The sequence below is a fragment of the Enterobacter cloacae complex sp. XAL002 genome (assembly GCF_049236805.1).
Classification (GTDB): Bacteria; Pseudomonadota; Gammaproteobacteria; order Enterobacterales; family Enterobacteriaceae; genus Enterobacter; species Enterobacter intestinihominis.
This window is the reverse complement of record NZ_JBMKJN010000035.1, coordinates 1-44,208: the sequence shown is the minus strand read 5'-3', so window position 1 is coordinate 44,208 and position 44,208 is coordinate 1. Positions and strand designations below refer to the sequence as shown.

Annotated in this window: 37 protein-coding genes and 1 pseudogene; 26 read left to right on the top strand and 12 right to left on the bottom strand. The window is 56.6% G+C overall.

Annotated elements, in window-relative coordinates; translation table 11 throughout:
• Positions 1-83 precede the first annotated feature (83 nt).
• Entirely contained in the window at positions 84-2,228 is a 2,145-nt protein-coding gene (locus tag ACOT0L_RS22395) for a TonB-dependent siderophore receptor (RefSeq protein ID WP_045621297.1), read from the bottom strand.
• 123 nt (positions 2,229-2,351) lie between these two features.
• On the opposite strand from ACOT0L_RS22395, the gene ACOT0L_RS22390 reads away from it, so the two are divergent.
• A complete protein-coding gene (locus tag ACOT0L_RS22390) occupies positions 2,352-3,920 on the top strand; it encodes an alpha/beta hydrolase-fold protein (protein WP_023299511.1) in 1,569 nt (522 codons plus the stop codon).
• Here ACOT0L_RS22390 and ACOT0L_RS22385 read toward each other — a convergent pair.
• The gene (locus ACOT0L_RS22385; RefSeq protein ID WP_003858875.1) at positions 3,906-4,154 is read right to left on the bottom strand and encodes a DUF1158 domain-containing protein; all 249 of its coding nucleotides are present in this window, start codon (positions 4,152-4,154) and stop codon (positions 3,906-3,908) included. The two genes, ACOT0L_RS22390 and ACOT0L_RS22385, sit on opposite strands and share 15 nt — an antisense overlap.
• Positions 4,155-4,642: 488 nt before the next feature.
• Here ACOT0L_RS22385 and ACOT0L_RS22380 point away from each other — a divergent pair, with 488 nt between their 5' ends.
• The 3 genes from ACOT0L_RS22380 (at position 4,643) to ACOT0L_RS22370 (ending at position 11,692) form a co-directional block, all read left to right on the top strand.
• The gene (locus tag ACOT0L_RS22380; RefSeq protein WP_023299512.1) at positions 4,643-7,351 is read left to right on the top strand and encodes a cation-transporting P-type ATPase; all 2,709 of its coding nucleotides are present in this window, start codon (positions 4,643-4,645) and stop codon (positions 7,349-7,351) included.
• Between the two features lie 111 nt (positions 7,352-7,462).
• On the top strand, positions 7,463-8,527 hold the full coding sequence (locus ACOT0L_RS22375; protein ID WP_126504300.1) for an efflux RND transporter periplasmic adaptor subunit: 1,065 nt from the start codon (positions 7,463-7,465) through the stop codon (positions 8,525-8,527).
• A gap of 9 nt (positions 8,528-8,536) precedes the next feature.
• Complete coding sequence (locus ACOT0L_RS22370; protein ID WP_023305632.1) at positions 8,537-11,692, top strand: efflux RND transporter permease subunit; 3,156 nt, start codon at positions 8,537-8,539, stop codon at positions 11,690-11,692.
• Here the strand turns inward: ACOT0L_RS22370 and ACOT0L_RS22365 are convergent.
• Positions 11,622-12,743 (bottom strand): YbdK family carboxylate-amine ligase, encoded by a 1,122-nt coding sequence (locus ACOT0L_RS22365; RefSeq protein ID WP_022647338.1) that lies wholly within the window; start codon positions 12,741-12,743, stop codon positions 11,622-11,624. The genes ACOT0L_RS22370 and ACOT0L_RS22365 overlap by 71 nt on opposite strands.
• A 105-nt stretch (positions 12,744-12,848) precedes the next feature.
• Here ACOT0L_RS22365 and ACOT0L_RS22360 point away from each other — a divergent pair, with 105 nt between their 5' ends.
• From ACOT0L_RS22360 to ACOT0L_RS22320, 9 genes and pseudogenes are all read left to right on the top strand, one after another.
• Entirely contained in the window at positions 12,849-13,739 is an 891-nt protein-coding gene (locus ACOT0L_RS22360) for an oxidoreductase (RefSeq protein ID WP_368995178.1), read from the top strand.
• 117 nt (positions 13,740-13,856) lie between these two features.
• Positions 13,857-14,294, top strand: coding sequence for a DcrB-related protein (locus tag ACOT0L_RS22355; RefSeq protein ID WP_048965638.1), 438 nt, complete (start codon positions 13,857-13,859; stop codon positions 14,292-14,294).
• A gap of 17 nt (positions 14,295-14,311) precedes the next feature.
• Complete coding sequence (locus ACOT0L_RS22350) at positions 14,312-18,550, top strand: RHS repeat-associated core domain-containing protein (RefSeq protein ID WP_260473330.1); 4,239 nt, start codon at positions 14,312-14,314, stop codon at positions 18,548-18,550.
• Positions 18,544-19,110: a hypothetical protein gene (locus ACOT0L_RS22345; protein WP_126504304.1), complete on the top strand. Its 567-nt coding sequence runs from the start codon at positions 18,544-18,546 to the stop codon at positions 19,108-19,110. Before ACOT0L_RS22350 ends, ACOT0L_RS22345 begins: the two co-directional genes overlap by 7 nt.
• A 567-nt stretch (positions 19,111-19,677) precedes the next feature.
• The gene (locus ACOT0L_RS22340) at positions 19,678-20,292 is read left to right on the top strand and encodes a hypothetical protein (RefSeq protein ID WP_126504311.1); all 615 of its coding nucleotides are present in this window, start codon (positions 19,678-19,680) and stop codon (positions 20,290-20,292) included.
• Positions 20,293-20,848: 556 nt separating this feature from the next.
• Positions 20,849-22,056, top strand: a pseudogene (locus ACOT0L_RS22335) (RHS repeat-associated core domain-containing protein); the annotation flags it as partial.
• Positions 22,053-22,535 (top strand): immunity 26/phosphotriesterase HocA family protein, encoded by a 483-nt coding sequence (locus tag ACOT0L_RS22330; RefSeq protein ID WP_063139119.1) that lies wholly within the window; start codon positions 22,053-22,055, stop codon positions 22,533-22,535. The pseudogene ACOT0L_RS22335 and the gene ACOT0L_RS22330, both read left to right, overlap by 4 nt.
• Positions 22,536-22,748: 213 nt before the next feature.
• Positions 22,749-23,126: a hypothetical protein gene (locus tag ACOT0L_RS22325; protein WP_108367280.1), complete on the top strand. Its 378-nt coding sequence runs from the start codon at positions 22,749-22,751 to the stop codon at positions 23,124-23,126.
• Between the two features lie 425 nt (positions 23,127-23,551).
• A complete protein-coding gene (locus ACOT0L_RS22320; RefSeq protein ID WP_260473331.1) occupies positions 23,552-24,031 on the top strand; it encodes a type IV secretion protein Rhs in 480 nt (159 codons plus the stop codon).
• A gap of 339 nt (positions 24,032-24,370) precedes the next feature.
• Here ACOT0L_RS22320 and ACOT0L_RS22315 read toward each other — a convergent pair whose 3' ends face one another.
• The 4 genes from ACOT0L_RS22315 to ACOT0L_RS22300 form a co-directional block, all read right to left on the bottom strand.
• Positions 24,371-24,790 carry a helix-turn-helix domain-containing protein gene (locus ACOT0L_RS22315; protein WP_045623284.1) on the bottom strand — a complete coding sequence of 140 codons (420 nt, stop codon included), beginning with the start codon at positions 24,788-24,790 and terminating at the stop codon, positions 24,371-24,373.
• Positions 24,787-25,098 (bottom strand): type II toxin-antitoxin system HigB family toxin, encoded by a 312-nt coding sequence (locus ACOT0L_RS22310; RefSeq protein WP_045623285.1) that lies wholly within the window; start codon positions 25,096-25,098, stop codon positions 24,787-24,789. Before ACOT0L_RS22310 ends, ACOT0L_RS22315 begins: the two co-directional genes overlap by 4 nt.
• Before the next feature lie 220 nt (positions 25,099-25,318).
• Positions 25,319-25,729 carry an ASCH domain-containing protein gene (locus tag ACOT0L_RS22305; RefSeq protein ID WP_023299534.1) on the bottom strand — a complete coding sequence of 137 codons (411 nt, stop codon included), beginning with the start codon at positions 25,727-25,729 and terminating at the stop codon, positions 25,319-25,321.
• A 200-nt stretch (positions 25,730-25,929) separates the two neighbouring features.
• Entirely contained in the window at positions 25,930-26,385 is a 456-nt protein-coding gene (locus ACOT0L_RS22300) for a hypothetical protein (RefSeq protein ID WP_126504315.1), read from the bottom strand.
• A gap of 703 nt (positions 26,386-27,088) precedes the next feature.
• Between ACOT0L_RS22300 and cspE the strand changes: the two genes are divergently transcribed.
• A complete protein-coding gene (gene cspE / locus ACOT0L_RS22295) occupies positions 27,089-27,301 on the top strand; it encodes a transcription antiterminator/RNA stability regulator CspE (protein WP_022647355.1) in 213 nt (70 codons plus the stop codon).
• 226 nt (positions 27,302-27,527) lie between these two features.
• On the opposite strand, the gene ACOT0L_RS22290 is transcribed toward cspE, so the two are convergent.
• Complete coding sequence (locus tag ACOT0L_RS22290; RefSeq protein WP_023305644.1) at positions 27,528-28,424, bottom strand: LysR family transcriptional regulator; 897 nt, start codon at positions 28,422-28,424, stop codon at positions 27,528-27,530.
• A gap of 105 nt (positions 28,425-28,529) precedes the next feature.
• Between ACOT0L_RS22290 and budA the strand changes: the two genes are divergently transcribed.
• The 5 genes from budA to ACOT0L_RS22265 all read left to right on the top strand — a co-directional run bounded on the left by budA (position 28,530) and on the right by ACOT0L_RS22265 (position 33,204).
• Positions 28,530-29,309, top strand: a complete 780-nt coding sequence (budA, locus tag ACOT0L_RS22285) for an acetolactate decarboxylase (RefSeq protein WP_088581799.1) — start codon at positions 28,530-28,532, stop codon at positions 29,307-29,309.
• A 13-nt stretch (positions 29,310-29,322) separates the two neighbouring features.
• Complete coding sequence (gene alsS / locus ACOT0L_RS22280) at positions 29,323-31,002, top strand: acetolactate synthase AlsS (protein WP_126504317.1); 1,680 nt, start codon at positions 29,323-29,325, stop codon at positions 31,000-31,002.
• Positions 31,003-31,022: 20 nt separating this feature from the next.
• The gene (locus ACOT0L_RS22275; RefSeq protein WP_023299538.1) at positions 31,023-31,793 is read left to right on the top strand and encodes a (S)-acetoin forming diacetyl reductase; all 771 of its coding nucleotides are present in this window, start codon (positions 31,023-31,025) and stop codon (positions 31,791-31,793) included.
• A gap of 131 nt (positions 31,794-31,924) precedes the next feature.
• Complete coding sequence (locus tag ACOT0L_RS22270) at positions 31,925-32,398, top strand: cold-shock protein (RefSeq protein WP_022647360.1); 474 nt, start codon at positions 31,925-31,927, stop codon at positions 32,396-32,398.
• A gap of 107 nt (positions 32,399-32,505) precedes the next feature.
• Complete coding sequence (locus ACOT0L_RS22265) at positions 32,506-33,204, top strand: GNAT family N-acetyltransferase (protein WP_126504319.1); 699 nt, start codon at positions 32,506-32,508, stop codon at positions 33,202-33,204.
• Between the two features lie 119 nt (positions 33,205-33,323).
• Here ACOT0L_RS22265 and betA read toward each other — a convergent pair whose 3' ends face one another.
• From betA to betI, 3 genes are read right to left on the bottom strand one after another with little or no spacing between them, the layout of a single operon-like run.
• Positions 33,324-34,988, bottom strand: coding sequence for a choline dehydrogenase (gene betA, locus ACOT0L_RS22260; RefSeq protein WP_126504321.1), 1,665 nt, complete (start codon positions 34,986-34,988; stop codon positions 33,324-33,326).
• A 13-nt stretch (positions 34,989-35,001) separates the two neighbouring features.
• On the bottom strand, positions 35,002-36,474 hold the full coding sequence (gene betB / locus ACOT0L_RS22255; RefSeq protein WP_058677247.1) for a betaine-aldehyde dehydrogenase: 1,473 nt from the start codon (positions 36,472-36,474) through the stop codon (positions 35,002-35,004).
• A 13-nt stretch (positions 36,475-36,487) separates the two neighbouring features.
• On the bottom strand, positions 36,488-37,075 hold the full coding sequence (betI, locus tag ACOT0L_RS22250) for a transcriptional regulator BetI (RefSeq protein WP_023299544.1): 588 nt from the start codon (positions 37,073-37,075) through the stop codon (positions 36,488-36,490).
• A gap of 128 nt (positions 37,076-37,203) precedes the next feature.
• Here betI and betT point away from each other — a divergent pair, with 128 nt between their 5' ends.
• The 7 genes from betT (at position 37,204) to ACOT0L_RS22215 (ending at position 43,530) form a co-directional block, all read left to right on the top strand.
• Positions 37,204-39,237, top strand: coding sequence for a choline BCCT transporter BetT (betT, locus tag ACOT0L_RS22245; protein ID WP_023305649.1), 2,034 nt, complete (start codon positions 37,204-37,206; stop codon positions 39,235-39,237).
• Between the two features lie 138 nt (positions 39,238-39,375).
• On the top strand, positions 39,376-39,630 hold the full coding sequence (locus tag ACOT0L_RS22240) for a hypothetical protein (RefSeq protein WP_032621825.1): 255 nt from the start codon (positions 39,376-39,378) through the stop codon (positions 39,628-39,630).
• 2 nt (positions 39,631-39,632) lie between these two features.
• Positions 39,633-39,917: a NadS family protein gene (gene nadS, locus ACOT0L_RS22235; protein ID WP_003858821.1), complete on the top strand. Its 285-nt coding sequence runs from the start codon at positions 39,633-39,635 to the stop codon at positions 39,915-39,917.
• A 211-nt stretch (positions 39,918-40,128) separates the two neighbouring features.
• Complete coding sequence (locus tag ACOT0L_RS22230) at positions 40,129-41,040, top strand: metal ABC transporter substrate-binding protein (RefSeq protein ID WP_022647367.1); 912 nt, start codon at positions 40,129-40,131, stop codon at positions 41,038-41,040.
• A 2-nt stretch (positions 41,041-41,042) separates the two neighbouring features.
• Entirely contained in the window at positions 41,043-41,849 is an 807-nt protein-coding gene (gene sitB, locus ACOT0L_RS22225) for an iron/manganese ABC transporter ATP-binding protein SitB (RefSeq protein ID WP_023299548.1), read from the top strand.
• A complete protein-coding gene (sitC, locus tag ACOT0L_RS22220) occupies positions 41,846-42,694 on the top strand; it encodes an iron/manganese ABC transporter permease subunit SitC (protein ID WP_022647369.1) in 849 nt (282 codons plus the stop codon). Before sitB ends, sitC begins: the two co-directional genes overlap by 4 nt.
• Positions 42,691-43,530, top strand: a complete 840-nt coding sequence (locus ACOT0L_RS22215) for a metal ABC transporter permease (RefSeq protein WP_058646737.1) — start codon at positions 42,691-42,693, stop codon at positions 43,528-43,530. The genes sitC and ACOT0L_RS22215 overlap by 4 nt, the downstream gene beginning before the upstream one ends.
• Here ACOT0L_RS22215 and entD read toward each other — a convergent pair.
• Positions 43,466-44,155: an enterobactin synthase subunit EntD gene (gene entD / locus ACOT0L_RS22210; RefSeq protein ID WP_032624702.1), complete on the bottom strand. Its 690-nt coding sequence runs from the start codon at positions 44,153-44,155 to the stop codon at positions 43,466-43,468. The two genes, ACOT0L_RS22215 and entD, sit on opposite strands and share 65 nt — an antisense overlap.
• Positions 44,156-44,208: the final 53 nt, after the last annotated feature.

Below are 44,208 nucleotides of genomic sequence, written 5' to 3'. Positions count from 1 at the left end.
TGAAAAGTGTTACCTATGTTCCCGGTCTGATCTGTTACCTATGTATCCGGTCATACACTGCGCTTACCGGGCCTACAAATCCCTTACCACCGATAATTCACCGTCGCCGTCACCGTCCGCCCAATCCCGTAGAAGCACGCCGTATCGCTTGCGCATGACGCCACATACTTCGTGTCCGCCACGTTATTGACGTTGAACTGCACGCTTGCCCCTTTCAGGCTGCGGTTCATCTCGCCCAGATCGTAGCGCAGCATCGCGTCATACAGATCCACCGATGGCACCTTAAAGGTGTTCTTCGCATCGCCGTAGCTGGTGCCGATGTAGCGCATCCCCACGCCAGCGGTCAGGCTCTTGAGCGCCCCGCCCGGAACGGTATAGCTGGCAAACGCAGACGCCATATGCGTCGGGATACGCGCCGGGGTCTTGCCCTCGGTGCCCGCCACCGTGGTGCTTTCGGTTTTTGCATCGGTGTAAGTGTAGGAGCCAATCAGGTTGATGTTATCCATCAGCGTGGCGTGGATTTCCGCTTCAGCGCCTTTCGAACGCACCTTGCCCGCATTTTCGAACCAGCCTTCAGCGCTGTTATAGGTCGCTACGTTGTCCTGAGTTAAATCGTACAGCGCGAGAGTCATCAGCGTGGTGTCGACCGGCTGATATTTCAGGCCAATCTCGGTCTGCTCCCCGGTAGTTGGCCTGAATGGCGCGACGCCCGGCGCACGGTTGGTTTGCAGGTTCGGCTCAAACGACGTGCTGTAGCTGATGTACGGCGAGAGACCAAAATCGAACGCGTACAGCAGGCCAGTGCGCCAGGTAAATTTGCTGTCGTTCTGCTGCGTAAAGCTATTATCGGTGAAGTCGTTGGTACGCACTTCGCTCCAGTCGTAGCGCCCGGAAACCAGCCACTCCCAGTTGTTCCAGCTCATCTGATCCTGAAGATACAGCCCCATCTGGTCGAGATTTTGCTGCTCGTCGGAGGCCGTTTTGAAGGTGCTTTCATCCACGTTCACGCCGTAAACCGGGGTTGTCCAGTCGAGGTCATACTGTGAGCCGCTCCCGCGCGCCAGCAGCTGTTTATCCTTGCTTGTCTTGTAATCAAACCCGCCGAGCAGGGTATGGCTGACGCTCCCGGTCTCCAGCAGATATTCCAGCTGGTTATCGAGGCCAAATTCATTGGTCGTGCGCTCTTCACGCTGGGCGCGACGGGTCAACACCGTGCTGTTGGCCGCGCTGTTGGCGTAAACCAGATAACGGTATTTCTGCTTGATGGTGGCGTAACGGGCGTTCTGGCGGAAGGTGAGGTTGTCGGCGAATTGGTGTTCCAGCTCGTAGCCAATCATCGTCTGCTCGCGCCAGGACTGATTGTAATTCGGATCGCTGACGTTAAAGTCGCGTGGGATGTACTTCCCGTCGACGCTTTTCACCGTGCCATACGCGGGCAGGAAGTTGCGGTATCCGGCATCGGGATCTTTCTGGTAGCTGGTCAGCAGCGTAAAGCGGGTCTGATCGTTCGGATACCAGGTGATCGCCGGGGCGATCGCCATCCGCGTCTCTTTATAATCGTCCACCTGATTATGCTGCGTACGGGCGATACCGTTCACGCGATACAGTACGCGGCCGTCGTCGCTCAGCCTGCCGCCGAAATCAAACGCACCTTCGGCGAGATCGTTATTGCCGGTGCGGAACTGCACGTTGTGAATGGCCTCCGCCGTCGGGCGCTTGCTGGTCATGCTGATTAACCCGCCAGGATTCACCTGACCAAACAGGACCGACGCCGGGCCGCGCACCAGCTCCACGCGCTCCAGCAGCCACGGGTCAACTGTGCCCGTCTGTGATGAGGCCGTTGCGCCAAAGCTTAAGCCGTCGAGGAATTTTGGCACGTAGCTAAAGCCGCGCACAAACACCTCGTCGTTACGGTTAGACGAGCCCCGGTATTCGGTAAACACGCCCGCCGAGTAGCGCAGCGCCTGCGAAACGGATGTGACGTCCTGCATGTTCATTTGATCGCGGGTGATCACCGATACCGACTGCGGCGTCTTCACAATCTCCGCGCTGGTCTTGGTGGCGGAGAGCGTTTTCGTCGCCACAATGCCTTTTACGGGCGCAGTGGGCTCTTCACTCACGCCCTGCGTCACCGTAATCGTTTCTTCTTTCGTTTCTGCCTGAGCCGCGACGCTGGTCGTCGCCAGACTCAGCAGCCAGAGCTGCATTATCTTATTATTTTTAAACATTTTTATTGAACGTCCTTGGTTGCTATCGCCATAAAAACACCGGTAAATCGCCGTTGATGATATTGCAAATTATTACCATTTGCATTAGCGTTGTTAACAAATTTCGTTGGGGAACAAGCGGTAATGAAGAGGGTATGGAGTGGGTTGCTGTTGGGGATCGGCGCGCTGCCCGCCGTGGCGGCAACGTGCGAGCAGTCGTCCCGGCAGGGCGATGTTCAGGGAAAGTTTGATGCCAGCGGCGAAGTCTGCTTCTCCCTGCCTGAACTGGGTGAAAATTACGTTTCCGCCACGCTGAATGGCGTGACGGATGCGCGCCTGCTGGATGGGCAAAACCGCCGCATCCGCACGCTGATCGAAAATGGTCCTGCGGACGGGGAACACACGCTGCTGTTTGCCCTGCCGGTGAAACAGAACACCTCGCTGGTGCTACACGGCGAAGCCGGTAAGCCGTGGCGTTTTCAGTGGCGCATGAAAGAGACCTCTCCATTACCACGCGTGCAGATGCTGGCGCCAGTAAGCCCGACGCTAAAGGCGCTGGCAAACGTCATTTCTGCCGGTGGAAGTACCGAGGCGTTCTGGCAGGCGCAGCGTCGACAGGGAACGCCAATGGTGGAACCAGTAGATGCGAGCCATAAGCGCGTGACCTTTCTGTGGCGCGGCGCGCGGGATAACGTCTTCATTCTCGGCTCTCCGGCGGGGGATCACGATCCGCTGTTCCGCCTGGGCAACAGCGACGTCTGGTTCCGCAGCTACGTGGTCCCCGCTGATACGGTGATGCAATATAAGCTCGCCCCCGATGTGCCGATCGTTGAAGGCTCTGCCCGCGATCAACGCCGTGCCATCCTGGTGAGCGCACAGGCCGATCCGCTTAACCCGAACACCTTTGGGGAGCAGAAGGCGGATCGATGGAACCGTTACTCGCTGCTCGATCTCAGCCCGGCGCGCTACTGCTCCGTTCAGGCCACGGCAAAGCCGCTGGTGCACGGGACGTTGAGCCGTCAGAGTTTTTCCAGCCACATCCTCGGCAACGCCCGCGACGTGATGATCTACAAACCGCGCGGCGCACAGCCCGCACGCTGGACGTTAATTCTGTTTGACGGGCAGATTTATCAGGACGAATACCATTTTGCCAACGTGCTGGACGGTCTGATTGCCCGGCATCACCTGCCACCGATTAACGTGGTGTTTATCGACAGCCTCGATCACGCCCGTCGCGGCAACGAGCTGCCGCCGAACCCGGAATTTGCTGACTTTATGGCGCACGAGCTGCTGCCGTGGCTGCGCGGGCAGGGCATCGGCATGCAGCGGCAGAAAACGGTGCTGGCGGGGTCGAGCTACGGGGGAATTGCCTCTTCATGGGTAGCGCTGCGCTATCCGCGCCTGTTTGGCAACGTGCTGAGCCTTTCAGGCTCCTACTGGTGGGCGCCGAAAGGTGACGCCCCCGGCTGGCTGACGCGTCAGTACCAGCAGTCGCCGCCGTATCCGGTGCGCTTCTGGTTACAGGCCGGAAAGTTTGAAACCACGGGGCCGGGCGGCGGCATTTATCGCACCACGCAGGATTTTGAACAGGTGCTGAAGGAAAAAGGCTATCGCGTCAGCTTCCACCCCTCATCCAGCGGCCACGACTACGCGGCCTGGTGTGAAGCGCTGATCCACGGGATGCGCGATCTTACTGGCTTACGACGCCAGTGAAAACCAGCGGCGCCAGATGAAACGCAGGATAAAGAATTCGATGGCGCCGAGCACCAAAAACCACAGACAGAACAGAATGGTGTACAGCTGATTCAGATCGACCATATGAAAGGTCTGAACCAGTTTCTGCGCCAGCACCAGACCCAGCGACGGCGCAGGTAACAGCAGACAGGAGAGCAGGGCCATCAGCAAAATGCCCCCTGCGGTGAGCAGCGATTCTAACGGGTGTTTCATCGTAATGTTAATCGTGAGTTAAAAATGTCATTGTCCGGCATCCTGAAACGTAAAGCAATATCATCCCCACTGGCAAAATTGAGTGAAAGGCCACCGTTATTCTGCGAGTTAATAACGGAAAATAGATAATATTTCCGGGGCGATTAAATTAATATCGCGTAATGTAAATAAACGTCTTTTTCACGAAAATAATTTTACAAAGCTATAGGTGCTATATCCAATTAACGTCGCAATAACAATGGCTGCGACAATGTATAACGCCAGGCGCCGCCCGCGATAAATACCAAACATGCTTCCTCCTCGTTTAGTGTTGGTTTAGAAATATTTTGTAAAAATCAACGCGTCGAAATAATTTTAATCAGTTTTGAATAACCGGATAGTCAATATATTGCGGTAGATCAATTTAACCCGCAAGACTTAAAAATGAATTATTTAAAGCCAGAAAGGAATTCCGGCTTCCGTCCACCGGATATTGAAGGAAAAATACCATGACCAAAAAAAATTTCTCGCAGAATATGCCACCCGCAGGCGGGCAGGCGTACCAGCAGACCGTAGAGCAGGTGCTTGCTCAGGCACAGAGCCAGGCGAATGGCCTGGACCGCACCGAGGCGCAGGCACGTTTGCAGAAGCATGGCCCGAACGCGCTGCCGGAGAAAAAAGGCAAGCCGGGCTGGCTGCGTTTTCTCGCGCATTTTAACGATGTCCTGATTTACGTCCTGCTGGCGGCCGCCGTATTAACGGCTGTAATGGGACACTGGGTTGATACGCTGGTTATCCTGGGTGTGGCGGTAATCAATGCCTTAATTGGCCACATTCAGGAAAGTAATGCAGAAAAATCCCTGAAGAGTATTCGCAATATGCTCTCCAGCGAGGCGCGCGTAATTCGTAATGGTAACCATGAAACCATCCCGACGACGGAAATCGTCCCGGGCGATATTATTGTGTTGCGCGCAGGAGATCGTATTCCGGCGGATATGCGCTTAATTGAAGCGCATAATTTACGCGTGGAAGAGGCAATTCTGACCGGCGAATCCACCGTGGTGGATAAACACATTAATCCGCTGAGCGGTGAACTGCCGCTGGGCGACCGCACCAATATGGTCTTCTCCGGGACGACCGTAAGCGCGGGCGGTGGCGTTGGCCTGGTCACCGCGACCGGTAAGGATACGGAGCTCGGCCACATCAACCAGATGATGGCGGGCATTGAAAAGCACCGCACCCCGCTGCTGGTGCAGATGGACAAGCTGGGCAAAGCGATTTTCGCCATCATTCTGGCGATGATGGCCGCGCTGTTTGTCTTCAGCCTGGTGTTCCGCGAGATCCCGATGGGCGAGCTGCTGCTCTCCCTGATTAGCCTGGCGGTAGCCTCCGTACCGGAAGGTCTGCCGGCGATTATCTCCATCATCCTCTCTCTGGGCGTACAGGCGATGGCGCGTAAGCGGGCGATTATCCGCAAGCTGCCGACGGTTGAAACCCTGGGCGCGATGACCGTGGTCTGCTCGGATAAAACCGGCACCCTGACCATGAACGAGATGACGGTGAAAGCCATCATTACCGCCGATGCGTGCTATCGCGTGGACGGCAACAGCTACGAGCCGGTGGGCAACCTCTACCTCGAAGGCAGCGACGAGCCGGTGCAGATCCAGCCGGGCACCGTGCTGGAGCAGTACCTGCGCACCATCGACCTGTGTAACGACAGCCAGCTGATTCAGGACGAGCGCGGCCTGTGGGGCATCACCGGCGGCCCGACCGAGGGCGCGCTGAAGGTGCTGGCGGCAAAAGCCCACCTCGCACCGGTCGAGACCACCCTGGTCAACAAGATCCCGTTCGACTCGCAGTACAAGTACATGAGCACCCACTACCAGATTGGCGGTGAGGAGCAGATTTTGATCACCGGCGCGCCGGACGTGATTTTCGCCCTGTGTGAGCAGCAGCAGACCCGCAACGGTGCGCAAGCCTTTGACCGCGCGTACTGGGAAACGGAGATGGAGCGCTATGCGCGTCAGGGGCTGCGCATGGTCGCCGCGGCGTTCAGGCCAGCGAACGGTGAGCAGGCATTGACTCACGACGACCTGAGCCACGGCCTGATCTTCCTCGGCATTGCCGGGATGATGGATCCGCCGCGTCCGGAAGCGATTGAGGCGATTAACGCCTGTCAGCAGGCGGGGATCCGCGTGAAGATGATCACCGGGGATCACCCGCAGACGGCGATGAGCATAGGCCAGATGCTGGGGATAACCAACAGCGAGCAGGCGGTCACCGGCTATGAGCTGGAGAAGATGGACGACGCCGAGCTGGCCGAAGCGGCGGTGAAGTATGACATCTTCGCCCGTACCAGCCCGGAGCATAAGCTGCGCCTGGTGAAAGCGTTACAGGACAAAGGCGAAATCGTCGGCATGACCGGTGACGGCGTGAACGATGCGCCAGCGCTGCGTCAGGCGGATGTGGGTATTGCGATGGGCATCAAAGGCACGGAAGTCACCAAAGAGGCGGCGGACATGGTCCTGACGGACGATAACTTCGCCACCATCGCCAGCGCGGTGAAAGAGGGGCGTCGCGTTTACGACAACCTGAAGAAGACCATTCTGTTCATCATGCCGACCAACCTGGCGCAGGGGCTACTGATTGTGATTGCGTTGCTGGCGGGGAACATCATTCCGCTGACGCCGGTGCTGATTCTGTGGATGAACATGGCGACCTCCGCCACGCTCTCCTTCGGCCTGGCCTTCGAGGCCGCCGAGCGCAACATAATGCGCCGCCCGCCGCGCCAGACCGGGCAGCACGTAATGGACGCCTACGCCGTATGGCGCGTGGCCTTCGTCGGCACCATGATTGCCATCGCCGCCTTTGCGCTGGAAGCCTGGCTGGCCCCGCGCGGGCACAGCGCGGAGTTCATCCGCACCGTGCTGCTCCAGATGCTGGTCTGCGCCCAGTGGGTGTACATGATTAACTGCCGCAACACCGAAGGGTTCTCCCTGAACCGCGGCCTGCTGGCGAACAAAGGGATCTGGCTGGTAACGGGCGTACTGTTCCTGCTCCAGGCGGCGATCATCTACCTGCCGTTTATGCAGATGCTGTTCGGCACCGAAGCGCTGCCGCTGCGCTACTGGTTCGTGACGCTGGCGGTGGCGGGCGTGATGTTCTTCGTCGTCGAAATCGAGAAGCGACTGACCCGCAGGTTCCGTAAGGCTGCATAACTAAAACCTTACCCCTCACCCTGCCCTCTCCCCAAAGGGGAGAGGGTGTTCAAGTTCCCTCTCCCCTTTGGGGAGAGGGTTAGGGTGAGGGGTAAATACTGAGGTATTCCCATGAAATTCCCACTTCTGTTCGCGCTCCTCGCCGCTACCCTGCCGCCCGCATTCGCCGCAGTCATTCCCGTGCGTGTCGCCACCGTGGAGCAGACCGCCCACGCCGCCGAACGTCAGATCCCGGGTCGCATCGAAGCGATTCACACCGTTGAACTGCGCGCGCGTACGGAAGGCGTCATCACCAGAATCCACTTTCGAGACGGCCAGTACGTGAAAAAAGGTGACGTGCTGTTCGAGCTGGACGACGCCGAGCCGCGCGCCGCCCTGCGCCTGGCGCAGGCCGAAGTGAAAAGCGCCGAAGCCACGCTGCGTCAGGCGCAACAGCAGCTGTCCCGCTTCGAAAGCCTGGGCAGCAGCAACGCCATCAGCCGCCACGACGTGGACAACGCCCGCATGCAGCGCGACGTAGCGAGCGCCGCGCTGGAGCAGGCGAAAGCCCGTCTCGACACCCGCAGCGTCACCCTCAACTACACGCGCATTACCTCACCGATTGACGGACGCGTGGGGCACAGCAACTTTCACGTCGGCAGCCTGGTGGATCCTGCCAGCGGTGTGCTGGTGGAGGTGGTCCAGCTCGATCCGATCCGCATCGCCTTTGCGCTGGAAGAGGGCGCGTTTGCCACCAAAACCGGACAGCATGCGGATATCAGCGCCATGAAACAGGCCTGGCAGGCGCTGATTGACAGCAACGGCCAGCGCGTCAGCGGGGAACTCACCTCCGTGGACAACCGCATCGACCCGCGTACCGCCAGCGTGATGCTGCGTGCCGAGTTCGCCAACCCGCGCCATCAGCTGCTGCCCGGCGGCAACGTGAACGTCTACCTGCGTCCGGCAAGCGAGCTACCGGTGCTGACCCTGCCCGCCGCTGCCGTACAGCAGAATGGCGACGGGTTCTTCGCCTGGGTGGTTAACGCCGAGGATAAAGCCGAAATGCGTCCGCTTAAGGTCGCCGGGCAGATGGGCCAGCAGTTCCAGATTGCCTCCGGCGTTAAGCCCGGTGAGCGAGCAATTACTGACGGTGCGCAGCGCGTGCAGCCAGGCGCTGCCGTTCATATACTGAATTAAGGAGCCATCATGCTGACGTTTTTCATCAAACGCCCGCGCTTTGCGATGGTGATTGCGCTGGTCATCACCCTGCTGGGGGCCATCGCGCTGAGGATTATTCCGGTGGAGCAGTACCCGCAGATCACACCGCCGGTCGTGAATGTGTCAGCGTCATGGCCGGGCGCCAGCTCGGCTGACGTGGCGGAGGCCATCGCCACGCCGCTGGAGACGCAGCTGAACGGGGTGGATCATATGCTCTATATGGAGTCCACCAGTTCGGACGAAGGCACGTATAGCCTGAACATCACCTTTGCGGCGGGCACCGATCCGGATCTCGCCGCCATCGACGTGCAGAACCGCGTGGCGCAGGCCGTGGCGCAGCTGCCGACCGAGGCACAGCAAAACGGCGTGCAGGTGCGCAAGCGCGCCACCAACCTGATGATGGGGGTAAGCCTTTACTCACCAAATAACACTCACACGCCGCTGTTCGTCAGCAACTACGCCAGCACCCAGGTGCGCGAGGCGCTGTCGCGACTGCCGGGCGTCGGGCAGGTACAGATGTTTGGCGCGCGCGACTACAGCATGCGCATCTGGCTGCGTCCGGACCGCATGAATGCCCTGAACGTGACCAGCGATGACGTGGCGCAGGCGCTGCGCGAGCAGAACGTGCAGGGGGCGGCAGGCCAGGTCGGCACGCCGCCGGTGTTTAACGGCCAGCAGCAGACGCTAACCATCAACGGGCTAGGGCGCTTAAACCAGGCCGACGACTTTGCCAACATCATTATCCGCACCGGGGAGATGGGCCAGCTGGTGCGCCTGAAGGACGTCGCCACCATTGAGCTTGGCTCGCGCAGCTACAGCTCGGGCGCGCAGCTGAACGGGCATGACTCCGCCTACCTTGGCATCTACCCGACGCCGTCCGCTAACGCCCTGCGCGTGGCCGATGCGGTGCGCGCGGAGCTGGAACGGTTATCCACGCGCTTCCCGGACGATCTGGTCTATGAAGTCAAATTCGACACCACCTCGTTTGTGGCCGCTACCATCAAAGAGATTGGCGTCTCGCTGGCGCTGACGATGCTGGCGGTGGTGGTCGTGGTGTCCCTGTTCCTGCAAAGCTGGCGCGCGACGCTGATTGTCGCCCTTGCCATTCCGGTGTCGCTGGTGGGCACCTTTGCGGTGCTCTACGCGCTCGGCTACTCCGCGAACACGCTCAGTCTGTTCGCCATCATTCTGGCGCTGACCATGGTGGTGGATGACGCCATCGTGGTAGTGGAGAGTGTCGAAACGCTGATGGCGGAAGGGCAGAGCCGCACGGCGGCGACCGCGCTGGCGCTGCGTCAGATTGCCGGGCCGGTGATTGCCACCACGCTGGTGCTGCTGGCGGTGTTTGTACCGGTGGCGCTCCTGCCGGGGATCGTGGGCGAGCTGTACCGCCAGTTCGCGGTGACGCTCTCGACCGCCGTCACGCTCTCAAGCCTCGTGGCGCTGACCCTGACGCCCGCGCTCTGCGCGATGCTGCTGCGCCCGCGTCCGGCACAGCCCGCCGCCGTTTTCCGTGGGTTCAACCGCGGGCTGGACGCCACGCGCACGCTTTACACCCGGATCGTGAGCGTGTTCAACCTCCGTCCGTGGCTGGCGCTGCTGGCCACCGCAGGCGCGGCGGCGGTGGTGGTATTCAGCTTTATGTCGATGCCAAAGGGCTTCCTGCCTCAGGAGGATCAGGGCTACTTCTTCGCCAGCGTCCAGCTGCCGGAGGCAGCCTCGCTGGAGCGCACCGAAGCGGTGATGACCACCGCGCGCGAGCTGATCGCTAAAAACCCGGCGGTGGAAGACGTGATTCAGGTCTCCGGGTTTAACATCCTCAACGGCACCAGCGCATCGAACGGCGGGTTTATCTCCATCATGCTCAAAGACTGGAGCGAGCGTCCGCCGCTGGATGAGGTGATGGGCACCCTTCAGCGCCAGCTGCTGGCCCTGCCGGAAGCCACCATCATGACCTTTGCACCGCCGACGCTGCCGGGGCTGGGCAACGCCTCCGGCTTCGATCTGCGCATTCAGGCACAGGCGGGGCAGAGCCCGGCGGAGCTGGAGCGCGTAACTCGCGAGGTGCTGGCGAAAGCCAACCAGCACCCGCAGCTGAGCCGCGTGTTCACCACCTGGAGCAGCAACGTGCCGCAGATGACGCTCACCGTTGACCGTGAGCGCGCGGCCCGCCTCGACGTGCCGGTGTCGCGCATCTTCAGCAGCCTGCAAACCGCCTTTGGCGGCACGCGCGCCGGGGATTTCAGCGTCAACAACCGCGTCTATCACGTGGTGATGCAGAACGAGATGCAGTGGCGCGAGCGCGCAGAGCAAATCAGCGAGCTGTTCGTGCGCAGCAACAGCGGCGAGCGGGTGCGTCTGAGCAACCTCGTCACCATCACGCCGACCGTCGGCGCGCCATTTATTCAGCAGTACAACCAGTTCCCGTCGGTATCGGTGAGCGGCTCGGCAGCGGAAGGGGTGAGCAGCAGCACCGCAATGGCAGCGATGGGCGAGATTCTGGCGGAAAACCTGCCAGCCGGGTACGACTACGCCTGGAGCGGCATGTCGTATCAGGAGCAGCAGACCGGGAATCAGGCGATATGGATTGTGCTGGCGGCGGTGGTGATGGCGTGGCTGTTCCTCGTCGCCCAGTATGAGAGCTGGACGCTGCCGGCGAGCGTGATGCTCTCGGTGCTGTTCGCCATCGGCGGAGCGCTGGTCTGGCTGTGGCTGGCAGGCTATGCCAACGACGTGTACGTGCAGATTGGTCTGGTGCTATTGATAGCCCTCGCCGCCAAGAACGCAATTCTTATTGTGGAGTTTGCCCGCGCCCGTCGTATGGACGGAATGGCGATTGTCGATGCCGCGCGGGAAGGGGCATCGCGCCGCTTCCGCGCGGTAATGATGACCGCCGTGTCGTTCATCATAGGCGTCCTGCCGATGATGCTGGCGACCGGGGCGGGTGCCCAGAGCCGCCGTATCATTGGCACCACGGTGTTCAGCGGCATGCTGGTAGCCACCGTGGTGGGGATAGTGTTCATCCCGGCGCTGTTCGTGCTGTTCCAGCGCCTTCGCGAATGGGGGCACGGCCTTACGGACTCGTCGCCCACAGCTCACAGTGCTTCTGCACCAGAGAAATCAGCGAGCCGCCATCGGCGATAAAGTCCCGCATGCGCTGCGCCTCGCTCTTGCCCTGCTTTAGCAGCAGGGCAATTTCCTTGATGGCGCTCGTCGCGCCGAGTTTCTCGGCCGACGGTGCAACCTGCTCCAGCAGCCAGGCGATATCCTCCGCCACGGTTTTGTGCTCGCCGGTATGCACGTCCGTCAGAATGCCTTCCAGCCCGTAGCGACAGGCCTGAAAACGGTTAAAGCGGTATAGCAGAAAATCCCGTTCCTGATGCTTATAGGGCCGCGCAGTCAGCAGCCAGTGCGACGTCGCCTGAATAAGCCCGGCGATGTTAATGGCGTGACCGAGCGTCAGCGGCGTATCCATCACCCGCACCTCCACGGTGCCAAAGTGCGGGCTGGGGCGGATGTCCCAGTGCAGATCCTTAATGCTGTCGATCATGCTGGTGGAACTCAGGCGGCGGAACAGCCCCTCGAACTCCTGCCAGCTGTTGACCCACGGCATCTGGCCGTTATCCGGGAACCCGGAAAATATGTTGAGCCGCGACGAGGAAAACTTGGTGTCCGTGCCCTGCATATAAGGCGACGACGCGGCGAGGGCGATAAAGTGCGGCACGAAGCGCGACAGGCCGTGCAGCAGGTAAATCGCGTCGTCCCCGTTTCGGCATCCCACGTGCACGTGCTGGCCGAACACCGTCGCCTGCAAAATCAGATAGCCAAAGCGCTCCAGCGTGACGTTATAGCGCTCGTCGTCACACACCTCCTGCCGCTGCCACTTCTGAAACGGGTGCGTTCCGCCGCCGCAGATCTGGATGTGCTGCTCCGACGCCGCCCGCAGGATGCTCTGCTGCATCACGGAGAACTGGGCCGCCGCCTGGTCGATGGTCTGGCATACGCCGGTGGCGATTTCGAGCATGCTTTCGGTGATGTCGTGTTTGACTTCGCCCCCTTTGATGTCGTCTTTGACGGCGGCGATGAGGGCAGAGGAGTCCTGGCTCAGATCGTAACCCGGCGGGTTAACCACCTGGAGTTCGAGCTCAATGCCGAGGGTATAAGGTTCAGAGGACTTGAAATCGGGTAAGGGCATGGCGCACTCCGTTGTCTGTTATGTGTTGAGTATAGACAATGGGCGTGGCGCGCTCTTTTCAGGGTGGTATAACTGATAGCAGGCTTAGCAAAAGGGGAGTGACCCATGTCTGACTATCCAACCATTGCGCTGATTGGTCCCGGTGCGATTGGCACCACCATTGCCGCGGTGCTGCATGACGCGGGCCGTACGCCGCTGCTGTGCGGTCGCACCGCGCATCCGGTATTACGCCTGCGTCACGATGAGGATGAAATTGTGGTGCCCGGTCCGGTACTCACCGATCCCACCGTCATTACCCGCCCCGTAGACCTCGTTTTTGTGGCGGTAAAAACGACGCAAAATGCCGACAGCGCCGGGTGGCTGCGCGCCCTGTGCGATGAAAACACCGTGGTCTGCGCGCTGCAAAACGGCGTGGAGCAGAAAGCCCAGCTTGCGCCTTTGGTCAACGGCGCAACGGTGCTGCCGTCGGTGGTCTGGTTCCCGGCGCAGCGCGAGCCGGACGCCTCCGTCTGGCTGCGGGCAAAACCGCGTCTGACGCTACCGGATGTGCCGCAGGCGCAGCGGGTGGTCGAGGCGCTTCGCGGGACGCGCTGTGATGTTGAGCTCTCGACAGATTTCACCACCGTCGCCTGGCGCAAGCTGCTGCAAAACGCGGTCGCCGGGCTGATGGTGCTGGCCAACCGCCGCGCCGGGATGTTCAGACGCGAGGATATCAGCGAACTGGCGCTGGCTTACCTGCGCGAGGGGCTTGCCGTCGCCCGCGCTGAGGGGGCGAAGCTGGACGATGCGGTGGTCCAGGAGATTCTGGCGAACTTCCAACGTGCGCCCGAGGATTTAGGCACGTCGATCCTTGCCGACCGTCAGGCCGAACGCCCGATGGAGTGGGATATTCGTAACGGCGTGATCCAGCGCTATGGCCGCAAGCATGGTATTGCGGTGCCCATTAGCGACGTGGTGGTGCCGCTGCTGGCGGCGGGGGGCGAGGGGCCGGGCTAACGGCCGCTGTTTTTCCGTTCGGCGAGCGTGACGGTGGAGCAATAATCTGGGGATAGTCAGCCTTAAACACATATGCGAAACTTACCGCTTCTGAAAAAATGTGGTGGGACCCGCTCAATGTCAGAACCATCTTCGCAGTGCCTGTTTAATGAAGGAATGATTGCTTTTCCTGAGGGCTATCAGGACCGTACCGTCAATGTCTTCGCGCCGCCTGCAGCGGATGCGCCCGCGTTCAACATTTCCCGCGATGCCCTCAACCCCGGCGAAGCGCTTGCCGCGTATATCGATCGCCAGCTCGCCCTGATGGCAAAGCACATCAAGGGCTGGAAGCAGGGTGAGCGCAGCGCCGCTACGCTGGGCGACAGCCTTTTACAGGGTGAAACCGTCCATGCCAGCTACCTGCGCGACGGGAAACGCATCTGGCAGCAGCAGGCCGTGTTTAACGTCGACGGCGATAAAATCCTGGTGTTCACTATGACCTGCACCCGCGCGCTGGGCGATGCCGACGGCGCGCTGTTTGGCGATCTTCTCAGGAGCTTCCGCTTCCACCATTAACTTCAGGGACCGTTGTTATGTTTGAAGCAGCACGCGTTGGTGATGATATCGGCCACTCCGGTGCGCTGGCCGGGATGATTGCCGGAACGATTGTCGGTGGCCTGATTGCCGCAGCCGGGGGCATTCTGGCGGGGGCCATGTTTATTGCCGGTCTCGGCGCATCCTGTATTGGCGTGGGCGTCCTGCTTGTCGGCGCCAGTCTGGCCGTGGGGTATTACACCGGGGAGCTGGCGACTGCCGCCAGGGACAGCATCGCCGACGCCGGGGCATCCAGCATGACGAAGAAAGGCGTCATCACCTCCGGCTCGCCCAACGTGTTTATCAACGGTAAACCCGCCGCGCTTGCCACCGATAGCACCGTCGACTGTTCTGACGACGGCTCGCAGCAGATGGCCGAAGGCTCTAAGCGTGTCTCCATTAACAGCCAGCCAGCGTCCCGCATTGGGGATCGCACCACCTGCGACGCGAAGGTGATGACCGGTTCGGACAACGTCATTATCGGCGGCGATCCGCAGCAAACCCTCCCCATTCAGTCTGAAGTCCCCGAGTGGCTCTACAAGGTCTCCGATCTTACCCTGCTGTTTGCCGGTCTGCTCGGCGGCTGGGGCGGTGCCGCTGGCAAAGTCGGAGCGCTCTCTAAGCTGCTGGGCAAAATCCCCGGCATCAACAAGCTGGCCCGTATCGCCTGTCGCGCCGGCACGCTGATGACCGGCGTGGCGGCCGCGGGGATCATCGCCCGCCCGGTGGATATCGTCAGCGGACAGAAGTTTCTCAGCGGGGGTGATGAGCTGGACTTCGTCCTGCCTTCCCGTCTTCCGGTGCGCTGGCAGCGCTACTGGCGCAGCGGCAATCCCGGCGACAGCGTGTTGGGCCGCGGATGGAGCCTGTTCTGGGAAAGCCGCCTGGAGCCTTATCAGGACGGCCTGGTGTGGCGCGCACCGTCCGGCGATTACGTCGCCTTCCCGAAGGTCCCGAAAGGGATGCGCTCCTACTGCGAAAGCGAAAAAAACTGGCTTGAACATCACCAGGACGACAGCTGGTCGGTGTATGACGTCAGCGGCGAGCGCTGGCACTATGCGCCGCTGCGGGATGATGCCCCGTCGCTGCTCCAGCGCCTCTCCGAACCCTGCGGCAACGATATCCTCTTTGAGTGGAATGCGAATAATACCCTGCATGCCCTGACCGACTGTGCGGGCCAGCGCGTGGTCTGCCGCTACGACCGCGACAGGCTCGTTGGCGCCTGGCTGGATGACGAGATCTGCCTGGTCAGTTACGCTTATGATGAACAGCGCCAGCTGGTCTCCGTGACCGGCCGGGGCGGTAGCGTGCGCCGACGCTTCAGCTGGCAGGACGGGCTGATGAGCGCTCATGAGGACGCCAACGGCCTGCTGAGCGAATACCGCTGGCGGGAGATTGACGGCCTGCCGCGCGTGGTCGGCTTCCGCCATAGCGGCGGCGAACGGCTGACGTTCGAATACGATTTTGAGAACGGCACCCGCCGCGCGACCCGCGAAGACGGCGCGCAGGCGCACTGGCTGGTGGATGACGACGACAACGTCGCGCGCTTCACGGATTACGACGGTCGCCAGACGACGTTTGTCTACCGCGACGGCGAGCTCTGCCACGTCATTCTGCCGGGCGGGGCGATGCGCCGCAGCACGTGGGACAAATACGGCCGCATGACCAGCGAGACGGACCCGGCGGGCCGCCGCACGGAGTATCACTGGCATCGCCTGACCGACCGCATCACCCGCACGGTGTACCCGGACGGTACCTCATCGCAGGCCATGTACGACCTTCGCGGTCGCCTGCTGTCGGAGACGGATCCGGCCGGTAGCACCACCGCGTATCGCTATCCCGATGATGAAGAATTCCTCCCGGAGAGCATCACCGACGCCATCGGCGGCGTGGTGCGCCTGGTCTGGAACCACCAGGGGCTGCTGACGCAGCGCACCGACTGCTCCGGCAGCGTCACCCGCTTCACCTACGACCGCTTCGGGCAGCTGATTGCCAGCGAAGATGCAGAAGGGAATATCACGCGGCGGGAGTGGAGCCGTGCCGGGCTGCTCAGCGCCGTGATCCATCCGGACGGCAGCCGCGAGTCGCTGGTGTGGAACGAACGCGGCCAGCTCACGGGCTGGCGCGACCCGCTGGAAAGCGAGGTGAGCTGGGCCTATAACGCGCTCGGCCTCCCGGTCAGCCTCACCGACCGTATTGGCCGCGTGCGCCAGTGGCGCTACGACCCGCGCGGTAACCTGCTGCGACTCGATAACGGCAACGGGGCGGAATACCGCTTCACCTATGACGCCGTGGGCCGCCCGCTCAGCGAAACGCGCCCGGACGAGACCGTGCGCCATATGGAATGGGACGCGCGAGGGTTCCTTTGCGCGCTCGAAGAAAACGGACGGCCTGCCGCCGACGGCGGTATCGCCCGTCGCGTCCAGCAGTTCAGCTATGACGACAGCGGGCTGCTGATCGGGCGCACTCAGCGCCACGCGGAGTACCGCTACTTCCGCGACCTGAGCGGCCAGATTACCCGCATCCGCCGCACGCCAACCGCCGAAGGCGTTGCCCTGGGTATCGAAAGCGATGAGATCGCTTACCGCCACGACGCCGCCGGACGCGTGCTGAGCGAGTCCGGCATTAACGGCGCGGTAGGCTACGAATGGGATGCCCTGAGCAACCTGACCGGCCTGACGCTGCCCGGCGAGCAAAAGCTGGCCTGGCTGCATTACGGCTCCGGCCACGTCAGCGCCATCCGCTTCGGGCAGCAGCTGGTGACCGAGTTCACCCGCGACCGCCTGCACCGCGAAGTGCGCCGCACCCAGGGCGCGCGCGAGCAGTTCCGCCAGTATGACAGCCTCGGCAGACGCACCCTGCAGCGCAGCGAAGTGAGCACGGACGTGACCCTACCGGAGCAGGCGCTACTGGAACGCCTGTACCGCTACACCGCGCGCGGTGAGCTTTCCGGCGTAAGCGACACCCTGCGCGGTGAGGTGGACTACGGCTACGACGCCGAAGGGCGTCTGCTGAAGCACTACGAGGCCCGACAGGGACACAGCCGCGCGCAGTTCAGCTATGACGCCGCGGATAACCTCGCCGCCAGTGACGCTGCGGCACCGGTCACGGATAACCGCCTGCAGCACTGGCAGGCGCAGTTTATGAAATACGACCACTGGGGCAACCTGGTCAGCCGCCGCAACGGGCTATACGAGCAGCATTATGCGTATGATGCCGAGAACCGTCTGGTGTCCGCCCGGGGAAACGGGCCGGAGGGGCGGTTTGAGGCGCGCTATCACTACGACGCGCTGGGCCGCCGCACGCGCAAAATCGTCACCACGACGCACGGCACCACCGACATCCGCTTCCTGTGGCAGGGCTACCGCCTGCTGCAGGAGCAGCAGGAGAGCGGGCTGCGCAGCACCTATGTATACGACCCGAATGAAGCCTGGAGCCCGCTGGCGCGGGTGGATCACCTTCGTGACCAGAGCAGCGGTGAGATTTACTGGTTCAATACCGACCTGAACGGCGCGCCACTGGAAGTGACCGACGAGCGCGGCGCTGTGCGTTGGAGCGGCCAGTACGGCAGCTTTGGCGAGGTGCGCCATCAGAGTGAAGGGTTCTCAAGGCTTGTGAACCGCACGGCAATGGCACACCAGCCGCTTCGCTATGCCGGGCAGTACGCTGACGGTGAAACGGGACTGCACTATAACCTGTTCCGCTACTACGACCCGCAGGTCGGGCGGTTTATTGTGCAGGATCCGATTGGGTTGAATGGCGGGTGGAACCTTTATCAGTATGCGCCGAATCCGTTGGGGTGGATTGATCCGCTGGGTTTAATAAACGAATTTGGAATCGCAGGCTATGGAAGCCCCGTCCATGCAAAAGACGGTTTAACTGCACATGAGTTATTACAAAATGCTTGGCTAAGAAATAATGGCATAATAAAAGGTAGAATGTCTGGTATTGCAACTACCAACCCAGCGATAGCTTTGCAAGAAAACGCTATGCATAAAACCATATCCAAATTACAGGCCAAATATGGATTGCATAATCCTAATGTACTAAAAAACCAGTCCGCATTGCAGAATATCAACAGGAATACTGCAATTACTCGAAGAGGTATTTACGAAGACTTGGTGAATAACAGAGGTTGGGAACGTCAAAACGCTAAGGAATTTGCCACAGAAACGGCAATGAAACTTAGAGAAGAGTCTATTGGGTTTGCCAGAAAAAATGGGTTGACAAAATGTTAAAATCTAATCTTATCGCTAAAATAAGTACCCTGCCTGATGGTAATGTCATTGGGCGGATTGGTGGAAATATCCCTGAATTCTTTATAGATAAACTAGATATTGTGCGGGGTTATAAATTTTATTTGACAGTTCAGAATCCTGATGAGGCACATGAGTATATTACGATACTTACTCCTGAACGATATGATGATATGATGGATAAAAACATCTACCCTAATTGTTCAGTAAAAATTTTTACGCACACGCATTCTGATGAAAGCAATAATGATGCATTTACGATAAAACACATTAATAAGGCAGTTATCGTTGGGTATGATAAGGTTGAAAGTGAAGAGTTTGACTTTATCACTAAAACCGAAGAGGCAAGATTAATACAATCGGAAGATTATTATTTTGATGCTTTGCAAAAAGATGGTTATGAATTTTTCATGCAGATAGATGAAGATTATTATCCAGATGCATTGCTTGATGGTGATTACATCTTTGGTTACGGTGCTTTGTATTTGTATAAAAACATATCTGGCGGGAATATCATAGCTGGTTTTTGGCAGTACTCGTAAAGATAAATGATTAATAAAAGCCGGGTTAATATTAATTATTTCCGGCTTATATAATATTGATGGTTTTTTATTCGGAATGCTTTTTTTTCTTAATTTTTTAATTGCTTTTATAAAATTTCTTTCAATTAATCATGGTATTAATATCATGTCTCAGAAAAATATATTTTTTTATAATTTAATAATTGCTCGCCCGTGTTTAAGATTCTATCTCCGCCAAAATGTTAATATTTTAAGATGCATAGTTTCAACTGGTTAAGTTTGTAATTCTATAGACACGACGGGATATCGTTGACATGAATGTAAAGGCACTAGAAAAAAATATGATATGATTTACGGTCGTGATGCTTTAATAATATTAACACTGAGTTAAGATTTTATTCCTTTAGCTTTTTGGTAAAAGCTTCTTTAGGTTTATCTGCTACCAGGTAGGCGTAATCCTAATTAGAAAAATCATTGGTTTGAGCATCCCGACGGCCACCCGGATGCTAGTCAAACTGGTATGTCTGAGCATCATTCTAATGGTCATGTGCATGCGATTGACCCTAAAGGTAATGAGGTGATTTTTACATGGTAAATAATATGCCTGAGCAATTAATTAAATTTCCTATTTCCGAATGGATAGTTCAATCAGGTCATTTCAAAACTGATTTACCATCGGAGGCTTATTGTATTTGCTATCAATATAATATAGATAGTAATGGATATGGTCCTTATGATTTTTTAACTGAAAAATCGAAGGGGCTATTGTCCTCTTTATTTACTAATCTTATGTGTTTTAATAAAGAGGGGCAAAATCTTGATGCTTGCTCAGCCCTAAGTAGAAAAGGGCTTTATTTTTATGGCAACAATAATGAACAAGTGAATAAGCGACTGACGGAGTATCGCAAGATGCTTCTGAAAAATAAGTTAAGAACTAATAAAGGATTACCTGAAGAGAATTTCCCTGAGAAACCTGAACTACTTAATCTTTATGATGATTATGGTGGTGCTGATGTAAGTGTAATAAATTCTTTAATAAAAAAAGGTTATCAATTTCTTTTTTACAGGTTTTTTACTCCTGTCGCTGGGGGGAGTGTAATTGTTTTTGATGGTAATATATGGGATAAAGCTGTTGAATATTGTAAGAAAAATGGAATTAGTTTTCAAGAGGTTGATTCAGTTGATAATCTGAAAGAATGGTAAGGTTGTTTTTTATAAATTAGCTAACTTAATAATAAAAAAGGACTGGAAAGATCTTCTTATCTTTCAAGTCCTTTTTTATTCTAATTTTGGGGAAGTTTTACACCATATGTCTTGTCAGATTATGTTACTTGGATAGCTCCTGCATATCATAATTATCCGCTATCAGAAAAATATAGCTGTTCGAAATATTCATTGTGACGCTGCGCCCGGTCTCAAATCCCTTCTCTGCGAGTCAGTTGCTCATGAGGGGGCAAGTTGGGCTTGCGTGTATGTCCGGCAGAGATTTTGGTTTACGGTTGGAATAGGTAATGCCGACAAAGTCGACCTTAAAAAGCAGGATACTTTGAGTAAGTTTTTTCTTTTTAACCTACTTTTTAGAAAGTAACATAAGTATCGTGCAGATAGCTTAATTTATCAGGGTGTGGCGGTAGCATGATTGTCTTATGCAAACCGCTACTTCCGCGACCTGAGCGGCCAGATTACCCGCATCCGCCGCACGCCAACCGCCGAAGGCGTTGCCCTGGGTATTGAAAGCGATGAGGTTGCTTACCGTCATGACGCCGCCGGGCGTCTGCTGAGCACTACGAGGCCCGACAGGGGCACAGCCGCGCGCAGTTCAGCTATGACGCCGCGGATAACCTCGCCGCCAGTGACGATGCGGCACCGGTCACGGATAACCGCCTGCAGCACTGGCAGGCGCTGTTTATGAAATACGACCACTGGGGCAACCTGGTCAGCCCCCGCAACGGGCTGTATGAACAGCATTATGCGTATGACGCCGAGAACCGTCTGGTATCCGCCCGGGGAACCGGGCCGGAAGGGCGGTTTGAGGCGCGCTACCACTACGACGCGCTGGGCCGCCGTACGCGCAAAATCGTCACCACGACGCACGGCACCACCAACACCCGCTTCCTGTGGCAGGGCTACCGCCTGTTGCAGGAGCAGCAGGAGAGCGGGCTGCGCAGCACCTATGTATACGACCCGAATGAAGCCTGGAGCCCGCTGGCGCGGGTGGATCACCTTCGTGACCAGAGCAACGGTGAGATTTACTGGTTCAACACCGATCTGAACGGCGCGCCGCTGGAGGTCACAGACGAGCGCGGCGCGGTGCGCTGGAGCGGCCAGTACGGCAGCTTTGGCGAAGTGCGCCATCAGAGCGAAGGGTTCTCACGGGTTGTGAATCGCACAGCGATGGCACACCAGCCGCTTCGCTATGCCGGGCAGTACGCTGACGGTGAGACGGGACTGCACTATAACCTGTTCCGCTACTACGACCCGCAGGTCGGGCGGTTTATTGTGCAGGATCCGATTGGGCTGAATGGCGGGTGGAACCTTTATCAGTATGCGCCGAACCCGTTGGGGTGGATTGATCCCCTTGGATTAACGGCCTTAGATACTACAGGATATAACGTTTATGGATTATTTGATCCGGGAGCATCAAAACCTTATTACGTTGGTATAACTGATGATCTTCTCAGGAGAGCGGGAGAACATAGGGATTCTGGGCGATTAACTCCGGGTGCTCAGTTGCTTCCTTTAGATGAGAATGTGACCTATGCACAAGCTAGAGGTTACGAACAATATTATATAGAGGAATATAAAACTCGTACCGGAACTATAGGTGAAGATATTTCTGCGACTAATCGCGGGAATAAATACAATTCATTTGACCATAGACGTACAGACGGAAGAGGACAGGCTTTTGAAGCAGAATACAGCATAAAGAAAAATGATTCAGGCAGAAAAGGAAAGAGGTGCGGATGAGTAATTTTAAATTTTGGGCATGGGAGAAAAAACCAAGAACCATGCTTCGCTATGTTAAGCCTGGCGATGTATTTTGTTTCAAGGTTGATGGAGGGATGTATCGTTTTGGCCGTATTATGTCATTAATGTCAGTAGGGCATATAGCTGAAATTTTTGATATTTTATCTGATACACCTAAAATAACCGAGGGTGAAATTGAGAATGCTAAAAGAATCATTTCGCCACTGATTATAGATACCTATTCTCTACTGGATAAGAAAATTGAACCAGAAAGTGATTGGAGAATAATTGGACACCAAGATAATTATTCCCCCGATAATGTTGATGATGTTTATTTTGCATTCGGTATTGGTGACTCTTGCAAAAAGAAAGATTTTTACGGGAATGTTTTTCCAATCGACGAAAAAGAATGGAATGATCTTCCTAAACTTTCACCGAAAAGTAATTTTGATATAAAGAATATATTAAGAAAAGTTTAGGTTTGAAACCGGGAGGTAAAATCTCCCGGTTGGTTTATGATTAATTAATACTTGGTGGTTTAATAAATGAACAATGGAGGAATGAGTGAAATATAAAATATATTGGTCTTTAATAGCATTGAATGCATAATTGCCATGAAGAAGCATAATGTGTGATCCTGTAAGTAACGTAATGAACGTCAATAATATTGTGGTGAGTATGCAGTCACTAAAATGACAAAAATAACAGTATCAAAACTTCATAGGAATAAAGTTGAGTTCACCTCACCTTTAGGCAATGGAGTGGCTGTATGGTGTGGTGAACCACCGGAAGTAAGGGGTAGTTATAATGTCGAATTTGATGTAGATGACATTTTTAAATGGGGCTTGAATATTAATGATGTTTGTCAGGATACACCTGAAATCAAGGTGGATGGTGATGGAATGTTATTTGTTTCTCAGGTCATCTCTTATGAGAGTGACGGGGTTTTAACTGTTTCATTAGGTGGTCAGATCATTTTTTTAGATGTTGAGTCCTACCCAGGTGGTAGTAAATTTGTTTCGTTTTCAACAGCCATAAAAAATATCTCATTGTATCCTTTTGAAGTGTAGACTGAAACTGAGAAGAAATTACTTGTTCCGCTACTAAGACCTACAGGTTGGGCAGTTAATTGTGCAGGATCCGCTTGGGTTGAATGCAGGGTGGAATCTTTTTCAGTATGCACTGTATCCGCTGGGGTGGTTTGCTCTGTGGGGTTATGTAATGGTAATACCGTCATAAGAGCGGTGACGCCTGGAAACGCGAGAGTATGTGAGCGGATAAAAAAATAAGTACTACAGCTTAGCATAAAATAACACCGGCCTAACATATTGCAGGTGCTCTGCATTCGCGTGACTCTTGGATTTCCTCCACCAGAAGCCAGGCATCAGCAGAGAATTTACAAACACCGTTTACTCGAAATGCTGATGCGGCGCATCAGAAAGTTCTAATTTTGGTGAGGCATTTCACGAAACCTTAATATTTTAATAGGTCATTTATGTTAAATGATGTAAAGGAAAAAATAATTGATAATGATTTTGTTAATATTGTTAGAATTAATATGATTTTCAATGATGCCATCAAAACCATGGAGAGGCTCTTAATGACGCTCGATGATGAAATCAGGAAGGAAATATCTTTGCTTCCTGAACAACCAGAAATTGTGGATGACTGGGAACACATTGCGGATGAGTTATCCGATAGTTATAGTTGGGCTGGTTCAAAAATTGACTGGTCAAAGACCAGTGCTCATAGGTCTTTAGAACTACATGGAGACTATAAGGATTGGTTGGTAGATATAAAGAAATTCATTCATGAAACTGATGTTCATGACGTGATTTCAAATAGTGATGAGATTTACTATATAAATGATTCGTCTCTTGATTTTTCTGTCAGATTGAATCCCGCGCAGTTCTTTTTATTTTTTGATGTGGCTATAGAAAATATTCCTCAGCATCATTATTTTTTTGATAGGTAAAATAAATGGTGTCTAGTGATCAGTGCAGAGGGATATATTGACTTCGGTTTCTCATGTTTAGATAAAAAATGATTGAAATGGGAGGTTCATCCTCCCAGGACGTTTAGGTAATGCTTTTGTTTTGATACAAAGAAACCTAGGGGGCGAGAGTCTTGCGATGATGATGTGCCTCTACAATTACCGTAAGGTTTTAGACGCGACATGGCTAGCCTGTTTGCCGTACTGTATGGTGATGCTGATCCATTTCGAGCAGATGGCACAATTGTTGAGCCAACGTTCAACGGCGAACAGAATAGCTGTGTCGCTTTTTACTTAATACCTAATAGAATTCTATCCTCATCAATTCCCCACAAATGCACTTACCTGCACGCCAAAACGCTTCGCCAGCGCGCGCATATGATCCAGCGTTAACGTGCGCTGTCCGTTGAGGATCCGACTCACCAGAGACTTCTTACCTATTTCGTTTTCGAAATCGCTCTGAGTGAGATGGTACTGATCCATCAGCGTTCGCAATAACGCAACGCCTGACGGAATGCTGGCAACACGCGCGTTAAATTCTGCAAACTCCGGAGACTCGTTTTCGTATTTATCGATTTTAGCGGTGAGCATCTCTACCAGCGGACTATCGGGGTCATGCTCAATTAGATACTCCACCAACCCCATAGCATCCTCATAATCTTGTCGCGACGGGCTTGAGCCCAGGAAAGGGAGCTCCCTTGTTAGATCGTTTGCCGCTTTGATGGCTGCTGAAAAGTTCATTCTTTCTTTCTCCGGTAGAGGTCCGTGAGCTTGTCATAATCTGCGTGAGTGCTGGTGTGTTTGATGAAGAGCTTTCCGCGCTCAAAATCAGTAAATAACATTACTCTTAAATACCCGCCACCTACGTCAATGACCCACCATTTTTCCCGGTATTTCATCCTCTCCCGGCTGGGGAAGCGCTTTCGCATGTCGTCTGGTGATGGGTAGTGCTCTCCTTTTAGTACCCAGTAAAGATCTTCCAGAGCGAGTTCTTGAATAGGAAAATGTCTGGTGGCCGCGTCGAAAGGCGCTCTTGAGACTGCGGGCATTTTTGCCCCCTTGTTTCCAGACTGGAAACATTTAAGGTAGTGGTCGGCGGGTTGAGAATGTGGGAACTGTCATGGATTGCAGTTTTCATTTGCTCGTGATAAAGGCGATCATTTAATGAGTGCGAACACTGTAAGAGGTGACTGTGAAAGAAATGTCCACTTTGTGCCAGGAGCGGACATTGTTATTAATAGCAGCAGACGCCAGCCGGACTCTCTCGTCTTACAGCACTTCAACCACTTCAAATTCTTCTGCGATCAACTCCATATCTTTAGAAAAATGACCTTCGCGGGTAAAAAATCGCTGATGCTCATTTCGCCAGTATTGAAGGCTTAAATCGCCTTCACCTTCTTTGCGGGCAAACTCCTCAGTCACATCACAAAAACGCACCAGTCGCATTGAAACCAGCCGGGTCACGCAGACCGGGGCATTCAGGCCATCAAGGATAATGTTATAGCTTCCAATCCTCGGGGCAGACTTTTCTTGCTGGTAAGAGGCAAAGGATCCGCAGGAGGCCGTTTTAATCCCTTTTTTAATCAGGTCCGCAAGCTCGCTGGCCAGTTCCGGGCTGTCTCCCATTTGCCAGGCATCTGCGCCTGGATACTTTACTTTTAATACCTCAACAGTAGCCATTAAGAGCCCTTTTTAATCGTCGATGAAAAATGTCATACAGAGTTTTAACATGAACTTTCCGGACATTAACATTGATGCTTTCCCTCTGCTACTTTGTCCGCTCTTCGCTCTTACCAGACATTCAAAAACAACATTAAATTTTGCGTAAGGCCGGGGATCAGCTTCTTACCCAGCAGAACTCCGGCCTCCCATCACCCGCCTCAGTGCGTCGTTATATACGGCTCCTTCACAAACTCTGCTAGCAGCCAGACCATATCATGCAGTAGCCCGGTGAGTTCTTTCGCCACGCTCGCAGGCAGTGTCCCGCCCATCACCGCCAGCGTTAACGCCACGGCATAATCCACCTGCAACACCGTTTCCTGCCAGCAGTCCGGCACGCAGGAGGTCATCTTTTCCCCTGCAATCAATTGCTCAAACAGATACGACGGAAGCTCCGAGTCACAGCATTCACGCAGCCGCTTCAACGCAGCCAGCAATCGCTCACAGAGCGTGGCAAACGTCACTGTGTCGCCAGTTTCCACCAGCACGCTGACATACGCGGCGCAGGTATCAGCCAGCTCGAAAAGATCCGCAAAATCGGAAATTGAAGCGTTGATGAGCTGATGAACAGCGCTTTCTTCAGAGAGCGCATAAGAAAAGTTAGGTGTAGTAGCCATTTAGCATCCTCGTCGTGCAGAAAAGTGTCATGTTATGCTAACGGGTTCCTACGCCCGGTTACGGATGTGCCGCAACGCAGGCACTTTAAAACCGCGAAGAAAGGATGAAAAGGGATACCCCTGAATTACATAAGGTTGCTTGCAGGTTTGCGAGGCGGCTTCCAGAAGGGCATTGCCGCGTGGCGGCTACGCCCGACCCGGCCTCCAAAACCACCGCGATACGACCCGTAGGCCCGCGCAAGCGCAGCGCCGCCGGGCACAGTTTGCACTGCGGTTACGTCTTACGCAGACCTTTTCATTTTGAGCATCCCTTCTAATGATGTCTGCGTCGCGCGGGAGGATTTTCCCGCCTGTGAACAAAACACCCCAAACTCCCGGCACAGTGAAAGCGTAGACATTTTGTAGTACATGGTAGACCTCAAGCCAGAACGATGTCTGGCACCGCGACCAGCCATCCGGGCGTTTAAATGGTTAAAATAAATAATAATAATCATTGCGCAATAAATTTCGCTGTGTCTTAATAGCGTCATCGGTTTGGAATACAGACCTTATGAAAGCAGTTTTAGTAAAGCAGTCCTCAGTTCAGGTGTTATCAGTAGATACTCCTTCTTCGTGAGCCTCCTCCTAAGTGCCAAATAAGTAACTCTCGAAATACAGGCCATCATCGCCGCGCTTAAGTGGCTCATAAATTAAGGATTTATCTATGTCTAATAAAATGACTGGTTTAGTAAAATGGTTCAACGCAGATAAAGGTTTTGGCTTTATCACCCCTGACGACGGCAGCAAAGATGTATTCGTACATTTCTCTGCAATTCAGAGCGACAACTTCAAAACGCTTGATGAAGGTCAGAAAGTTTCCTTTACCATTGAGAATGGCGCAAAAGGTCCAGCAGCTGGAAACGTTTCTCCACTGTAACCCGCGCTAAATATCAGTGCGGCGTACGATAGCGATGAAGACAATAGTCCGAGCAGTTAAGCTGTACTGATAAAAATTAACCCGCACCTGTGCGGGTTTTTTATTTTTAAAGGATAATGGTACTGAGTTTTATATGGCAGCCTGCCCATACTCCCTTCAAATTCAGCCTCAAAAACTGCTTCGCAATAAATTGACCATCAATACAGTCCGCAGTTTCTGAAAAGGTTCATCCCTGCTCCCGTTCCCCCTCGCTCATCATCGCCAGAAACCGTTTCACCGTCCGTGAGCGTTCAAAGCGCCGCCAGCAGAGCGCGATATCGGTATAAAGCTCCGGTGAGCTCAGCGCGTGGTAGGTGACATTCGGCGGAGAAATAGCGGCCATCGATTTCGGCACCAGCGCGAACCCGCCGCCAGCGGAGACCATGCTCAGAGAAGAGGAAAGTTGTGAAGATTGCAGCGTGTGTTGCATATCGACTCCGGCCCGCTCGCAGCTGCCGTAAACGCGGTCATACAGTCCCGGCGCGACCTCCTGGGGGAACAGCACCACCGGTGTATCCCGAAGCTGCTCTAACGCCAGCGAATCGCACGCAGCCAGAGGATGATCGCGATGCAACGCCACCACCATCGGCTCCCGGTCGAGGATTTTCAACTCGAACACCTTGCTGCTCTCGCACGGCAGGCGCACGAAGGCGATATCCAGTTCACCCTCCGCCAGCATTGTCGTCAGCGAAGACATATTGGCTTCCACCTGGTGAACCTGCACCGCCATGTTCTGCACCTGAAACTGACGAATCAGCGCGAAAATTTTGGGATGAAAGGCGTCGGAGCTGGTGATGCCAATCGACAGGCTGCCGTTCAGGCCGCGCGCGATGCCCCGGGCTTTCTCCAGCGCGGCGTCGCTCAGCGCCAGGATCTTACAGGCGTCCTCATAGAAGGCTTCTCCCGCCTCGGTCAGCTCCACGCCCCGCGTCAGGCGCCTGAACAGCGGCGTGCCCACTTCCTCTTCGAGCCGTTTGATCTGCTGACTCAGAGGAGGCTGTGAAATACCCAGCGCTTTGGCCGCCCTGGTGAAGTGTCGCTCGCGTGCTACCGCGACAAAATAGCGCAGATAACGAAGTTCCATATCAAAAACGTCTCAAACCAGCATGGATTCTATATTGGAACTCTCTGCTGAATCGGGTCAACATTTATTTAACCTTTATAAATAAAGTTGAAGAGGACGGGCATGATGATGCATTCATCTGCATGCGACTGTGAGGCGAGTTTATGCGAGACCCTGCGTGGGTTTTCGGCTCAGCATCCTGACAGCGTGATCTATCAGACATCGCTAATGAGCGCCCTGCTAAGCGGCGTCTACGAAGGGGAGACGACGATCGCCGACCTGCTGGCACACGGTGATTTTGGTCTCGGCACCTTTAACGAGCTGGACGGTGAAATGATTGCCTTCAGCAGCCAGGTGTACCAGCTGCGCGCCGACGGCAGCGCCCGCGCCGCGAAGCCGGAGCAAAAAACGCCGTTCGCGGTGATGACCTGGTTCCAGCCGCAGTACCGCAAAACCTTTAACGGTCCGGTCAGCCGTCAGCAGATCCACGACGTGATCGACCAGCAGATCCCCTCCGATAACCTGTTCTGCGCGCTGCGCATCGATGGCAACTTCCGCCATGCGCATACCCGCACCGTTCCGCGCCAGACGCCGCCGTACCGGGCGATGACCGACGTGCTGGACGACCAGCCGGTGTTCCGCTTTAACCAGCGCGAGGGCGTGCTGGTCGGGTTCCGCACCCCGCAGCATATGCAGGGCATCAACGTGGCGGGCTATCACGAGCACTTTATCACCGACGACCGTCAGGGCGGGGGACATCTGCTCGACTATCAGCTGGAGAGCGGCGTGCTCACCTTCGGCGAAATCCACAAGCTGATGATTGACCTGCCCGCCGACAGCGCGTTTTTACAGGCCAACCTGCACCCCAGCAACCTTGATGCGGCTATCCGCGCCGTCGAAAACTAACAGGAGAACTACCGTGAACAGTGAGAAACAGTCACGTCAGTGGGCGCACGGCGCCGATATGGTTGTCGGCCAGCTGGAAGCGCAGGGCGTGAAGCAGGTGTTCGGGATCCCGGGCGCGAAGATCGACAAGGTCTTTGACTCCCTGCTGGACTCCTCCATCGAGATCGTTCCGGTGCGCCACGAGGCGAACGCGGCGTTTATGGCGGCGGCGGTAGGGCGGCTGACCGGCAAGGCCGGAGTCGCGCTGGTCACCTCCGGGCCGGGCTGCTCCAATCTGATCACCGGCATCGCCACCGCCAACAGCGAAGGCGACCCGGTCGTCGCGCTGGGCGGGGCGGTGAAGCGGGCGGATAAAGCCAAGCTGGTGCACCAGAGCATGGACACTGTCGCCATGTTCAGCCCGGTGACCAAATACGCCGTAGAAGTGAACTCCCCGGACGCGATTGCCGAGGTGGTGTCGAACGCGTTTCGCGCTGCCGAGCAGGGCAGGCCGGGCGGGGCGTTTGTCAGCCTGCCGCAGGATATTGTCGACCAGCCCACCACGGGGGCGATTTTACCCGCCAGCGGCCCGGCGCTGATGGGCCCGGCACCGGAGTCCGCCATTAACGACGTGGCGAAGCTTATCGAGAACGCCAAAAACCCGGTCATTTTACTCGGCCTGATGGCCAGCCAGCCCGCGAACAGCGCCGCGCTGCGCACGCTGCTGGAGAAAAGCCGCATTCCGGTCACCAGCACTTATCAGGCCGCCGGGGCGGTGAATCAGGAACACTTCACCCGCTTCGCCGGACGCGTCGGCCTGTTCAACAACCAGGCCGGAGATCGGCTGCTGCATCTGGCGGATCTGATTATCTGCATCGGCTACAGCCCGGTGGAATACGAGCCGTCCATGTGGAACAGCGGCGACGCGACGCTGGTGCACATTGACGTGCTGCCCGCCTATGAGGAGCGCAAGTATGTTCCCGATCTGGAACTGGTCGGGGATATTGCCGCCACGCTGAATCTGCTTGCCAGCCGAATCGAGCACAAACTTGAACTCAGCCAGCGCGCCTCGGAAATTCTTGTCGATCGCCAGCATCAGCGTGACCTCCTCGACCGTCGCGGCGCATCGCTAAACCAGTTTGCCCTGCATCCGCTGCGCATCGTGCGCGCCATGCAGGACATCGTGAATAACGACGTAACGCTCACCGTCGACATGGGCAGCTTCCACATCTGGATCGCCCGCTACCTCTACAGCTTCCGCGCGCGTCAGGTGATGATCTCCAACGGTCAGCAGACCATGGGCGTGGCGCTGCCGTGGGCGATTGGCGCGTGGCTGGTCAACCCGGGGCGCAAGGTGGTGTCGGTCTCCGGGGACGGCGGATTTTTGCAGTCGAGCATGGAGCTGGAAACCGCCGTGCGCCTCAATGCCAACGTGCTGCACATCATCTGGGTGGATAACGCCTACAACATGGTGGCGATCCAGGAAGAGAAAAAATACCAGCGTCTCTCCGGCGTGGAGTTTGGCCCGGTCGATTTCAAAGCCTATGCTGACGCCTTCGGCGCGAAGGGCTTTGCCGTCGAGAGCGCCGACGCGCTCGAACCGACGCTGCGTGCCGCAATGGATGTCGATGGCCCGGCCGTGGTGGCCATTCCCGTCGACTACAGCGATAACCCGCTGCTGATGGGCCAGCTCCATCTCAGCCAGATTTTGTGAATCAATATAAGGACAGAGAAATGCAAAAAGTGGCTCTCGTAACCGGCTCCGGCCAGGGGATTGGCAAAGCGATCGCGCTTCGCCTGGTGAAGGACGGCTTTGCCGTCGCTATCGCGGATTACAACGAAGAGACGGCGAAAGCGGTCGCGGATGAGATCACCCGCAACGGCGGGAAAGCCGTCGCCGTGAAGGTGGACGTCTCTGACCGCGACCAGGTGTTTGCGGCGGTGGAAAAAGCCCGCACCGCGCTGGGCGGCTTCAACGTCATCGTCAATAACGCCGGGGTGGCGCCGTCCACGCCAATCGAATCCATCACGCCGGAAATTGTCGACAAGGTCTACAACATCAACGTGAAAGGGGTGATCTGGGGCATTCAGGCCGCGATTGACGCGTTCCGCAAAGAGGGGCACGGCGGCAAAATCATCAACGCCTGCTCCCAGGCGGGCCATACCGGCAACCCGGAGCTGGCCGTCTACAGTTCCAGTAAATTTGCGGTGCGCGGCTTAACCCAGACCGCCGCACGGGATCTTGCTCCGCTGGGGATCACCGTCAACGCCTACTGCCCGGGCATCGTTAAAACGCCGATGTGGGCGGAGATCGACCGTCAGGTCTCCGAGGCAGCGGGTAAACCGCTCGGCTACGGGACCGAGACCTTTGCCAAACGCATTACGCTTGGCCGCCTGTCCGAACCGGAAGATGTTGCCGCCTGCGTTTCATATCTTGCCGGGTCAGATTCTGACTATATGACCGGCCAGTCTCTGCTCATCGATGGTGGGATGGTGTTCAACTAAATTCTAATAAGCTCTGACATGAGTTTTCCCCTGCCCCCGTGCAGGGGCTTTTTTTTGTCTCATCCGCCATTGTGCATTACACTGCGCGCTGCAAAACTTTAGTCATTACGATCTGACAGGCGGTAACAGCGATGAACGGTACAATCACAACGTGGTTTAAAGATAAAGGCTTCGGATTTATCAAAGATGAAAACGGCGACAACCGCTATTTTCATGTGATTAAGGTCGCCAACCCTGATCTGATTAAAAAAGACGCTGCGGTGACCTTCGAGCCAACCACCAACACCAAAGGCCTTTCCGCGTATGCGGTGAAGGTGATCCCGGAGAGCAAGCATCTTTATATCGCGGGCGAGCGCGTGAAGCTCACCTCGATCAAATCCTTCGTGGTGTTCAGCGAAGAAGAGCCCGTTGAGACCAAAATCGACAAAGAGAACGCGGTGCTGTCGGTGGGGCTACTGATGAACAGCATCAAGCCGAAAAGTGAGAAAAAGCCGGGCGAGATGCGCACGGTGAAGAAGCTGGCGATCACCACCTTCCAGAACACGACGATGATCTTCACCGAAGATGAAATCGACATCGACGCGACGGTTAAGCTGCTGAAGTAATTTTATGCCGGGTGGCGGCTACGCGTTACCCGGCCTGCACGTTCTTCCTTTTCGACCGCTTTTTAACCTGCTATAACAAACTCCTTACCTTGCAGGGAGTCACCGCCGTGCCCGAAATCAATCAACATGGTCAAACCGTTAACGATATCGTCCCCGACTGGAAATGTGCTCGAGCGCTAACTCGCACGCCGCTAACCGGCCAGTATTGTCGTCTGGAACCGTTGGACGCAGAACGCCACGCGGCGGATCTGTTTGAAGCTTACGCACTGGGCGATGACAGCGACTGGACGTGGCTTGCCAGCACCCAGCCTGTGAGCGTTGAGGCTACTGCGCACTGGGTGCTCGGAAAGGTGCTGGATGACGACCTGGTGCCCTTTGCCGTTATCGATCTGCGCACCGAAAAGGCGGTAGGGCTGGTGAGCTATATGGCGATTGAACGCTTTCTGGGATCGGTGGAAATTGGCCACGTCACCTGGTCGCGCAAGATGAAAGGCACCCGCGTGGGTACCGAAGCGGTGTGGCTACTGCTGAAAAATGCCTTTGAGCATAAATATCGTCGGCTGGAGTGGAAATGCGATTCGATGAACACCGCCTCACGCCGCGCGGCGGAGCGGCTGGGGTTCGTCTGGGAGGGACGTCTGCGCCAGAAGCTGGTGCGCAAAGGACGCAACCGCGACAGCGATATGCTTTCGATTATTGACGGCGAGTGGCCGCAAAGGGACACGGAGCTGCGCGCCTGGCTGGCGGCGGAGAATTTTGACGCTGAAGGGCGGCAGGTCAGGCGGTTAGAGGAATTTCGAAAATAATTTTCCCTCACCCTAACCCTCTCCCCGGAGGGGCGAGGGGATTGCTCAGTGCTCGCATTAATTTGTGGGGAACCCTCAGCCCAAAGGGAGAGGGCCGGGGTGAGAGGAGAAGTTCGCACTCAGCGGCGAACCGGCGCCCCATCCGCCACATAATACGCCGCCGTGCTCTTCGCCAGCGGCTCGCGCCCGCGAATGGCGTCGGCAATCTTCTCACCAATCATGATGGTGGTGGCGTTCAGGTTGCCAGTGATAATTTGCGGCATAATCGACGCATCTACCACGCGTAACCCTTCCAGCCCGTGAACGCGGCCTTCGCCATCGACCACCGCCATGTCGTCGTAGCCCATCTTGCAGGTGCCGCACGGATGGAAGGCGGTTTCGGCGTGGTTACGCACGAACTCGTCCAGCTGTTCGTCGGTCTGGCATTCGACGCCCGGGCTGATTTCGCGCCCACGGTATTTGTCCAGCGCCGGCTGGTGCATGATCTCACGGGTGATGCGGATCGCGTCGCGGAACTCCTGCCAGTCCTGCTCGTGGGACATATAGTTGAACAGGATCGCCGGATGCTGATGCGGGTCGCGGGACTTAATCCGTACGTGCCCGCGGCTCGGCGAGCGCATGGAGCCTACGTGGCACTGGAAGCCGTGTTCTTTCACCGCGTTCGAGCCGTTGTAGTTAATCGCTACCGGCAGGAAGTGATACTGAATATTCGGCCACTCGAACTCCTCGCGGCTGCGGATAAACCCGCCCGCTTCGAAGTGGTTGCTCGCACCCACGCCGGTGCCGCCAAACAGCCACTCCGCGCCAATCTTCGGCTGGTTCCACCACTGCAGGGCAGGGTAGAGGGAAACGGGCTCTTTGCTTTCATACTGAAGGTACATCTCCAGGTGATCCTGCAAGTTTTCCCCCACGCCGGGTAAATCATGTACCAGCGGGATATCAAACTGCTTCAGCAGTTCAGCGTTGCCCACGCCGGAGCGCTGGAGGATCTGCGGAGACGCAATAGCGCCCGCGCACAGCAGTACCTCTTTCTTCGCTGTCGCTTTTGAAGGAATGGTGCTTTCGCCTTCCAGCCACTCGACGCCCACCGCGCACTTGCCGTCAAAGATAATGTGATCGGTCATGGCGTGGGTGCGGATGGTCAGATTCGGGCGCGGTTTGGCCTGATCCAGATAGCCGCGCGCGGTGCTGGCGCGTCGGCCCTGCGGCGTGACCGTGCGATCCATCGGGCCAAAGCCTTCCTGCTGATAGCCGTTGAGATCGTCGGTGCGCGGGTAGCCCGCCTGCACGCCTGCCTCCACCATCGCTTCAAACAGCGGGTTCACGCCCGGCTTAGAGGTGGTGACGCTCACCGGACCGTCGCCGCCGTGGTAGTCGTTCGGCCCCACGTCGCGGGTCTCTGCCTTGCGGTAGTAGGGCAGGCAGTTGAGATAGCTCCAGTGCTCCAGACCCGGTTCTTTCGCCCAGTTATCCAGATCCATTGCGTTGCCGCGCACGTAGCACATGCCGTTGATCAGCGACGAGCCGCCCAGCCCTTTTCCGCGTCCGCACTCCATGCGGCGGTTGTTCATGAAAGGCTCTGGCTCGGTTTCATACGCCCAGTTGTAGCGCTTGCCCTGCAACGGGAAGGCCAGCGCGGCAGGCATCTGGGTGCGGAAGTCAAAGCGGTAGTCCGGCCCGCCCGCCTCAAGCAGCAGGACGGTGGTGTTTGGATCTTCAGTCAGTCGTGTTGCCAGTACGTTGCCGGCAGAGCCGGCCCCGATAATGATGTAGTCAAATTGCAAATAAACCTCCCGGTTAAAATATGGACTGGAATTTACCCATCTCAACCTGGATGGACTTCACCTGGGTGTAACTCTGAAGCGTCATGACGCCGTTCTCGCGGCCAATGCCGGAGTGTTTGTAGCCGCCCACCGGCATCTCCGCGGCGGATTCGCCCCAGGTGTTGATCCAGCAGATGCCCGCTTCGAGCTGATGAATAGCGCCATGGGCGCGGTTAAGATCGGCGGTGACAATGCCCGCCGCCAGACCGTAGTCGGTGTCATTGGCGCGACGAATGGCCTCTTCGTCAGTGTCATAGGAAAGAATGGACATCACCGGGCCGAAGATCTCTTCGCGCACGATGGTCATTTCGTCGGTGCAGTCGGTGAACACGGTCGGGGCCACCCACGCGCCGTTATCAAAGCCGTCACCCTTCAGCACATCACCGCCGCACAGCACGCGCGCGCCTTCCTCTTTGCCTTTGGCGATGTAGCGCATCACGCTGTCGCGGTGCGGGAAGCTGACCATCGGGCCGAAGTTAGTGTTTTCATCGAACAGGTCGCCCGCGCGGATGCGGCCCACGCGCTCAACGATTTTTTGCTCAAACGCGGCTTTGAACTTCGCGGGCACGAACACGCGGGTGCCGTTGGTGCACACCTGACCGGAGCTGAAGAAGTTGGCCATCATGGCGATATCTGCCGCGAGATCCAGATCCGCATCGTCAAACACTATCAGCGGGGATTTACCGCCCAGCTCCATCGTCACCTCTTTCAGGGACGAGGCCGCCGAGTTCGCCATCACCTTTTTGCCGCTGGCGACGCCGCCGGTAAAGGAGACTTTGGCGATGCCCGGATGCTCGGTCAGGTACTGGCCGGTTTCCGCGCCCACACCCGGCAGAACGTTAAACACGCCGTCCGGCACGCCCGCTTCGGTGTAGATTTCCGCCAGTTTCAGGGCGGTAAGCGGCGTTACTTCGCTCGGCTTGAAGATCATCGCGTTGCCCGCCGCCAGCGCCGGGGCGGATTTCCACAGGGCGATCTGGATCGGATAGTTCCACGCGCCGATGCCCGCCACCACGCCCAGCGGCTCGCGGCGGGTGTAGACGAAGGAGGTCTCGCGCAGCGGGATCTGGCTGCCTTCCAGTGCCGGGATCAGCCCCGCGTAGTACTCCAGCACGTCCGCGCCGGTGACGATGTCGACGGTCGAGGTTTCAGAAAACGCTTTACCGGTGTCGAGGGTTTCCAGCTTTGCCAGCTCGTCGTTGCGCTCGCGCAGGATATCGACGGCGCGACGCAGGATGCGCGAGCGCTCCATGGCGGTCATCGCCGCCCAGATTTTTTGCCCGCGCTTTGCGCTCTCTACGGCGCGGTCCACGTCTTCACGCCCGGCGGCCTGCACGCTCGCCAGAACTTCACCGTTGGCCGGGTTGATGGTCTCGAAGGTGCGACCGCTGGTGGCGGATGTATAACCACCATTGATATAAAGCTGCTGTTCTGCCATTCGGGACATGCTTCCTCCTCGGTTATTCGGTCGGTAAATGCTGGCTGATAAAGTGGCTGGTAAGCGACTGGGCCAGGGTTTTATCCAGCGGTTTGCCGCTGAGCGCGGCGCGCAGCCACAGCCCGTCAATCAGTGCGGCGAGCCCGTAGCCCGCCTCTTCAGCCTGTTCACGCGGCAGTTCGCGGCGGAATTCGTACACCAGATTTGAGAGCAACCGGCGGCTGCTGACCTGCTGCAAACGATAGAGCATCGGCTGATGCATGCTGCTGGCCCAGAAGGCCAGCCAGGCCTTCATCGCCGCGCCGCTGACCTGGGTTTCATCAAAATTGCCGCCGACAATCGCCTGCAAACGCTGCTCTGCACTGCCGTCCGGCAGGGCGCGTAAACGGCTTAATACCGCATCGCGTAACTGACCGGTGATGTCGCGCATGGTTGCTTCCAGCAGACCGTTTTTATCTTTGAAATAGTGGCTGATGATGCCCGTGGACACGCCCGCCCGACGGGCGATTTGCGCGATGGTTGCGTCATGCATTCCCACTTCATTAATTGCTTCCAGCGTGGCATCGATGAGCTGCCTGCGCCGGATCGGCTGCATCCCCACTTTGGGCATTTTTGCCACTCCATTCATCAGCGTTGGTAATCTATTAAAGCGGTTTTTGATTGGACGTTCAATATAAAATGTGTCTTAATTGTTGCGATTTTGGATTTTAATAGTTACAAAAACAGTGGGGATACTGGATGACAGACCTTTCACAAGACAGAGAAAAAGACAAAATCAACCCGGTCGTTTTTTATACGTCCGCCGGGCTGATTTTGTTGTTTTCCCTGACGACCATCTTCTTTCGTGATTTTTCTGCCGAGTGGATTGGGCGCACCCTGAACTGGGTGTCGAAGACCTTCGGCTGGTACTACCTTCTGGCGGCGACGCTCTATATCGTGTTCGTCGTCTGCATTGCCTGCTCGCGCTTCGGTTCGGTGAAGCTTGGGCCAGAGCAGTCCAAGCCCGAGTTCAGCCTGCTGAGTTGGGCCGCGATGCTGTTTGCCGCGGGCATTGGCATCGACCTGATGTTCTTCTCCGTGGCGGAACCGGTCACGCAATATATGCAGCCGCCGGAAGGGGCAGGGCAGACGATGGAGGCCGCGCGTCAGGCGATGGTCTGGACGCTGTTCCACTACGGCCTGACGGGCTGGTCAATGTATGCCCTGATGGGCATGGCGCTCGGATACTTTAGCTATCGTTATAATTTGCCCCTTACCATCCGCTCCGCGCTGTACCCGATTTTCGGGAAAAAGATCAACGGTCCGATTGGTCACAGCGTCGATATCGCGGCGGTGATCGGCACCATCTTTGGTATCGCGACCACGCTCGGGATTGGCGTAGTGCAGCTTAACTACGGGCTGAGCGTGCTGTTTGACATCCCGGATTCGATGGCGGCGAAGGCGGCGCTAATTGCGCTGTCGGTGATCATCGCTACCATCTCGGTGACCTCCGGCGTGGATAAAGGTATTCGCGTGCTCTCCGAGCTGAACGTCGCGCTGGCGCTGGGGCTGATCCTGTTCGTGCTGTTTATGGGCGACACCTCGTTCCTGCTCAACGCCCTGGTGCTCAACGTAGGTGATTACGTGAACCGCTTTATGGGCATGACGCTGAACAGCTTCGCCTTTGACCGCCCGGTGGAGTGGATGAACAACTGGACGCTCTTCTTCTGGGCGTGGTGGGTGGCCTGGTCGCCGTTTGTCGGCCTGTTCCTGGCGCGCATTTCGCGTGGGCGCACCATCCGTCAGTTCGTGATGGGCACCCTGATCATCCCGTTCACCTTCACCCTGCTGTGGCTGTCGATTTTCGGCAACAGCGCGCTGCACGAAATTATCCACGGCAATGCGACCTTCGCGCAGGAAGCGATGGTGCACCCGGAGCGCGGCTTCTACAGCCTGCTGGCGCAGTACCCGGCGTTTACTTTTAGCGCGTCCGTAGCAACCATTACCGGCCTGTTGTTCTACGTCACCTCGGCGGACTCCGGCGCGCTGGTGCTGGGCAACTTCACTTCGAAGCTCAAAGACATCAACAGCGATGCGCCGAACTGGCTGCGCATCTTCTGGTCCGTCGCCATCGGCCTGCTGACGCTCGGGATGCTGATGACCAACGGTATCTCTGCGTTGCAGAACACTACGGTGATCATGGGCCTGCCGTTCAGCTTCGTGATCTTCTTCGTGATGGCCGGGCTGTATAAATCGCTTAAGGTGGAAGACTACCGCCGCGTCAGCGCCAGCCGCGACACCGCGCCGCGGCCGATGGGCGCACAGGACAGGTTGAGCTGGAAGAAACGCCTGTCGCGCCTGATGAACTACCCGGGCACGCGCTACACCAGCCAGATGATGGAGACGGTCTGCTTCCCGGCGATGGAAGAGGTGGCGCAGGAGCTGAAGCTGCGTGGCGCCTACGTGGAGCTGAAAAACCTGCCGCCGGAAGAGGGCGAAACCCTGGGGCATCTGGATCTGCTGGTGCACATGGGCGACGAGCAGAACTTTGTTTATCAGATCTGGCCGCAGCAGTATTCGGTGCCAGGGTTCACCTACCGGGCGCGCAGCGGGAAATCGACCTACTACCGGCTGGAGACCTTCCTGCTGGAAGGGAGCCAGGGGAATGATTTGATGGATTACAGCAAGGAGCAGGTAATTACGGATATTCTGGACCAGTATGAACGGCACCTGAACTTTATCCATCTCCACAGGGAAGCGCCGGGGAATAGCGTGATGTTCCCGGATGTCTAAACGGATTCTTAAAATACCTTTAGACTGTATATAAATACAGTTATTTGGCGCAGCATTACTCAAGGAAGAGTAACCATGCAGCAAGAGCCTGATGCTGAAGCATTCGGGCTTTTGCTGCGTTTAGGGAAGGAACTATGGATGAGTCATGCGATAGAGTTTATCGAAACATCACTCTTTACCCGACAGATTAAAAGCATTGCTACGGATGATGAATTAAAGGATCTGCAAAAGGTGATCTATTTCATTATGGCCTATCCAAAATGCATAAAGGACAGCCTGACAGAGACAGAGAAAGCAGAACTTAAAAAGCTGACTTCCATTCTGAAAAATACTGCTTCCAGTGCCGTAAATTTGAGGTGTACTATGTACCCTAATCAGGCAGGTGGAGGCTGATAATGAGTATTTTTAATGAATTAAAATCTTCGCTTGAAGAGGCCGTTGAGATCCATAACGGAAGAAAAGCCGCTTCCCGGGTAACCCGCTATGAAGTTGCTGATGTGCGCGCCATCAGAGAGCAGCTCAATATCACGCAAAGCGAAATGGCGAAGGCGCTTGGCACGAGCGTCGATACGATAAAGAGCTGGGAGTCTAAACGTCGCAACCCAACCGGGCTGGCGGCGAAGGTACTTAATGTGATTCGGGAGAATCCTGCATTTTATAAGGCACTTGCCGGGCAGTGAGTCGCCCTTATGCCGGGTGGCGCTGCGCTTACCCGGCCTACAAAACTCCAAAACTGCTTTACCGTAGGCCTGATAAGCGAAGCGCCATCAGGCTCTCCCTCCGTTGACATAACTTTAATGATAACTATTTTCATTTAAATATAGCCTGTGCTATACCTTATAGCACGGGCTAATTTTGCTTTTAATTTAATCACCTCAGGAGACTTCTGCGATGCATCCACGGCAAGGATTGAAGCGTCTGTTGCTCGGCGCGCTGCTTATGACCGCGACCACAACCGGCGCGCTGGCGGCTGAAAAGTTCCAGGTCATCACCACTTTTACCGTTATCGCTGATATGGCGAAAAACGTAGCGGGGGATGCCGCAGAGGTCACCTCCATCACCAAACCGGGCGCGGAAATTCACGAATACCAGCCCACCCCGGGCGATATCAAACGCGCGCAGAAGGCGCAGCTGATCCTGGCGAACGGCATGAATCTGGAGCTGTGGTTCCAGCGCTTTTATCAGCATCTGAACGGCGTGCCGGAGGTGATTGTTACCAAAGGCATCACCCCGATGGGCATCAGCGAAGGGCCCTATAACGGCAAGCCCAACCCGCACGCGTGGATGTCGCCGGACAACGCCCTGATTTACGTCGATAACATCCGCGACGCGCTGGTGAAGTACGATCCGGCCAACGCGCAGACCTATCAGCGTAACGCCGACGCCTACAAGCAGAAGATCACCGCCACTCTCGAACCGCTGCGCAAGCAGGTCACGGCGATCCCGGTAGACAAACGCTGGATGGTGACCAGCGAAGGGGCGTTCTCCTATCTGGCGCGGGATTTGGGCCTGAAAGAGCTGTACCTGTGGCCGATCAACGCCGATCAGCAGGGCACGCCGCAGCAGGTGCGCAAGGTTATCGATCTGGTGAAAAAACATCACATTCCGGCGGTGTTCAGCGAAAGCACCGTCTCGGATAAGCCCGCCCGTCAGGTGGCGCGTGAAACCGGCGCCCATTACGGCGGCGTGCTGTACGTTGACTCCCTGAGTGCAGAAAACGGCCCGGTGCCGACCTATATCGATCTGCTGAACGTCACCACCCGCACGCTGGTGCAGGGCATCCGCGACGGGATGAAGGAGTAACCATGCAGAAGGGGATTGTTGTAACCGACGTGACCGTGACCTACCGCAACGGCCACACGGCGCTGCGCGACGCGTCGTTCAGCGTGCCGGGCGGATCGATTGCCGCCCTGGTGGGGGTGAACGGTTCCGGCAAGTCCACGCTGTTTAAGGCGGTGATGGGCTTTGTGCGGGCGGCGAGCGGCACTATCTCCATTCTCGGGCTTCCGCCTCATCGGGCGCTGCGCCTGAACCTGGTCGCCTACGTGCCGCAGTCGGAAGAGGTCGACTGGTCATTTCCGGTGCTGGTCGAGGACGTGGTGATGATGGGCCGCTACGGGCATATGGGGTTTCTGCGTCGGCCTAAAGAGCGCGACAGGCAGATTGTAACCGACGCCCTGAAGCGCGTGGATATGCTTGAGCTGCGTCATCGGCAGATTGGCGAGCTCTCCGGCGGCCAAAAGAAGCGCGTGTTTCTGGCGCGGGCGATTGCCCAGCAGGGCGAGGTGATCCTGCTCGACGAGCCGTTTACCGGCGTGGACGTCAAAACCGAAGCCAGGATCATCAGCCTGCTGCGGGAGCTGCGCGACGAGGGTAAAACCATGCTGGTCTCGACCCACAATCTGGGCTCGGTCACGGAATTCTGCGATTACACGGTGATGGTCAAAGGCACCGTGCTGGCGAGCGGCCCGACGGATATCACCTTTACCGCTGAGAATCTTGAGCGCGCCTTCAGCGGCGTGCTGCGCCACGTGGTGCTCAGCGGCTCGGAAGATCGCATTATTACCGACGACGAACGCCCCTTCGTCACGCACCGACAGGAGGCCAAATGAACGCGCTTCTCGAACCCTTTGGCTACGAGTACATGCTCAACGCGATGTGGGTCTCGGCGATGGTGGGCGGGCTGTGCGCGTTTCTCTCCTGCTATCTGATGCTCAAAGGCTGGTCGCTGATCGGCGATGCGCTGTCGCACTCCATCGTGCCGGGCGTAGCGGGCGCTTACATGCTCGGACTGCCGTTCTCGCTGGGGGCGTTTTTATCGGGCGGGCTGGCGGCGGGCAGCATGCTGTTTCTCAACCAGCGCAGCCGCCTGAAGGAGGACGCCATTATCGGGCTGATCTTCTCCTCGTTTTTCGGGCTGGGGCTGTTTATGGTCTCACTCAACCCGACCTCGGTGAACATTCAGACCATCGTCCTCGGCAATATTCTCGCCATCGCCCCGGAAGATATCGTCCAGCTGGCGATTATCGGCGTGGTGTCGATAGTTATCCTGCTGTTCAAATGGAAAGATCTGATGGTGACCTTTTTTGATGAGAACCACGCCCGCGCCATCGGTCTGCGTCCTGAACGTCTGAAAATTCTCTTCTTTACGCTACTGGCGGTCTCTACCGTGGCGGCGCTGCAAACCGTCGGCGCATTTCTGGTGATCTGTCTGGTGGTTACGCCCGGTGCGACCGCCTGGCTGCTGACCGATCGCTTCCCGCGCCTGTTGATGATTGCCGTCGCCATTGGCAGCATCACCAGCTTCCTCGGTGCGTGGGCCAGCTATTACCTGGACGGCGCCACCGGCGGCATTATCGTGGTCGCCCAGACGCTGCTGTTCCTGCTGGCGTTCGTCTTTGCGCCGAAGCACGGGCTGCTTGCCAGCCGCCGTCGGGCGCGGGAGGCACATCCATGATGACGCTGCTCCTCGAACCGTTCCAGTTTGCGTTTATGAACAACGCCCTGATGATTTCACTCCTGGTGGCCGTGCCCTGCGCGCTGCTGTCGGTTTTTCTGGTGCTGAAAGGCTGGGCGCTGATGGGCGACGCCATGAGCCACGCGGTGTTTCCCGGCGTCGTGCTGGCCTGGATGATGGGCCTGCCGCTGGCGCTGGGCGCATTCGTGGCCGGTCTGTTCTGCGCGGTCGCCACCGGATACCTGAAGGATAACAGCCGAATCAAGCAAGATACGGTTATGGGGATCGTCTTTTCCGGCATGTTCGGCGCCGGGCTGATCCTCTATATCGCCGTCAAACCTGAGGTGCATCTCGACCACATTCTGTTCGGCGATATGCTGGGCATTAACGGGATGGACATTTTGCAAAGCGGTCTCGTCGCGGGGTTGATTGCGCTGGTGATTGGCCTGAAGTGGCGCGATTTTCTGCTGTTCTGCTTTGACTATCAGCAGGCGCAGGCGAGCGGCCTGCGCACCCGCTGGCTGCACTACGGCTTACTGTGCATGGTTTCGCTGACCATCGTGGCGACGCTGAAAGCGGTGGGTATAATTCTGTCGATTTCGCTGCTGATTGCCCCCGGCGCGGTGGCGGTGCTGATTACCCGACGCTTTCACATGGCGCTGCTGGTGGCGGTCGCCGTTTCAGCGCTGGTTTCGGTAAGCGGCGTGTATGCCTCGTTTTATCTCGACAGCGCGCCCGCGCCGACCATTGTGGTCCTGTTCGCGTTGGTGTTTATCGTGACGTTTGTGTTGACCAGCGTGAAGGCACGTCGGCAGGAGCGTGTGACAGCAGGGTGATGACCTGTTCGCCGTGCTGCTGCCAGTGAAGGGTGAAGGCAGTGCCTTCCTCAAAGCCTGCAAGTTGACGGGTCAATGCCAGCGTAAGCGTCCTGTCGTCGAGCAGGGTAATGCGGGCGCTGTCAAAACCCATCCAGGCCTGCACCTGCGGAAAGAGGGCCTTGAACAGGCTCTCTTTGGCGCTGAACGCCAGCGTCAGGGCGAGGGCGAACGGGTATCCCGAGCGGGAAAGCACAGGTTCTTCCTGCGTATCAATAATGCCGTCTTTGATTTCCCAGGCTTCGTTTTCGGAAAGGATCGTTTCACAATCGATGCCGATAAGCGCAGGGTATTGCGTGACGACGGCCATCGCCTGCGTGCCGCTGTGGGTGATGCTGCCGGAAATACCTTGCGGCCAGAGCGGTTCGCCGCTGGGTCCGATGCCGGGGATTACGCGCTCGTTTAGCGCATGCGCCGCGGCGATGCGGCCTGCCAGGTGGTCGGATTTGCGCTTGCGTCCGGCGTCAGCCAGCTGTGCGTGATGGGGCAGCCAGAGGAGATCGGCGTCGGTGAAGGTGGTGGGGTCGAAAGTGATGCGGTGAAGGGTGTGGCCGGCGAGAGAAAATGTGCTGTGGGTTGTGTGCATGGTTTTCCCTTCAGTATTGTGCGGCCTGATGCCCTCACCCCGGCCCTCTCCCT

Coding starts and splice junctions, on each gene's coding strand:
- ACOT0L_RS22230 (WP_022647367.1), top strand. CDS start 40,129: ATGCATCCACGGCAAGGATTGAAGCGTCTGTTGCTCGGCGCGCTGCTT.
- ACOT0L_RS22305 (WP_023299534.1), bottom strand. CDS start 25,729: ATGGCTACTGTTGAGGTATTAAAAGTAAAGTATCCAGGCGCAGATGCC.
- ACOT0L_RS22325 (WP_108367280.1), top strand. CDS start 22,749: ATGACAAAAATAACAGTATCAAAACTTCATAGGAATAAAGTTGAGTTC.
- betB (WP_058677247.1), bottom strand. CDS start 36,474: ATGTCCCGAATGGCAGAACAGCAGCTTTATATCAATGGTGGTTATACA.
- nadS (WP_003858821.1), top strand. CDS start 39,633: ATGAGTATTTTTAATGAATTAAAATCTTCGCTTGAAGAGGCCGTTGAG.
- ACOT0L_RS22215 (WP_058646737.1), top strand. CDS start 42,691: ATGATGACGCTGCTCCTCGAACCGTTCCAGTTTGCGTTTATGAACAAC.
- ACOT0L_RS22365 (WP_022647338.1), bottom strand. CDS start 12,743: ATGCCCTTACCCGATTTCAAGTCCTCTGAACCTTATACCCTCGGCATT.
- ACOT0L_RS22380 (WP_023299512.1), top strand. CDS start 4,643: ATGACCAAAAAAAATTTCTCGCAGAATATGCCACCCGCAGGCGGGCAG.
- ACOT0L_RS22355 (WP_048965638.1), top strand. CDS start 13,857: ATGTCAGAACCATCTTCGCAGTGCCTGTTTAATGAAGGAATGATTGCT.
- cspE (WP_022647355.1), top strand. CDS start 27,089: ATGTCTAATAAAATGACTGGTTTAGTAAAATGGTTCAACGCAGATAAA.
- ACOT0L_RS22375 (WP_126504300.1), top strand. CDS start 7,463: ATGAAATTCCCACTTCTGTTCGCGCTCCTCGCCGCTACCCTGCCGCCC.
- ACOT0L_RS22350 (WP_260473330.1), top strand. CDS start 14,312: ATGTTTGAAGCAGCACGCGTTGGTGATGATATCGGCCACTCCGGTGCG.
- ACOT0L_RS22370 (WP_023305632.1), top strand. CDS start 8,537: ATGCTGACGTTTTTCATCAAACGCCCGCGCTTTGCGATGGTGATTGCG.
- ACOT0L_RS22320 (WP_260473331.1), top strand. CDS start 23,552: ATGTTAAATGATGTAAAGGAAAAAATAATTGATAATGATTTTGTTAAT.
- ACOT0L_RS22390 (WP_023299511.1), top strand. CDS start 2,352: ATGAAGAGGGTATGGAGTGGGTTGCTGTTGGGGATCGGCGCGCTGCCC.
- ACOT0L_RS22300 (WP_126504315.1), bottom strand. CDS start 26,385: ATGGCTACTACACCTAACTTTTCTTATGCGCTCTCTGAAGAAAGCGCT.
- ACOT0L_RS22240 (WP_032621825.1), top strand. CDS start 39,376: ATGAGTCATGCGATAGAGTTTATCGAAACATCACTCTTTACCCGACAG.
- ACOT0L_RS22360 (WP_368995178.1), top strand. CDS start 12,849: ATGTCTGACTATCCAACCATTGCGCTGATTGGTCCCGGTGCGATTGGC.
- ACOT0L_RS22385 (WP_003858875.1), bottom strand. CDS start 4,154: ATGAAACACCCGTTAGAATCGCTGCTCACCGCAGGGGGCATTTTGCTG.
- ACOT0L_RS22345 (WP_126504304.1), top strand. CDS start 18,544: ATGTTAAAATCTAATCTTATCGCTAAAATAAGTACCCTGCCTGATGGT.
- ACOT0L_RS22275 (WP_023299538.1), top strand. CDS start 31,023: ATGCAAAAAGTGGCTCTCGTAACCGGCTCCGGCCAGGGGATTGGCAAA.
- betI (WP_023299544.1), bottom strand. CDS start 37,075: ATGCCCAAAGTGGGGATGCAGCCGATCCGGCGCAGGCAGCTCATCGAT.
- sitC (WP_022647369.1), top strand. CDS start 41,846: ATGAACGCGCTTCTCGAACCCTTTGGCTACGAGTACATGCTCAACGCG.
- entD (WP_032624702.1), bottom strand. CDS start 44,155: ATGCACACAACCCACAGCACATTTTCTCTCGCCGGCCACACCCTTCAC.
- ACOT0L_RS22330 (WP_063139119.1), top strand. CDS start 22,053: ATGAGTAATTTTAAATTTTGGGCATGGGAGAAAAAACCAAGAACCATG.
- ACOT0L_RS22290 (WP_023305644.1), bottom strand. CDS start 28,424: ATGGAACTTCGTTATCTGCGCTATTTTGTCGCGGTAGCACGCGAGCGA.
- ACOT0L_RS22315 (WP_045623284.1), bottom strand. CDS start 24,790: ATGAACTTTTCAGCAGCCATCAAAGCGGCAAACGATCTAACAAGGGAG.
- sitB (WP_023299548.1), top strand. CDS start 41,043: ATGCAGAAGGGGATTGTTGTAACCGACGTGACCGTGACCTACCGCAAC.
- budA (WP_088581799.1), top strand. CDS start 28,530: ATGATGCATTCATCTGCATGCGACTGTGAGGCGAGTTTATGCGAGACC.
- ACOT0L_RS22395 (WP_045621297.1), bottom strand. CDS start 2,228: ATGTTTAAAAATAATAAGATAATGCAGCTCTGGCTGCTGAGTCTGGCG.
- ACOT0L_RS22310 (WP_045623285.1), bottom strand. CDS start 25,098: ATGCCCGCAGTCTCAAGAGCGCCTTTCGACGCGGCCACCAGACATTTT.
- ACOT0L_RS22270 (WP_022647360.1), top strand. CDS start 31,925: ATGAACGGTACAATCACAACGTGGTTTAAAGATAAAGGCTTCGGATTT.
- betT (WP_023305649.1), top strand. CDS start 37,204: ATGACAGACCTTTCACAAGACAGAGAAAAAGACAAAATCAACCCGGTC.
- ACOT0L_RS22340 (WP_126504311.1), top strand. CDS start 19,678: ATGGTAAATAATATGCCTGAGCAATTAATTAAATTTCCTATTTCCGAA.